Source organism: Marinifilum fragile JCM 15579, assembly GCF_001310955.1.
In the GTDB taxonomy this organism is placed as follows: Bacteria; Bacteroidota; Bacteroidia; order Bacteroidales; family Marinifilaceae; genus Marinifilum; species Marinifilum fragile.
Map to the genome: position 1 here is coordinate 1 of NZ_BAZX01000011.1, position 57,671 is coordinate 57,671.

Below are 57,671 nucleotides of genomic sequence, written 5' to 3' on the forward strand. Positions count from 1 at the left end.
CGTCCGTAATCCACCCAATTAAATTTACCCGAAATAATTACCTTTAAAAGGTTTGTAAAATAAATTAGCTAATTTTGCGGTCGATTATCGACTAATAATCAATATATATATGACAGAAAATAAGGAACCAAAAGGGAAATGCGCAGGCTGTGCATCCAATAAAAGAGACCATCGTATGTTGGCTGGTAAGCTTGATGTTTACGATTGGTTGAAAGATGTTCCTGAAAGTGCACAATGTCCGGATGTTGTTGAAATAAAATTTAAGAATACCCGTAAAGGATTCTATTCAAATACAAATCAATTAAGATTACAAAGAGGTGATGTGGTAGCAGTTGAAGCATCACCAGGACATGATATCGGGATTGTATCCTTAACAGGCGATTTGGTTGTGGAACAAATGCGCAAACAAAAGCTTGATCCGAATACATACGAGGCAAAAAAAGTCTACAGAAAGGCAAAGCCTGTTGATATCGAAAAATGGCATGAAGCCATTGCACTGGAACACAAAACAATGATTAAAGCTCGCCAAATATCTGCTGAATTAAGGCTGGATATGAAAATTGGCGATGTTGAATATCAGGGAGATAAAACAAAAGCAATTTTCTACTATATAGCTGATGATAGAGTTGACTTTAGACAGTTGATTAAAGTATTGGCAGAGCAATTCAAAATCAGAATTGAAATGCGCCAAATTGGTGCACGACAGGAAGCTGGACGAATTGGAGGTATTGGCCCTTGTGGTAGAGAACTTTGTTGTTCAACCTGGATTACCAACTTTGTTTCGGTAACAACCAATGCAGCTCGTTACCAGGAGATTTCATTAAATCCTCAGAAACTTGCCGGGCAATGTGGAAAACTGAAGTGTTGTTTGAATTTTGAGTTGGATTGCTATATCGATGCTCAAAAGGATTTCCCGAATACAAGTATTCCGTTGGAAACCAAGGATGGAACAGCTTATCATCAGAAAACAGATATTTTCAAGAGATTAATGTGGTATTCATTCGATAAGTTCAATTCGATGAATATGGTGCAGGTTTCTGTTGATAGAGTGAAGGAAATTATTCGCTTGAACAAGAAAGGAATCAAGGTAGATAAATTGGTGTCAGAAAAATCAACTGACAACAAAAAATCTTTGGACTACGAAAATGTTGTAGGTCAGGATAGCTTGAACCGATTCGATAAGAAGGAAAATCCGAATAAACGAAGAGGAAAAAGAAAATTCCGTCGTAAACCAAGAAAACCAAACAAGCCAGCAAAGTCATGAACAAATTGATTTGGATTTTTTGCGTGGCAGTAATTGTACTGTCAAACCAATCGTGCGATTCCAATCGTGTTTATGAAGAGTATAAAGAAATTCCGGATTATACCTGGGACATGAACAATACTCTTCGCTTTGAAGTGGAAGTTACCGATACCATTAGTGTTCACAATTTGTATATCAATGTTAGGAATACTGGTGGATATGCATACAGCAATCTTTGGTTGTTTGTGAAGAGAACTTCGCCAGATGGAAATGTTGTTGAAGATAAGTTCGAATGTAGTTTGGCTACCGAAAAAGGAAAATGGTTTGGTAGCGGATTTGGTGATATTTTCGATTTACAAGTTCCGTTTAAACAGAATGTAGTATTCCAAAGGTCTGGGGTTTACGTATTTGAAATTGTGCAAGGAATGCGCGATGAGGAATTGAAAGAAGTAGTGAATATTGGCTTAAGACTTGAGAAAGCAAATCAATAAAATTTTTAGCGTTTAGTCGTGGGAAAGAATAAATTACAGCGTTTTGCTGAGATGGATACATTTGATAATGTATTTCAACCTACTCATAAAGAGGTTTGGGAAACAAATTATCATTTGAAAGGAAAGTGGAATAAAGAAGTTTTTAAAAATGATAATCCAATTGTTTTAGAAGTTGGATGCGGAAAAGGAGAGTATACAGTAGGTTTAGCACGTAAATTTCCGAATAAAAACTTTATTGGAATTGACATAAAAGGCGCAAGAATGTGGCGCGGTGCCAAAACCGCTATTGAAGAAGGTTTGGGTAATGTCGGGTTTATAAGAACCAAAGCTGAACTTCTTGAATCGATTTTTGATTCAGGTGAGATTTCTGAAATCTGGATTACCTTTCCTGATCCACAAATGAAAAAGGAAAGAAAAAGACTTACCGGAACACGCTTTCTGAAGTTATACTCGAACCTGTTGACCAGAGATGGAATTATTCACCTGAAATCGGATAGTAATTTCTTGTATGAATATACTTCGTATGTGATTAAGGAAAACTCTCTTTCGGTTGATGTTGACACCAATGACTTGTACAATTCAGGGAAGGCTGATGATATTCTTTCTATCAGAACATTTTACGAACAGCAATTTCTTAACAGAGGAATTCCAATTAAGTATTTAAAGTTCAGGCTTGATGGAAAAACTGAATTTATTGAGCCAGATGTTGAGATTGAATTGGATTCCTACAGAAGTTTTGGTAGAGAGAAGCGCAAACAATAAATGTCTGATCTGTACGATAAAATTTACGAAGTAGTTCGGAAAATTCCTGTTGGAAGAGCTACCAGTTATGGTGCCATTGCCAGGTTTGTGGGATCTCCCAGGGGTTCCAGAATGGTTGGTTGGGCCATGAATCAATCACACTCTAGCAAAGCATATGTTCCAGCACATCGAGTAGTAAATCGTTTGGGAATGCTAAGTGGAAAACATCATTTTCCAGGTGAAAATTTAATGCAAGAGCTTCTCGAGAATGAAGGAATTGTTGTGATTGATGACCAAATACAAGACTTCGACAAAATATTTTGGGATCCCATGAAAGAACTTGACTGGGATTCTATTTAAATTCAGTCTAAATATATACCTTTGTTGGTATCTTATCGAATTCAATATCAGCAATGCTTGAAAGAAATTCGATCCAAAAAATACATTAAAGAATTAATATTCATAAATCATGAGTTACACTCAAAAGCAAATTACGGACGCTTTAAAATTGGTTCAATATCCTGGTACCGATAAGGATATCATGGGGTTGGATATGGTTCGTAATATTAAAATTGAAGGAAAGAAAATTGGTTTCGATTTGGTATTCCAAAAATCAGACGATCCTAATATTGTTCCCTTGAAAAAAGCCTGTGTATCAGCTGTTTTAAAATTTGTTGATAGGGAAGCTGAAATCAAAGGAAACATTAAAGTAAAGGCAATGCATGTGGTTGAAGAACCAAAAGTTTTGCCAAAAGTTAAAAATATTATTGCTGTTGCATCAGGTAAAGGTGGTGTTGGAAAATCTACCGTATCATCGAACTTGGCAGTTGCACTGGCGAAAGCCGGAGCAAAAGTTGGTTTAATTGATGCCGACATTTATGGTCCTTCGGTTCCATTGATGTTTGGAGCAGAGTCAGCTCGCCCGAACCTTGTTAATGTAGATGGTAAGGATTTGATTGAGCCACATGAGGCTTATGGTGTAAAAATGCTTTCTATTGGTTTCTTTGTTGATCCTGCTCAGGCTACTGTTTGGCGTGGACCTATGGCTTCCAATGCATTAAAGCAGATGATTGAAGAAGGAAACTGGGGAGAGTTGGATTACGTTTTAATCGACTTGCCACCAGGAACCAGTGATATTCACCTTACTTTGGTTCAAACAGTTCCTGTAACGGGAGCCATTGTGGTAAGTACGCCACAAGAGGTTGCTTTGGCTGATGCTGTAAAAGGAATTAGCATGTTCGAAGGACCTGGGGTTAATGTTCCTGTATTAGGAATGGTTGAAAATATGGCTTGGTTTACTCCTGCTGAATTGCCTGAAAATAAATACTATATTTTCGGTAAAGATGGATGTAAAAAACTAGCAGAAGAAAAAGGAATCGAATTGCTAGGTCAAATTCCTATTGTTCAAAGTATTCGCGAAGGTGGAGATAATGGAAAACCTGCTGCCGTGAACGAAGATTCTGTAGTTGGCATGCTTTCGCCGATTTGGCTGCTAAATTAAATGCAGCTGTTGATGCAAGAAATCAAAAATCAGCACCAACTGAACGTGTGAAAATTACGCGATAAGAATATAAAACCATATAAAGAGAGAAGGAGCATTTATTGCTCCTTTTTTTATTCCTTGAATAGAACTATTTTTAGATTTTATTTAATAAATTTCAGTTTTTGGAATAATAAAAATCAACAGATATCAGTTATACCATTTTGGGAATCTAATAAACTCAGAATAATACCAGTAGCTTTTGTAAATAAATAGCGAAGCTTAGGGTGTTATCAAACAAAACATTTAGCCTTGACTCGTAAACTAATTCAACAAACCTTAACGATAATAGCCATTCTGATTTTTGCATATGCATGTTCTAATCAGAAAAATACTTTCATGAGCCGTCAGTATCATGCTCTTACCACACATTATAATGTGTATTTTAATGGTAAAGAGAGCTTGAAGGAAGGTGAGCAAAAAATTAAGAACGGACTTCAGGAAAATTACACCATTTTACTGCCTGTTTTCGAATATCAGAACCCAGCTGCCAGATCTTTGTCTTTTTCGAGCATGGATAGAGCTCTTGAGAAAGCAACTAAGGCCATTAAAATTCACTCTATTACGCGCAAGCCGAAGCGTAAAAAAGGAAATCAGTCAGAAAAAAACAAGGAGTTTCGTAAAAAGAAAGAGTACAACAATTGGATTGATGATTGTTACATGTTGATTGGAAAGGCCCAATTTTACAAGGGTGAATATCATGTTGCCGAGAAAGCTTATGATTTTATCATTAGAGAATATCCAGAGTCGGATTTGATTGCTGAGGCAAAATTATGGAAGGCAGTTAGTTTAATTGATAGAGGTGAGTTTATTGCAGGTGGGGAAATTTTGGAAAGGCTTTCGAATGATAACAATTTATCGAAAGATGATTTGGTTCGTATAGAAGCTTTGCAAGCAGATGCAGCAATAAGACAAAAGCGATTTGAAGATGCTGTTCCTGCTTTGGAAAGATGCATTGCCATATCGAAAGACAAATACGCAAAAGCGAGGTATTATTATTTGTTGGCGCAACTTCATCAAAAGTTAGATAATCCGAGCGAGGCATCAAGAGCGTTTCAGGAATTGATTGATTTGAATGCGAGTTATGAGATGACTTTTAATGCAAAAATTAGTCGTGCTCTATCGTATACCGGTGCTGAAAATGGTGAGGAAATAAGAAAAGGCTTGCGCAAAATGTTGCGTGATGAGAAGAACAAGGAGTACAAAGATCAGATTTATTATGCAATGGCAGAAATGGATGTTGTAGATGAGAATATGGAATCTGCAATCTCTAATTACTGGGAATCAACCAAAGTTTCTTTGTACAATGAGAATCAAAAGGCCATTTCATTTTTAAAGCTGGGTGATTATTATTTTGGAGAGGAAACTTACCCGAAAGCTCAGATGTGTTACGATAGTTCGATGACCTATTTGGGTAGTGATTATCCTAATTATAGAAAAATATCCGAAAGAGTCGGGAATCTTACTGAATTGGTGAATAACCTGAATATGGTTGTTCGTGAAGATAGCTTGCAAAGGGTTGCTTTAATGAGTAAGACCGATAGAGATAGGTTAATTAATGGCTTAATCAAGAAAATAAACGAAAAGGAAAGAGAAAAACAATTAATGGAGGCTGAAGCACAATCAGACAGAGCTTTCTTTAGTCAGAATAATATGCTTGGGAATTCTCGAAACAGAAATCAAACCCAGGGGAATTGGTACTTCTATAATCCAACAAATATTGGATTGGGAAAATCGGAATTTCAACGCAAGTGGGGACGAAGAAAACTGGAAGATAATTGGAGAAGAAAGAATAGGTCTGATTATTCTGTTGAGGACATAGAAATTGCTTTAGAGCAAGAATCGAAAGATGATGTCAGTTCTCAATCACAGAAAAAAGATCCTAAGAGTAAAGAGTATTATTTGGTGGATTTACCAATGACAAAAGCTGCTATGGTAAAATCTGATGATAGAATTATGAAAGGTTTGTATCAGGCAGGATTGGTGTATGAGGAGAAACTGAATAATGAAGAGAAGGCACTTGAAAGTTTCGAGACTTTGTTGAAAAGATTTCCGGAAAATCCATATCTACTTTCAAGCTACTATCATTGTTATGCAATCAATAAATCATTTGGCAGAAATTTAAAATCTGATTTCTACAAGAACAAAATACTAACTGAGTTTAAAGATAGTGAGTATGCAAAAGCATTGAGAGATCCAAATTACCAGTTAAAGCTCGATGCTGAATATCAAAGAGCACATCAGCTTTATGCACAAGCTTATGAGGATTTTCAGAACTACTACTACTTTAGAGTGGTTAAAATCTGTAATGAAGGATTGTTAAGATATCCAGAAAGTGATCTTCGTCCGAGGTTTTTGTTTTTGAGAGCGTTGTGTGTAGGAAGAACACAAAATGTTGATGTATTTAAGCAGTCCCTTGTGCAAGTGTTGGAAGCTAATCCAACCAAAGAAATAACCCAAACGGTTAAAGCGATTTTAGCTGGGTTGGAGAAAGGAGCTACACCTGTTGTTTACACAGAGAAAGATATGGAGTTGGCCCGACAAAACAGATTGCTTCGAAATTGGCGACTTGAAGATGAACAGGCAATGGTTGAAGTTAAGGACGATAAACCTAAAAAAGAAAAGCCGAAGAGTTTGTACAAGTTTAAAGCTGATGAGGAGCATTATTTTGTGTTGATGTTTTCTAAGCAAGATGGTGATCCGAACAGATCTTTGTTCAATATATCAAGATATAATGCAGATGCGTACAATAGTCGTACTTTTAAGGTGGATCGTCTATCATTGGATAAGGATCACATCATGATCATGGTAAAAGGATTAAAAGACAAGGAGGATGCATTAAATTACTTTAACGGAATTATTACCAGTAATAAAGCATTTAGCGGATTAGAAGATGTTGATTACAGGAATTTTATCATTTCTCATTCGAATTTTGAAATGCTGAAACAAGGTAAGGATATTGAGCAATACCTTGATTTTTACACCAAAAGCTATTTTAATGTAGAACGTAAGCCAAAACAATCTACGGTTAAGAAGCAAGGTAAGTTGGTGGCTGTAAACAACAATTTAGACTCTACGGCGTTTGTATTTAATCCGGCAGATAATCACAAGTTTATTCTGTTGGTTCCGGCACGTAAAGTTAATATCGGAAAGTTGAGAAATGATATTTACAATCACGACAAAGATTATAGTGTGCTAAAAGAGCAATACGATGATGATTTAAATATGATTGTGGTAAACAATGTTGGCTCGAAACTTGATGCAATGAACTATTTCAGAAGTTTGGTTTCGAATGATGCAATTTATACTCAACTTGAGAAGGTTGATTATCGAAACTTTGTGATCAGTGAGGAGAATTTCAATAAGTTTTATGTAGAAAAAGCTTTGTTCCCATATTTGGATTTCTTTAAAAAGAATTATCTGGGTGCGAAGGATGAGGCTCCTGTTAAGAAAAAAGAGAAAGTCGTTCAAGATGGATTGTATCAATTTGATGAAAAATTGCCACATTATTTCGCCTTGATTTACACAAGAGAGAATGTGAATAAGAAACAATTGATTTCAGGAATTAAGAAATATAATACAGGTCCATTAAAAATTGAAGTTCGTGAGTTGGATGATGAGCGAGATGTGCTATTGGTCGTGAACATGAGAAGCAAAAAGCAGGCAATGATGTATTTCCGTGCTATTGTTACCAATCGTGATTTGTTTGCACCTGTGGAAAAAGTGGGATATCGCAATTTTGTGATTTCCGATGAGAACTTTAAGGTATTTGCGAAAGATGGAGATACGGCTAAATATCTTCAATTCTTTAAAAAGTACTATTTGAAATAGATTTTTGGTTTGATTTAATTGTGGAAGTGTGAAAGAAAATACGATACTTTGGGTTGATGATGAGATAGAGTTGTTAAAGCCTCATATTATTTTTTTAGAGGAAAAAGGGTACGCAGTGGTATCGTGTAATAACGCTTACGATGCACTTGATTTGGTAAAAGAATCACACTTTGATTTGGTACTATTGGATGAAAATATGCCAGGAATGAGTGGACTTGAAGCACTAAGTGAAATCAAATCGATTGATTCAGCTTTGCCAATTGTGATGATCACAAAAAGCGAGGAAGAAGACATTATGGATGAGGCTATCGGGAAGCAAATATCCGATTACCTGATTAAACCTGTAAATCCAAAGCAAATTCTGCTTACGCTTAAAAAGCACATCGATAAAAAGCGATTGGTTTCGGAGAAAACCACCATGGCCTATCAATCGAAATTTGGGCAAATGGGAATGGAAATTAACGACTGTCGCAATTTTGATGACTGGATGAAGATGTACCGAAAGTTGGTGTTTTGGGAATTGGAACTTTCCAATATCGAAGATTCTGGTATGGATGAAATTCTAAGAATGCAGAAAACCGAGGCCAATAACCTATTCGCTCGCTTTGTAAAGAAAAATTACCTTTCCTGGATGGATCCTGAAGAAGAGGATAAGCCATTGCTTACACCTAATGTATTCAAAGAAAAAGTTTATCCATTGCTGGATCAGGGACAAAAGGTAGCCTTTATTTTAATTGACAATTTGCGTTACGATCAGTGGCAAACATTGTATCCGGTAATTAGCGAATACTTTGTTCTTGAAGATGATTCGATGTATTATTCCATTCTTCCAACAGCTACTCAGTATGCGCGCAATTCAATGTTTTCTGGTTTATCTCCTTTGGAAATCAAAAAAAGACACCCACAACATTGGATTGATGAGGACGAAGAAAGCAGCAAGAACATTCACGAAGAAGATTTTATAGGATTCCAACTGAAACGTCATTATAAGGATTATACCTATCATTACGAGAAAATCAACAATGAAAAAATGGGAGCAAAGGTATTGGATAACCTAAAGTCCATTTTAAGTTCACAATTGAGTGTTTTTGTATACAATTTTGTTGACATGCTTTCTCATGCCAGAACCGAAAGTGAAATGATTCGGGAATTGGCAGCAGATGAGGCTGCCTATCGATCATTGACCTTATCGTGGTTTGAACATTCAATGTTGCTTGAATTAATTAAAAAGTTATCAGAACAGAATGTAAAGCTTGTAATAACTACCGATCATGGTTCAATTCGTGTGCAAAATCCTGTTAAAGTAATTGGCGACAGACAAACCAATACCAACTTGCGTTACAAGCAAGGAAAGAACCTGAATTATAAGTCGAAAGAGGTTTTTGAGGTTACAGAACCACGAAAAGCGAATTTACCGCAAGTAAATGTTAGTTCTTCTTATATCTTTGCATTCGGAGAGGACTTTTTGGCATACCCGAACAATTTTAATTATTACAGCTCTTATTATCGAAATACTTTCCAACATGGAGGAATTTCTTTAGAGGAGATGATTGTTCCACTGGTTACTTTAAGTCCAAAGAAAATTTAAATTCAAAAGATTTAGCAGGAAATGACGGAATTAAAAATCAATTCTCTGGAAGATATTAACTCTGTTGCAGCTGAATTTATTAAGCTGGTAGGAGATAAAAGAATTTTTGCGATGCATGGTGCAATGGGTGTTGGCAAAACAACATTTGTAAAAGCCATTTGCGAAGAACTGGGAGTGCAGGATACCATAAACAGTCCAACTTTTGCCATTGTAAACGAGTATCATACGGCCAAGGAAAATATAATCTACCATTTCGATTTTTATCGAATTGATGATGTTCAAGAGGCATATGATTTTGGGTATGAGGATTATTTTTACAGCGATGCCATTTGCTTTATTGAATGGCCCGAAAAAATTGATTCGATTCTGCCTAATGATACTGTTGAAGTTCACTTTAACGAAGAGGCAGACGGCAGCAGAAGAATTCGTATCCTTTAATCAGAAATTGTCAAGGCTGAAAAGAGCCAAAAATTTCTTAAATTGTAATGGCTTACTCAAAGTAAGTATTCTATTAAATATTACAATATAGCATATGGCGCCGTTAAGTGAAGGATCAAAGAACTTCCCACTAGGTCATGAATTTTATCAGCCTAAGGAAGGAATGTTGGAATTAGAACGCCGACGCAAACAATTGGTTATTGGTATACCCAAAGAGGAATATCGTGGTGAAAATCGTGTTTGTCTTACTCCTCAATCTGTGGAGTTGCTGGTAAACAATGGCCATGAAGTGGTTCTTGAACGAGGAGCTGGTTTGGCATCGAACTACACCGATAAAGAATACAGTGAAAACGGCGCACGAATTGTTCTTGAAAAGAAAGAAGTATATCAATGTGATACTGTTATGCAGGTATCACCATTTTCAAGTGCTGAAATTGATATGCTTCGTGGCAATCAGATCTTATTTTCGGCTCTGCAAATCAAAAGTCAATGTGGAGAGAATGTTCGCAAGCTCATGCAGAAAAAAGTAACTGCAATTGCTTTGGAATTGGTTAAAGACCGAGATAATTTTTATCCGGTTGTACGATCGATGGCTGAGATTGCAGGTATTTCGTCCATTATGATTGCCGGAGAATATTTAAGTAAGGCACATGGTGGAAAAGGGGTAATGCTAGGAGGAATTACCGGAATTACACCAACCGAAGTAGTAATACTGGGTGCAGGTACTGCAGCCGAATATGCTACTCGATCGGCTCTTGGCTTAGGAGCAATGGTAAAGGTGTTTGATGATTCCATTTATCGTTTGCGCAGATTGGAAGATCATTTGGGACATAGGGTATTTACATCGATTCTCCATCCCAATGTACTTGAAAAAGCATTGGCTTCAGCAGATGTAGTTATTGGTGCGTTGAGGCATGGAAGAGAATTTTCTGGATATATGGTAACTGAAGAAATGGTTGAGAAAATGAAACCAGGATCAATCATTATCGATTTGAGTATTGATCAGGGAGGATGTTTCGAAACCTCTATGATGACCAATCACAAAGATCCGGTTTATAAGAAACATGGCGTACTGCACTATTGTGTTCCTAATGTACCATCGCATGTTGCTAGAACAGCATCACTGGCATTGAGCAACATTTGTGCTCCATTATTGTTGAATATAGGGCAGAATGGTGGCGTTCACAAATTCATTAAAAATGATATTGGCCTTCGAAAAGGTGCTTATGTGTATCGTGGCATTTTAACAAACCGAAGATTGGGTGATACTTTTGGAATTCTAGCTAAAGATATTGATTTGTTGTTGGCTGCGATGTAGGTGTTTAAGCATTGTTTTTTACAGAACATTCACTTAATACTTTCTGTACGGCTATGGCAAAACCATTCTTAATTACATTTTCGGTTACCTGATATTTGTCTTTTAATTCATGCGGTGCATTTTCAACTACATAGCTGTGCTTTCCCCATTCTAAAAGATCAATGTCATTATAGTCGTTGCCTATTACAAAAGAATCTTCAGCACTGATATCAAGTTTCTTGCATAACCATTCGCAACCATGTCCTTTTGAAATGTGCAAGGGGAAAATTTCCATCCAAATGGATTCATGATCCAAAGGTGAGGTGGCGCGAATGATTTTAATGTCATCAAACTTGGTTTTTAATTCTTCAAACCATTCTTCTTTGTTTGGCAGAATTGCCAAAATTTGGCAGGCATCGCGCTCTGCGTCTTGAATATTACCAACAGGTGTAGAAAATTGTTTGTAAAGATTTAATCTTCTGTCGAAATCTGAATTTTTGTTTCCCGTTTTATAATACCAGAATTGATGATTGTTAGGAATTGGATCCAGAATCATAAAATCAATTTCATGATCGACCAAAATTTTGGAAAGCTCCAAAACTTCTTCGGCTTCAATCTTCTGAGAATAGATCAATTCCTTGCTTTTCCAATCCATAATTCCAGCACCAGAAGAGAAAATCAGGTAATCGATAGGAAAATCTTCAGGTAATACAGCCATCGCAGAATATAGAGTTCGTCCTGTAGCGATCACTCTTGTAATATCCGATTCTTTTAGTTGTTGTAGGCATTCGTAATTTCTTTTGCTAACCTCACCCATTGATGGTAACAAGGTTCCATCTAAATCGCTTACTACAATTTTAATCTGATCTGTCATAAATATCTACTTTACCTAACAGCTAAAATTACATTTTTAAGTTGAAAGATAATTACAGAAATGAGTTAAATTAAAAATAAGCTCTCAACTCCATGCTTCCAACATGTATGGTTTTTCCACCTTCGCTCTGACGACCGTTATAGGAAATGTTCATTTGAAAGACTTTAGATAGTTGTTGGTTGTAAGACAGATTCCAGGTTGAGTTGTTGCCAGGTAAAAATCCTTCCAGCATTTCGTAGGCTATAGAAGTATTTGAATCGGAATTGTATATCAGGTTTAGGAAATTGATTGCAGCCTGAAGTCTTCCGGTTTTTGAAAGTCCATATTGACAATTGGCTCCAATATTATGAGTTTTTGATTCCTCGCTTGCTAGTTTGTTATCTTTTTGCTGATAGATATAGGTTAATCCAAATTGAAATACAAGACTGGTTTGGAATTTTAGTTGGAGCTCGTTTTTGATCTCTTTTAAGCGATAGTTTTGATTTGTAAATCCTTCCTGATACATGCTTTTTGTTCCAAAATCCATACGGTTCGAGATTTGACTTGATCTGCCAATGTTCCAATTGTACCGGAATCCGTTCTGTTCAAATTTGCGTCTTTCAAATCCTTGAGTGAGCAATTGTTTGTTTCTACTGCTTAAATGAATAATATCCCAATTGGTTTTTGATTTGGGTTTTTGGTATGAGAATGTATTCTGAAAGCTAGAATTTACAGTAATTAAATTCTCGTCGGAAGCATGAGATTGAAATGGATTGGCATAAAGATTAAAATCATTGTTTAAACTTTTTTTAGAAAGACGATAAGCAAAGCGATTGCTGAATCGTGAAATGAATAAACCTATACCTGATTTTGTTTTTAAACGCTTAAGACGCAAATTAAATATTTGCCTAAAATCGCTAGTATAAACTTTATTGTAATTGTTAGTATTGGTAGCGATTCTAATATAGTTGGCTTCATCTTTGAATGTGGCGATTTCAAATTCATTAAGCTCTTTTACATCATTGTTGTTGTAATCGGTCCAGCGATAAATTCCTCTGCCATCATTCACCTCAACATATGAAAATTCTTTCTCGCTCTCCAGACCAGAACCCAATTCGTAGTAGGTGGAAGTATGTAGCAATCCTTTTTTAATTTTAGCCTGATGTTCCAGCTTACCAAGAAAGGTGTTTTCCGGTTTTTCGTCGCCAATAGCGTTTTCACGGATTTTTAATCGTCGGTAAATGCTTTCAATTTTTAATTGATTTTTCCTGTTCTTTTTAAGCCAGATTTTTCCGCCAAAATCTTCCGATTCACTTTGAGTTTTTAACTTATTATCTAATGGGAGAAAATCTTTTCGTTTGCGGTAATAGGCTTGAAACTGATTTTTTGTAGAGTCCTGGTTTTCGATGTAAAATTTATAAGAATAAAAGGAGAAGCTACTTGCCAAAAGATTTTTGCTTTCGGAATTTTCAATTTGATTGTTTTCATTTTCGGTTTCAATTCCAATTTTTGCAATTTTTGTTGAATATGCAGCATTTAATGTGTGTCGATAAAATTTGCTTTCCAGATTTTTTTGATCTGTGCTTAATATATTGCCATTGAAAAGGATAGAGTATCTGTTTCTCTGGTAAGCTAAGTTTAAATTTTGATTAACACCTTTGTAATCAGATTCTCTTTTTAATACAGATATGTTATGAGCGATTGAACCCCAATTTGCATTGTTGAATTGATTTATCAGGGCAATGTGGTTTTCGTTGTTTTTATTGACACTTTCTGCAATATTCCAATCTCTTTTGAATTCAACCGATCTGAAATTCTCTATTTGCTCAAAGTTTTTCTGAATAAAATGCATGTTGAGCTGCGTATTCAAAAATTTAGTAGTGTCTGCAATCAAAGTTTTTTTAGCCAAAGAAAATTCCGCAGCAATTCCTTGATTATCGCCATCGTCAATGGAAGAAAATGTATTTAAATCCTTATTGCTTAAGGCTATTTCAAATTGTGAATTGAATGTTTGTGATAGGTTGTAATCGGCACCAAAGCTTAGCATTTGTTGTTTTTGTGGTGAGATCAACTTCGATACCGGAGCATAATTACCTTGCGCAACTCCATTTATTGGATCAACCCATTTATAAACTCTACCATTTGCAACACTATTAATCTGAATGTAATTCCCTCCATTGTTTCCAACAAAGGAGAAATTCACCCTGTATATTGCTTCTTCTGGCGCGGTGGAATATTCATAAATGGAGTAAATTTTTTCCTCTACAGTTTTGGAAATTTTTCGATATAGAACAAAGTCATTGGAATATTCAACTATCTCTTCATTTGGAACCAAGGCTAAATCAAGATTATCGCCAATATTGCTTAATAGTTGTTTGTCTTCTTGGCTTAGGGTTTGATCCAACGGTTGATTTTTGCTATCCTGTTCCTGGTAAATGTTGAGCCAAATTTTACCTTTCTTGGTTTTGTACTCATTGGCATTAAAAATCAGGTAACGAGAATAGTTTTCTTTAGAATATTCGAACTCCACTACAATGCGAGAGTTTTTTGTTATAGGTTGTTGAGTAGTAAAACTCAATTCTGCAGTGTTGTAATTGATCACATAATCATAGTTTTCACCCCGCATTAATTTTTTCCCATCAACAAATACTTTTTCCGAACCTGCAAGAACTACAATATAGCTTTCGTTATTCACACCGATTAAGCGATATGGGCCTTGAATTCCTTCCGATCCAGTAATTTCCATTCTTCTGAATTTGCCTTTGGCAATTGAAGCACTAATTGTTGATTTCAATTCATTGCCATTCTTGTTTTTGCTGATCAAACCAGAGAATTTTCCCCCTTGCACCTTTTTATAAAATCGCATAAAATTTCCTTCTGGTGATTCTATTTCGTAATCACCAAGAGTGAGTTCTTTGGTATCATCAAAAAGCTTGATGTATATTCTGTCAAAATCTTGAATAGACTGTGTATTCCCATCGGGTTGAATGGGGATGTTATTGTCGGAAATGGCTGCTAGAATATTAACATCATCACTCAATTTACCTGATAACTGAAGGTTTAAATTAGAGTTGGTGACCACATCCTGATTGTTTCCATATGAAATCCCTCTGGAGTAATTTCCTTGCTTTTGTAACTGGCTGTCGTTGAGAAGACCTCTGTTGCTGTAATTTCTAACAGTCGAAAATGCTCTAGCTCTTGCATCTTTTGCCAAATTAATTTCGGAGAGATCTCTTGTGCATATTGGCTTACGTACATTATAATTGTAAATTCTGTATTTAATAAGGATTGAATCACTAATTTCCTTTAGTTTCGGGCTACTAATTAGTTCTCCTTTAGCCGGATTTATTTGATACCAATCCTTTTGTATCTCTTTTGCATTATGGAACAGTTTCACTGTTGATGGTAAAATGATTAAAGAGTCTAACTGAATGGTATCTTGATTGATTAAAACTCGTTTTAATCGCAGATTGTTTTGAGAGAATCCGATCTGTTTAAGACCGAAACAAAGAATTAATATGATGAAAATCCGAAGTTTCAATAGAAGATATTCTTTAAACTGACTTTGGGTATTACAGGATTCGCTTCATTAATAACGAAATCTGATCTTTAAAATTATTAGTTTTGCAAAGAATAAATATAGCGAAGCTGTTCCGTTTAACACTAATTTTTTTCAAATATGGTTCTTTTTTACAACCTGTCGATTCGATTGTATGTTCTTTTAATTAGAATTGCTGCATTTTTTAACCCAAAAGCCAAACAATGGGTTGTTGGCAGAAAGAATGTATTTGCAAAGCTTCAGGAGGAAATTAATGGTGAAGAGGATATTGTTTGGTTTCATTCTGCTTCGTTAGGAGAATTTGAGCAAGGACGACCAGTTATTGAGATCTTTAAGGAGAAATATCCAAATAGTAAAATCCTTCTGACATTCTTTTCTCCGTCGGGTTATGAGGTTCGGAAAAATTACGAAGGGGCTGATTATATTTTTTATTTGCCTCCGGATTTTGCCAGAAATGCAAAGCGTTTTATGGACATAGTGAATCCAAAGATGGCGTTTTTTATAAAGTATGAGTTTTGGCATCACTACCTAAAAGAGTTGAAGAAAAGAAATGTGCCAACTTATATTTTTTCTACGATTTTCAGACCGGATCAGTTGTTTTTTAAAGGATATGGAAGTTTTCATAGAAAAATGTTAAGTGCATTTACTCATTTGTTTGTGCAGAACCAGGAATCGGTAGATTTATTAAAAAGAATTGGTCTTTCGAATGTAACGCTTACCGGTGATACTCGATTCGATCGGGTATATACAATTGCAACTAATTCTAAAACTTTGCCAAAGGTAGAAGGATTTGCCCAAGGTAAAGAAGTGCTTATTGCGGGTAGCACCTGGCCAAAAGACGAAGAAAATATCATCAGATATTTAAATGAGACTAAAAATTCTTACAAGTATATTATTGCTGCACATGAAGTGGATGAAGATCATATCAACAACATTACTTCGAAAATTCAAAAATCATGGGTGAGATATACCAAGGCAACAAAAGAAGAAATTGATGCTGCAGAAGTATTGGTGATTGATTGCATTGGAGTGTTATCTTCCTTGTATCGATATGGGACCGTTTCCTATATCGGTGGTGGATTTGGAAGAGGAATTCACAACACTTTGGAGGCAGCAACCTTTGGATTGCCAGTGATATTTGGACCAAATTACCACAAATTTCAGGAAGCAAAAGATCTTATTGAAATAGGTGCTTCAAAATCTTATGAAAACTATTCTGAATTGAAAAATCTTCTTGATATCTTCTATGAAAATTCAGAAAAAAGAAACTTTTCAGGGCTTCAGTCTAAAAACTACGTAGATAAAATGCGTGGAGCTAGCGATAAGATTTTATTGGAAATTAAGGTCTGATGTTATTGACTTTTTTGAATGTTCAGGTTTTACTGAGGGTGCCACGTTTTTACTTTGTAATTTTATAAATCGCCTTAAAATGGTGATGAATGAATTTGTTTAAATCGAGAAGTTTTAGTATCTGAGAATATAAGGAAGATTTTCTTTTTGGACAACTTTTCAAAAAAAATAAAAAATTAAAAGACACAATATCAAGAAATTAACATGTTTTTGTGGATAACTTTTCATTAAAAAAAGATTTCTTTGTTGTACGGTAAGTACAAGTTGTGTAACTTGCATATTACAAAAATGGACTGGGTGAAACCAGTCATTTTGCTGATATATAGAGACAAGTTATTCGCAGTAAGAACCACTTTTTTGAGAACCTGAATGGAAGTTAAAGAGAAGCAACAACAAGGAGAAAAAATGAAAGAGACTTTCAGCTCTGAAGAAGCCTTTCAAGCGTCTTTTAAATATTTTAATGGAGATGAATTAGCAGCACGTGTTTGGTTGAACAAGTACGCACTGAAAGATTCGTTTGGAAATATTTATGAAAAGACCCCGGATGATATGCATCGCAGAATTGCAAGTGAAATTGCAAGAATCGAAAAGCGTTATCCTAATCCTCTAAGCGAAGAAGAAATTTTCGCCGTACTTAAGGATTTTAAATATATCGTTCCACAAGGAAGCCCTATGTCTGGAATTGGTAACAAATTCCAAATTGCATCTTTGTCTAACTGTTTTGTGATTGGTAACGATGGTGATTCCGATTCATATGGAGGAATCATGAAGATTGATCAGGAACAAGTTCAATTGATGAAACGTAGAGGTGGAGTTGGACACGATTTATCTCACATTCGTCCTAAAGGTTCACCGGTTAAAAATTCTGCATTAACCTCAACGGGTGTTGTTCCATTCATGGAACGTTATTCAAATTCAACAAGAGAGGTTGCACAAGACGGTCGTCGTGGAGCTTTGATGTTAAGTGTTTCTGTTAAGCATCCAGATTCGGAAGAATTTATTGATGCTAAAATGGAACAGGGGAAAGTTACCGGAGCAAATGTTTCTGTAAAAATTCACGATGAATTTATGCAGGCTGTATTGGATGGTAAACCATACACCCAACAATATCCAATTAATTCAGAAAATCCAACCTATAAGAAAGATATAGACGCAGGAAAGCTTTGGAACAAAATTGTACACAATGCTTGGAAATCTGCAGAACCAGGAATTTTATTCTGGGATACTATCGAAAGAGAATCGGTGCCAGATTGTTATGCTGATTTGGGTTACAGAACGGTTTCAACAAACCCTTGTGGCGAGATTCCTTTGTGTCCTTACGATAGCTGCCGTTTGTTGGCAATAAATTTGTACAGCTATGTAGAGAATCCATTCACTAAAAAGGCGAAGTTTAATTTCGATTTGTTCAAGAAACATGTGGCTCTTGCGCAAAGAATTATGGATGATATCATCGATTTGGAGTTGGAGAAAATTGATGCAATTATCGAAAAGATTGATTCAGATCCAGAAGGAAGGGAAATTAAGAGAGTAGAAAAAGATCTTTGGCTAAATATCAAAACCAAAGCTAACGAAGGTAGAAGAACAGGTGTTGGTATTACTGCCGAAGGAGATATGATTGCTGCTCTTGGTATGTGTTATGGTAGTGATGAAGCTATTGATTTCTCAGTAGAAGTTCACAAAACCATTGCAGTTGAGGCTTATCGTTCATCAGTTTATTTGGCTAAAGATCGTGGTGCTTTTGATATTTTTGATATTAATAGAGAAAGCAAAAACCCATTTATTTTGCGTTTGAAAGAGGCAGATGAGAATCTTTATGCTGAAATGAAAAAATATGGTCGTAGAAATATTGCTTGTTTGACCATTGCTCCTACTGGAACAACCAGTTTGATGACTCAGACTACTTCTGGTATTGAGCCAGTATTTATGCCAGTTTACAAACGCAGAAGAAAAGTTAACCCTAATGATAAAGATGTACGAGTTGACTTTGTGGATGAGGTTGGCGATAGCTGGGAAGAGTTCGTAGTATTCCACCACAAATTTGTTACCTGGATGGAAGCAAATGGAATTAATGCAGCTCAACACTTCACAAGCGAGGAAGTAGATGAATTGGTGAAGAAATCGCCATACTATAAGGCAACTTCGAATGATGTGGATTGGGTGCAAAAAGTTCGTATGCAAGGTAGAGTTCAGAAATGGGTAGATCACTCGATTAGTGTAACTGTAAACTTACCTTCGGATGTGCCAGAATCATTGGTTGGTGATTTGTATGTTGAAGCATGGAAGAGTGGTTGTAAAGGTTGTACAGTATATCGTGATGGATCTCGTTCAGGAGTTTTAATCTCTAATGATAAAAAAGAGGAAGAGACTAAAATTGTACCTGAAAAACGTCCTGTTGAGTTGGAAGCAGAAGTTGTTCGTTTCCAAAATAACAAAGAGAAATGGATTGCCTTTATCGGTTTGTATAAAGGACAGCCTTACGAAATTTTTACTGGTATTGCTGATGATGAAGAAGGTATCTTGTTACCAAAATCAGTAAATAAAGGAATTATTATTAAAAGAAAGGATGATGAAGGGAATACTCGTTACGACTTCCAGTTCTGTAACAAACGAGGATTCAAAACCACATTCGAAGGCTTGTCTTACAAATTTGATAAAGAGTTTTGGAACTATGCGAAACTGATTTCAGGTGTATTGCGCCATGGTATGCCAATTGAGCAAGTGGTAAATCTTGTTTCTGGTCTTCAGTTAGATAGTGAAAATATCAATACTTGGAAGAATGGTGTTGAGCGTGCACTTAAAAAATACATTCCGAATGGAACTAAAGCAAAAGGTATGATATGTGCTGATTGTGGTTCAGATCATATTATTTACCAGGAGGGTTGTTTAATTTGTCAGTCTTGTGGGACTTCAAAATGCGGATAACTACTTAATAAATAACATACCACTTTTAAATGAAGGAGTCTTTTAAAGACTCCTTTATTTGTGTCAAGTTTTAATTGCTGTAAATGATATCTGTTTTGAATTATAAGTAAAATTGTTTCAAAAAGCTTGTATTGTAAGTAAAAAGTCTTATTTTTGTTTCAATCAGTTTAGATTTCAGTTTTAAAACTTATAAATATAAAGTTGATTGCAATGTCAACAATGGTGAGTTCAAGAAATTGACACATGACTGTTTAAATTTATTTCTGTTGTTAGGGCTTCTCTACGAGAAGCCCTTTTTTGTATGTAAAAAAGTTCAGATTAAATTCGGTTTTCTTTTGTCTTATCATAAAATATTCTAACTTTGGTATAAGACAATCACTTAATGAATAAAAAAGACGATACAGCATATGAATTTCTCCTCTGAATACAATTGGGAAGGTAAAGTGTTACTTGTAGCAGAAGATGAAGATTTTAACTACATTTTTCTTGAAGAAGTGCTTACGGATACCAATGCTCGTTTAATTCGAGCCAAAGATGGAGTAGAAGCCATTCGACTGTTTGAGGCGAATCCTGAAATAGATTTGGTTTTAATGGACATGCAAATGCCTGTTATGAATGGTTATGATGCAACTCGTAGCATCAAGAAATTGAATCATCAAATTCCTATAATTGCACAAACAGCTTACCATTATGGCGAAGCATATGAAGAGATAATGGCTGCCGGCTGCGATGATTTTGTAACAAAACCTATTGATATTAACGGGCTAAAGGACGTGATTGCTCGATTTATTTAATTCTATCATTTTTAATTTTACGCATTAAATTTCTTTTTCCATTTTCTTATCTTTGCTGCGGAATTAACGGATATAAAAATGAGCGAAAAGAAAGTCAGAGTTCGATTTGCACCAAGTCCTACCGGACCGTTGCATATGGGTGGTGTAAGAACAGCCTTATTTAACTATTTATTTGCGAGAAGGCACAATGGTGAATTTTTGTTGCGTATCGAGGATACCGATCAAACAAGATATGTTCCAGGAGCTGAAGATTATATTGTAGAAGCGCTAAAATGGTGTGGAATAACAATTGATGAGGGAGCTACTGTTGGTGGTGAATATGGTCCTTATCGTCAGTCGGAACGTAAGCCAATGTATTGTGAGTATGCCGATCAGTTGATTGCTTCGGGTGATGCTTATTATGCATTTGATACTCCTGAGGAGTTAGATGAGATCCGTAAAAAATGTGAAGAAGAAAAGAAGACTTTTATATACAATCACGAAACTCGTGAAAATTTGAATAACTCATTGGCATTACCTGCCGAGGAAGTTCAAAAAAAGATTGAAGCTGGCGAGTCATACGTAGTTCGTTTTAAAATGCCTGTTGGTGAAGAATTACACATGGATGATGAAATTCGTGGTCATGTAGTATTCAACACATCTACTTTGGATGATAAAGTATTGTTCAAATCGGATGGTATGCCAACTTATCATTTGGCGAATGTGGTAGATGACTATTTGATGAAGATTTCTCATGTAATTCGTGGTGAAGAATGGTTACCATCGATGCCATTGCACGTGTTGCTTTACCGACAGTTTGGGTGGGCTGATAATATGCCTAAATTCGCACACTTGCCGTTAATTTTAAAGCCAGTTGGTAAAGGAAAATTAAGTAAGCGCGATGGCGATAAATTAGGTTTCCCAGTATTCCCATTGTTGTGGACTGATCCTAAAAGCAATGAAATTTCTTCGGGATACCGTGAAGATGGATATTTTCCAGAAGCTTTCGTAAACATGTTGGCTTTCTTGGGTTGGAATCCAGGAACTGAGCAGGAAATCTTCTCAATGGAAGAGCTTTCACAAGTATTCTCGTTAGATCGTGTGAACAAATCTGGTGCGAAGTTCGATCCTGAGAAAACCAAATGGTACAATCGCCAATACTTGTTGAACAAATCAGATGAAGAGATTGGTGGCTTATTTAGCGAAGAGGTGTTAAAAGCAAAAGGGATTGAAGCTGATCAAGCTATTGTGAATCGCGTATGCGGAATGGTGAAGGATCGTGTGGATTTTATTGCTGAACTTTGGGACCAGGTGAATTTCTTTTTCGAAGCGCCTAAAGAGTACGATGCCAAGACTGTGAAAAAAGGATGGAAAGAAGATACTTCAGCTTTAATGGTAGAATTGAAAGGTATTTTGGAAGGAATTGAAGATTTTTCATCTGCAAACACCGAGGAAGTGGTAAAAGAATGGATCACTTCGAAGGAAATTGGCTTTGGAAAGGTGATGAACCCATTCCGTTTGGCTATGGTAGGTGCAGGTAAAGGACCTCACATGTTCGATATTATCGAAATTCTTGGAAAAGAAGAAACCATTGCTCGTTTGGATTTTGCAATGGATAACATCAAAAATTAAATTTAGAATGCTAGTGGTTTAAATTACTAGCAAAGGATATATAGACCACCTCTAAAATTAGAGGTGGTTTTTTATTTTATGCAGCATGGGTTTTAACCCGGGGCTTTCAATTTTATCAATAAAAAAACCTGCCAGAAAAATCCCAGCAGGTTTATATTGTCATTTAGCTTGTAGCTAATTTATTTCTTCTGTGCTTTTGCCCAAGAATCTTTTAAAGAAACCGTACGGTTAAAGATCAATTGATCAGCAGTGGTATCCTTATCAAGCGAGAAGTATCCCAAACGTGTGAACTGGAAGTGATCTTCAGCCTTAGCGTCTTTTAAGCAAGGTTCAACGTAACACTCTTTTAAAACTTGCAATGAATCAGGATTAATGAATTCCTTGAAATCTTTGTCCTTGTGTCCGTCAGGAGCTTCATCGTTGAACAAACGATCGTACAAACGAACTTCAGCCTTAGCAGCATGTTTTGCAGATACCCAGTGAAGTGTACCTTTTACTTTGCGCTTGCTCTCTTCGGTTCCGCTACCACTCTTCGATTTAGGATCGTAAGTACAGTGAATTTCGGTGATGTTTCCATCAGCATCATACACAGCTTTCTCACACATTACAATGTAACCAGCCTTTAAACGAACCTCACGACCCGGAGTCATTCTAAAGAATTTCTTAGGAGCATCTTCCATAAAGTCATCACGCTCGATGTACAGTTCGCGCGAGAATGGAATTTCTCGAGTTCCTGCATTCTCATCTTCAGGATTGTTATCAATGGTCAACCACTCTTCTTCTCCTTCAGGATAGTTGGTGATTACCAATTTTACAGGATCCAACACACCCATTACGCGAGTTGCAGTTTTGTTCAAATCTTCGCGAACACAGAACTCCAATAATGAAACATCAATTACATTGTTACGTTTTGCAACACCAATGATATCGGCAAAATTGCGAATTGAAGCAGGAGTATAACCTCTACGACGCAAACCAGAAACAGTTGGCATTCGTGGATCGTCCCATCCATTTACGTGACGATCGGTAACCAATTCCAATAACTTACGCTTACTCATTACAGTGTAGCTTAAGTTTAAGCGAGCAAATTCGCGCTGCTTAGGTCTGTATTCTGTATCAGTAATATTATCGATAAACCATTCGTAAAGCGGACGGTGAACTTCAAATTCCAAAGTACAAATTGAATGAGTAATGCCCTCGATATAATCCGACTCGCCGTGAGCATAGTCGTACATTGGGTAAATGCACCACTTATCGCCAGTACGGTGATGATGCGCATGCATGATACGATACATCAAAGGATCGCGCATGTGCATGTTTGGTGAAGCCATATCGATTTTAGCACGCAATACTTTTTCTCCATTCTTAAATTCACCATTCTTCATTCTTTCGAACAAATCAAGGTTTTCCTCAACGCTACGATTACGGAAAGGGCTTTCGGTTCCAGGAACGGTTGGTGTTCCTTTTTGCTCTGCAATTTGCTCAGCAGTTTGATCATCTACATAAGCTTTGCCATCTTTAATCAGCTGAACTGCCCAATCGTATAACTGATCGAAATAATCAGAAGTATACAATGGATCGCCATCCCACTGGAAACCTAACCATTTGATGTCTTCCATAATAGAATCAACATACTCTGTATCTTCCTTAACTGGGTTGGTATCGTCGAAACGTAAATTACATTTTCCCTGGTATTGTTGGGCAAGGCTAAAGTTTAGGCAAATTGCCTTTGCGTGACCGATGTGAAGATACCCATTTGGTTCTGGTGGGAATCGGGTGTGTACTCTTCCATCATTTACATTGTTTTTCAGATCTTCCTCGATGATCTGTTGGATAAAATTCAGAGATTTTTCGTTAGCACTCTCGTCCTTTACAGTTTTGTTATCCATGTTTTTCAATTTAAAATGATACAATGATTTGCCTCGGATTCGATTGAATCCTGCCTTGCTTTTCGTTTCGAAATGCACAAACATAAATTTACAATAAATCTTTACATCTGTACCTGATTGAAAACGAAAAAACAAAAGTAGTTAAAATCCCAAAAACCAAAACCCAAAACCCAATTTTTGTGATTTGGAATTTGGCTTTTGGAAATTGGAATTTCTTATTTTAATTTCGCCCCAGAATATCAACAACAAACAGAGATGGGAATTATCGAATTGGAAGGCATGGAGTTTTATGCCTATCACGGATGTTTTAAAGAGGAGCAGATTGTAGGGAACAAGTTTACCGTGTATGTTCGCATGGAATACGATGAAACAAAGGCTGCCCAAAGCGATTACATTGGCGATGCTTTAAACTACCAGCGTGCCTACGAAAAAATTAAGGAGCAACTGCAAATTAAATCGCATTTGTTGGAACATGTTTGCCAGCGAATTTTGGATATGTTGTACGAAAACTTCCCAGAATTGCAGCATGCAACCGTAAAAGTATCGAAAATGAACCCGCCAATGGGTGGACAAATCGAAAAAGTGAGCCTTACGCTAAGTCGTTAAGCTATTGATTATGCTGGCTTTGCATTTTGAGTGTAAAATTTTTGTTACAAAAGCTAGCAAAAAGTTTGCACAGGTAAAACAGAAATTTATATCTTTGCAACGCCTTTAAGGAGATAGGGTCTCTTGGCCGAGTGGCTAGGCAGCGGTCTGCAAAACCGTCTACGGCGGTTCGAATCCGCCAGAGACCTCTGGAAAATTCGAATAAAACCTCATTTGCTTATGCAGATGAGGTTTTTTAATATGATTTAATTATTGCTTAGTGGTAGGTTATAATTTGAATGATAATCTTAAGAAAAATTTTATTGTTTACATATATTTTGTACTTTTAGCAAGAGCATTTAAATCCAACAACTATGACCCCAGAAATAAAAAAATTAAATTTTGAATACTTTGTATCAAGATTGTTAGAATGGTATGGTGAGGTTTATTGTGACCAATCTAATGATCTTAGTAAAATTAAAGTACTTAAACTGTTGTTTTTTACATCTGCGGTAGGAGCTAATACTGAAAGTGATGGGTTATTGGATATATTTGACGATTTCTATGCAATGCCTTATGGACCTGTTGAAAGTGAGATTTATGATTCATTAGGGGATTTACTTAGATATAGAATTACCAAAGAATCAACTACGTCGAAAAATAATATAGACTTTAATAATGATTCTATCGAAAAAGCTCGAATTGATGAAGCTATAGAAAAATTAAAAAGGGTGAATCCTCAATTAATTAAAATGAATCCTTTTGATTTGGTAGAGCTTAGTCATATGTGGAGTTGTTGGTCAATGGTTTACGACTATGCTTTAAATAATAATCAATATTCACATAAGATTCCTAACGAATTGATTAAAGCTGAAAACAAGATTTTTACATTGAATCAGGTTTCATATGAGTTTTAGTCAAGTCATAGCGAAATTTGACGAATTTGAGAATGCAGAGTTTGACTTTGGAGTTGATGGTAGTGATTTTCTTCAAATTGGAAAATGTAAAAGTTTAATCAATGATATTTTTAATGGATTAAATTGGGCCATTATAACAGGGGATTATACAAATGTTACTGTAACAAAAAGTTTCATTGAAGAAGCAGAGGGCAAGATCCAGATTTTGTTATCCTTATACTCAGACTCGCATTCAGCCTCGAAAAAGAAGACTCAAGAAATTTTATTTGATGGTTTTGTAAAACCAATCAATTACTCTCTTTTGCATTTAAAACATTTAATTAGTGTTCTTGAGAATAGATTAGATTCAGAAGAAATTCAAATTTTAAACAAACATAATTACGAATATCCAAAACCTAAGAGAGATTCTTTTGATATTAGTAAACAAGTAACCTTGTTTAGAGTTAATTGTGATGTAGCTCGGTTTGATCATACTATTTCAATAAGTGAGGAGTATTTGCATCAAATGATTTTGTTGTTGGAATCTATTAAATCTAAGTTGAATGGTTTTTTACCATTCAATGAAATATTAGAAGATAAGTGTAAGCTTTTAATATTTAAGGTAGCTAAGAAGTTAGATAAACAGGAAAAAAACATTACCTATCAATTTAATCTGAAGAAATACGGTTTAGGTGACTCAATAGAATCAAATTATTATTTTAAAGATTTAATTAAGGATTATAAGAGACATTATCAAGCAACAGAAGATTCAAAGAATCTACAAGAAAAGCGATTGAGTGAAGCGTATAAGAAACAAAGAAGAGGGGAAGATCTGAGTTTAATTAATTACCATGTGTTAATTAAGCATTATAAGGATAAGCAAAAAAATCTGGAGCAGATTAATAATTTGATTGATGAGGTAGATCAAAGGTATACAGATTTAATTGATGAAGAATCTGATTTATATTCTAAACGAGCTTGGCAGATTGCTTTGAATTATTTTCTAAATAATAAACTGTCTTTTATATTAAAATCAAAGAATCGTAATGTTGATGATATTAAAGATTTGATGGTTCGTATAGAGTTAATACAAGAGCAAACAAAAGTTTATAACTTTTTCCCATATTGGAAACTATGTAAGCATTTTAATATTCTAATAAATGAAGAAATTGAGAAGGAGGATGCGGATTTTAATCGAATTTCTTCATTGTCGAACTATAAGGGCAAATTTTATCGATTATTAAAGAAAAATTTAAAATGGTGTATTGATACGGATTTTCAGCCATTTATGTCAGAGTTTGATGATTGTCTTACAATTAATAAAGAGAAAGGAACAGATCGAGAAATAAAACTTTATTTGTCTTCGGGATATATTCTTCCACTTAACTATAATGAAATATTAAATTCTGTAAATTCATTAGAGCAAAGTATTGATACTTATACTTTGTATAAGAAAATGTTACAAGAGAAGCATGATATTAAAAATATTAAAGATGATGTTTTGCGACATGAAAGAAAGCAAATTGAAATTTTAGGAATATTTGCGGCATTGGTGATATTTGCTTCTAGTACTACTGAACTATTTAAAGGAATACAAGGTTTTCAAAATGCTGCAAAATTTAGTTTAATTTTTTCCTATTCGATGTGTTCATTTGCGATTGTAATTTGGATGATTTCAAGAGAAAAAAGTAAAATCACAGACCTTTCAGTCTTTCATATATTTTTTCTAGCATTATTTTTTGTAGCTACAATTATAATGTTTGTTATGGCTTTTTCTTTGTGGCCATTCAATTAATACTAAGTTAATATTGCACTATAATTCATTCTTCTTCAGCCTATAGAGCCTGTTATTTTTTTTTATTTACAGTTCTTATTTTCCTACCTCTTCTTCCAACACTCCTTAAGATTATTTCTAAAGTACAAAGAGATCCGATAGAAAACACTATCGTGTTAGAAGATGTGTCCGTTGGTCGCTGATTCATTGTCGGTTTGGTAATTTCTGACTCATAATGCTACAATAAAAAAGAGCCCCGAAGGGCTCAACTACAAAATGTCTGAACTACTCAGCAGCCTCTTCGGCTGGAGTTTCTTCCTGTTCCTTTTTAGGAATCATTTTATTGTATTCGTCAATCAACTGATTGATACGATTGTTAATGGTATCGTAAGAACCATCTGTACTAAGGGTTGTATGAGCTTGTAAGTGCGCCAATAATTCGCGATATGCTGCTATAATTTGCTTGCGCAACTCTACAGATTTTACATCAGGAGTATCGGCTCTTTCATTCACTCTGGCCTTGAATTTTGTATCGAATAGGGTGTTTTCAGCTTTTAACTTGTTTACCCATTCGGTTAAGGCAAGTGTGGTAATTGCAGTGCTTAAATCAGCATTGCCTTCCCATTTGTTGATAATTCCATTTAGTGTATTGGTTTCTTCTACATACTTTATGCGAGTAAAACCGGTACCAAAAGGCGTTAAAGAATTTTCGAGAGCAATGGCAGCTTCCTGTTTCGCAGGATCGAAATGATGTGCAAAAGATTGAATTTGCAAATCGATTCCCAACCATGTTGCATCTCTTTTTCCATCAAGTTCCACCAACTCGTCTGATATTTCAGAGCCTTTATCGGCCTGTGTTAACTCGAACAATACTGCCACCAGAGGCAGCAAGTCGTCGTATTGTTTTTTCACCAGTAAAGTTTCGGGATTTCCTGCTTGTAGTATTTCTAGCAGGTGTTGGAAAAACTGAACGAATGTTCTGTTCTTTAGCCTTCTGTAATTAATGTTGAAATACATAATAAGTGTGTTATAATTATTAACTAAAAATAAATTTAAGAAATAGTTATTAGATATAATATAGAAAGCCAAATTAATTTTAGGTTCATTCAGTTGGTGAATATATGTTTTACAGCACATAATTGATTTCACTAAATCAGGAACTTAATCCTTGAGGTGTATTTTTGCTCCTGCAGCCTGCAGGAAGAAAAATACACCCCTGAAAATCTCTCCTGCAGGCTGCAGGAAAGAAAATACACCCTTGAAAATCCTTCCTGCCGCTTGCAGGAAGAAAAATACAGTATATAAAAACCTTCCTGCAACCTGCAGGAAACATTATACTACCCCTTGCTTATACAAAATCTGAGACATTACTTACTAGGATGCCTGTGAAGCAAAATTAAGGGTTGACAATACTTGGTAGAAATGGTAAATTAGATAGACTTTTTTTACTCATTTTTCTGCTGGCTTTGTGTGCACGATGTGTGAATTGATTTTTCTGAAATGATGGCCCATTCCCAAAGCTTTATTCTCTGGTAGCGGTAAATATGTATTACGATTACCGTTTGATGATCTGTGATTATTACTCATCTGTAAATGAAAATTCATGAAAAATTTGAAGTATTGGTATGCATTTTCATATCTGCTAACAGCAATTGGAATTATTTTGTCGTTTTATCTTTTAAACACTCATTTTAATATGACAGCAGGAAAGTTTGGGGAATCAGACCTATGTTCTGTTGTCTTTGGCAAGTCGTGTAAAACAGCCTTATATAGCAGTTATGCAACTTTTGCTAAAATCCCGATTGCTGGATGGGGAGCAATCTATTTTATTTCACTCGCTTTATTCCTGGGGCTTGGAATTTGGTTATCGAGTTCACTAAAAAAGACAATGCTTATTACAGCCTTTTGGATTTGTGCTGTGAGCTTATTTGCCAGTCTTTTCTTTATTTATAAGATGTTAGTATACCCGGTTTTGTTTTGTCCTTTCTGTTTTGTGATTCATGTATCCAACTTATTGCTTTTTATCTTTTTAAAGAAGTTAACAGAAACCAGTTTCTCGGATTTGTTCAAAGCCTTAAAACAAATGTTGGCTTTGGTACTTTTGGGCAAAAAAGAGAGTTTATCTTTTAAAAACTGGCATGCTCTTCCATACATTATTGCAATTTGCCTGGTCTTGGTAATGTATCAATGGATAAGGATACAAGGGCTGAGCATTAATATGAATAAGTTGGCAAGTTACGATCCACTTGAGGAACTTCTTAAATTCGATTCGATTCCGGCGGCTAATATCTCCGAATGGAGCGGGGAGCCAATTTTAGGTCCTGTTGATGCCCCGGTATCTATGGTGGTTTACAGTGATTTTCAATGTTCAATGTGTGCTATATTTGGAAAGAGTTTTACTGAGCTCATCAAATGTAATGAGGGTAGACTAAATATTAGGTATAAATATTTCCCTTTAAGTTCCTCGTGTAATCCCATTGCAAAATATGATATGCATCCTAATGCGTGTGAGGCGGCCAGAGCTGCTCAAGCGGCTCATCAGCAAGGAATGTTTTGGTCTTACCATGATTCATTATTCAACCAAAATCTGAATGATGTTGAACCGGATGTATTTATTCATATTGCCAATTCATTAAAGCTCAATTTAGAGCAATTCAATCACGAACTCAACTCTGAAACTTGTCAGCAAAAGATTGCTGGCGATATACAGGAGGGAGTGGATCTTAAACTTGATGGAACTCCAAGCGTGTTCCTAAATGGAAAAAGAATTTACGATCTTCGTCCTCAAAACATTAATTTCCTAATCAAATATCTGTCTAATAATTTGAATAAAACGGATGCGATCAGCATTCAGGATTCAATCTATTTAACTGAAAAATTTTCGGGTGATGACTAAAGGAAAACTTGAAAAATATGATAAGTTATAATTATTCTTAAACTTTTATTTCTATTTATTTGACAATTAATTTCATAGCACTTGCTTAATCTTGATCATCAAATGAGCTTGAAATAATATGTAAATTTAACATGTCTGCAAAAAGCTGATTATAAGTATGAAGCGGATATTTAAAAAATAGATATAACCTTGACTTCCTAATTTGATTGTGGTAAATTTGAGATTATTTTTTTAATAGTTTTCACTTTAAAATTTAGGAATTATGAAAAATGTTTTTAGAGTTTTGGCGATTTGTTTGGTGTTTGGTGGCGTTTTTGCTCTTTCTGGGTTTAGTGCAGATGATAACAATGCTGCAGTTGTGATAAAGGATACTGCTTGTGGTGTAATGAACGGTGATGGTGGTTTTGAACTTGTTGAAGGTAGAATCACTGTTATGAATAATGGTGGAGTGACTAATTTTATTTGTAAAGGAAAAGGAGTGCCTAACTCAACAGGACAAGCTGTGAAGTTCAATTTTGAAAATACAGGAATTCTTTGTAATACTGCTGGAGGTGTAACTGATGATTGGCAAAATGTAGTATCCGCTAGTGGTAATGTTACCCTGCATTGCAAAGTGCATTAAAATTTAAAATATTGCATTGATTTTTATTTAGGATGGATGATCTATAATCGTCCATCCTTTTTTAATTGTATGAGAATGTTCGAGTCTTCTTTATATTCTCTCCATTAGTTTTGGAAAGAGGCATATTATAAAATAGTGGAAGTTTTTATTTGGGATTTGTTGGAATAAGTAGATCTAATTAGATATTCAATTTTATGATTAGATTTTTTAAGAAAAACATATTACCTTACAGGTAGTTAACCCAATTCAACCACGCTATGAAAAAACAATACCTCTTTCTTCCCCTATTTTTGATTCTAATATTCTCTTTTTGTTTCGACGGATTTTCGCAGTGTACCTATCAGCATAAGCTCGATAGTATTGTGCAGTTGTTGGATATGCCTGGTGCAAAATTTTCCATCATTTACCAGGATGGACGACGGGAAAACTATGTAACAGGATATTCTGATTCTATCCGTAAGGAAAGGATGAATTTGCAACATGTAATGTTTTCGGGAAGCATAGGGAAAACTTATGCTGCAGCAGTTTTGTATCAGCTGGTTGAGGAGGGTAAGGTTGATTTAAAGGAGAAGTTTTTTAACTACTGCCAGGGGGAGTGTTGGTTGTCGAAATTGCCAAATATTGGAGATATCACTGTGGAGATGCTATTGCAGCATACAAGTGGTTTGCCGCGCTACATAGAGAATGAACAGCTGTGGATCGAGATCAAAAATAATCCCGATAAGGTATGGACCTACAAGGACCGACTGCAGTATGCATTTGATATGGAAGCGGTGCACAAGGCAGGCGAGGCTGGGCTTATTCCGACACCAATTATTTGCTGATTGGAATGCTGATTGAGAAGGTTACGGGCATGAATTACTACGAGGTGGCCAATGCAGGATTTTAGCTCCACTGCATTTTAAAGAAACCTATGCGGCTACTCGTCGCGATATGCCACGCTTGCCAATTGGCTATTCGGGTTTGGATGCCTTTTTTCACATGCCAAAGCAGGTTGTAGTTGAAGGAAGGTATGTTATGAATCCGCAAATGGAATGGACTGGAGGAGGATATGCTTCTACTACATCCGACCTGGCAAAATGGGCCAAGTTTTACTACGAGGCACTGCCATTTTCTGATGAAACGCTACAAAAAATTGTGACGCCTAATCCCAATGGACTTATAAGTGAGTATGATTCTTATGGTATGGGTAGTTTTATTTTTAAAAGCGCGCATGGCAAAGCCTATGGTCATACGGGTTTCGTTCCCGGATTTCGTTCCATTTTCCTGTATTATCCAGAGCAAAAAATTGCCGTGGCTTTTCAAACCAATTGTGATTCATACAAAGGCAAAATGACCTTATTGCACTGTGTCGACGAAATTTTGAAGGCAGAGTTTTGATGGATCATTGATTTCTGGTCATTTTCGAAATGATTTTTTCCCTTTTAGGGAAAATCCTGATAAGGAAAAGGGTGTTTTTAAGAGAAATACAATCAAAAATACACCCTTCTGGCTGTCGGCATCTCCCTGGAAGGGGAGAATTTATAATTAAACGATTGTATATTTAATTCTCTGTCGAATTATTTTCAGGAAAATAAATGTGAATTAAGAGACACTGATTTCAGTTCATTGATAATTGTTCATTTTTTATAATTGATCTGTATAAGCCAATGTAGAGGCATCTCTTGCTGCTTGATGAGGCTTGGCTGATGAAAATTTTTAAATTTGGTAGTTGTTCAGAAGGGCTGTAAATAGAGCCTTTCAAGAGTTTTGTTCCCCTGTTTTATTAAACTATTGAATATGAATATTTTTACAAACAATGATAATGCACCCAAAACAAGTTTTACCGCTTTAGAGTTGATGGAGGAGTTGGAAAAGGGTTCGGATATTTTACTGATTGACATTCGTGAGCCGCATGAACTGGCAAAAGAAGGGATCGAGAATTCCATTCACATTCCAATGGGAGAGATTCAAAATAAGATTCCTACCCTGCCTAAGGATAAGGATATTATTATTTTCTGTCATTTGGGATTTAGAAGCAAGCAGGTGAGAAATTACTTGCGTAAAATTGGGTTTCATAAAGCTGCGCATCTAAAAGGAGGCTTGTACAGTTGGAATCGCCAACTAAAGAAAATGAAGGCTGAGGCCTATTAAAGCATAAAAGGAAAGCTCAATAATTTGGTTTATTGAGCTTTCTTTATCAACATTATTCAATAACTATTTGGCAGGAGTTTCCACTACACTCATTACGCCGGAATAGTTAATTCTTTTGATGCCCGCATTTCGGAGTTGTCTTTTGATTTCTTTAATCACATCCTTATTGATTGCTGGATCGAGAACTCGGATTTCGGCAAGCGATCGTTTTTTGTTTTGTACCAAAGCTTTTGCCCTCTCTTCAATAAGACTTAGTGCACATTTTTTTTGGTCGATAAAGATCCCTTCCTTAGTAATTCTGATGTCTAAGGCATTCGCAGACATCTTAACGGCTGTAAAAGGTGCAATTCGGATTGGAACTCTTTCATCAATTTCCAGTTGCTGTGCATCCGACAATTGAAAGTAATCCTTACTAAATAGCTCTTGCGCCTTTTCTGCTCGCACTTCCAGGTAGGCTTTGCCAATGGCTTGCATGCTTCCGGCAATGGCTTCTTTTGATGTAGCCCTGTCAACTTGATAGCTAATTGCAAGCTGGTTTACCTTTGCCGAATTGCCATTGTTCAATTTGTTAACAGCCGTTTCAGGATTGGCTTCGTTCCAATAGTTTTTACCACTGATAAATGATTTTACAATTGCTTTTAAATCTTTTTTGGCTACCAATCGCCCGTTTATAAGAATATCACCAGGTCTATTTTGCAATATGGCTAATACATTTCTTTCTTTAATTGGTCCTAATTGCCAACTTAAATCGGGTTTGTGGGCAGCTGTTTACCAAAGAAAACGCCAGCATTTAAATTTTCGATATTTTCATATCGCCATTCCTTAAGCCATGATTCACTATCATTGACCTGAACCATGAGCGCAGGCAGAGTATTTACCTTTTCACTTACTTTAGGATTGGTAAATGCCTGTAAAAGTAGAAATCCTGCAGGTAAAAAGAGTAGGGTTTTAGCAACGCTCCATCGTAAAAATTGTTTCTTTTTCATCATCTTAATTCGTTTTGAGATTGAACCTTGTTTGAAATGATTTGCTGAAGCAAAACGTCTTTTGCCTACAGCTTTTTCCAAAATCAACAGTTGATATTGTGTTGCATCGATGCCAGATTTGAGTACGGCCTGATCGGCCTGAAATTCGTGAACCAGTTTTAACTCCTTTTTCAATAACCATGCAAATGGATTGAACCATTGCAGAAAACAAACCAGTTCCAATAAGATTACATCATATGAATGATACAGTCTCAAGTGTGCTTCTTCGTGCAGAAGAATTGGAGTTTTATTGTTCTGGTAATCTTGTTTTGAGAGTACAATGTATTTCCAAAACGAGAATGCCTGTATGTTATCTTGTACAATCGCCAGTAGTAAATTTTTATAGGATTGTATATTGGCTTGTTTAAGCCATTTAAAAATGCTTTTGTAGGATAGCAAGAAACGCAGGAAGAGCAGAATCAGAACCAGTTGGTAAATCAACACATACCAATTTATTTGATGTACGTGGCTTATTTTGCCTGTTGTTTCAAGCGGAGTGCTGTTGCTTATGCCAGTTTCCACCAACGGCAATTCAATAAGTTCCCGAACTTTTACCAATGGGGTAGAATTCATCTCGCTAGCGGGAATCATATTGGCCAGCAGCGGAATAGTAAAAGCAGCACCTACCGATACCAGAAGTACCAACCTTTTGTAGGCATGTCTACCATCTCTACTCAACAACAGTTTGAAAAGAAAGTAGAAAAATGCCAGGCCAATACCTGTTTTTATCATGTATGTAATAAAACTAAACAGCATTATTTGTCTTTATTGTCTTCAATGTCCTGAATTAATTTTTTAAGCTCGTCGATGGATAGTTTCTCTTCTTCAACGAACATGGATACTACTCTTTTGTAGGAGTTGTCAAAGTATTTTTTAACAACATTCCCCATGGTTTTTTTGTGATATTCTTCTTCGGTAATGGCAGCATAGTAACGATGCGTTTTCCCAAAGGACTCATGAGCGATAAATAACTTTTCCTCCAAAGCTCTCACCATGGTCGATAGGGTATTGTAGTGTAATTTCTGATCGGGAAAGATTTTCTGAAGTTCTTTTACAAACATTGGACCTTCGGCCCAAAATAACTTCATAATTTCCTCTTCTTTTTGTGTTAACTTCTTCATTTCGCAAAATATTTTAATCAAATATAACTATAAAATCTAGTTTTGCAACTACAAATACAGTTTAAAAACTAGAAAATATAGTTGATAAACAATAAAAACCGAACTGAAAGTATCGAAAATACTGGAAAAAAGGGAGTTTGGAATTTTTATATATTTCTGTGGAAATATTTCCGAACTGTGTTCAAGATTGTCGCAAAGACTATTCTGGAATAAATAGCAAAGCTGAGTGCGACAATGAATTGGAAGAATTTTTACCCCGGGGCGAGAACCGTTTTACTCATTTACCCCGGGCATTTAATGCTTTAAACTTGCAGCTATGAACCGATAACTGCTTACTGCTAACTGTTCATTGTTTATACAAACTTTTCTCTGCGTTGTAGGTTGATTAAGCTCCACAGAATGGTAATAAGCGAACCAATGATTAGCATCATGCGATTTTGGTACAATACATTTTGCCAGATGGTGTAACTCATATCGCCCGGAACGTTAAAAGGATTTAGAAAGATGTTCCATTTGCTGTATTGTAAAGGTTCGGCCAGTATCAGAAATACCAATCCTAAAACCACCATGACTACGGCTGCTCCACTTGCATTCTTAATTAAAGTGGTAAGCAAAAATGCCAAACTTGCCAAAAATAGCAGGCAATACATCAGCTCGTAAACCATATGAAATACATCAATCTTGATTACCAGAAAGACCGTTAACCACGACATTAAAAATATTAGCGATACCAGTAAGAGAACGCTTAATGCAAAACGCACCAAGTAAACTTTGTATCGGTAATTGGGAATTCCGAATAGAATTTCGAGCATTCGTGTATCCTTATCGCTTTGAATGATATAGATCACCGGATAAAAGAGGATCAATATTCCCGGGAAAATTAAACTTGTATAAATATCCGACTCATCGGGACTAGAATCTGTAAATAGCATGATGCCCATAACCATAAAATAGAAGGCGAAGGCTGCTATTAGAAAGTAGATGAATTTATTCGCAAATATGATTTTCACATTGTAGCGAACAAAGTCTGTTATGAGTTTTATTTGTTCTATTGCTTTCATGTTTTTTGTTTTTAACCACAAAGGCCAATCAAAGTAGTTTTACTTCGTGGTTCTGTCTAAACATTCATCATGGTTATTTTTTGCTCGCTGGTGTCATTCAGCAAACACAAATATGCATCTTCGAGATTTGCTTGGGTGTTAACCGCTCCGTACCCAGGATCTTCATCCGATAGGCATCTTACTCGAATATGATCGTTATCGCTCATGTGATGAATAATCACGTGTTCTTTCTTAAACTGTTCAAATTCTTCAGGCGAAATCTTCAACATCCAAACTTTTTCGTTGGCAATTCCTGCCATATGAACAGGTTCACCAAGATATTTCAGTTCTCCTTTTTTCATTACAGCCACTCGGTTACACGAGCTTGCTACATCCTCAATAATATGAGTAGAGAAGATTACAATTCGTTTCTTACTCAGTTCAACCAAAAGGTTTCTGAAGCGGATTCGTTCACGAGGATCAAGACCAGCTGTTGGCTCATCTACCACAAGAATTCTTGGCAGGTGAAGCAAGATTTGAGCAATCCCAATTCTCTGTTTCATACCACCCGAGAAGGATCCAATTTTCTCATCTTTGTTCTTGAGCATGTGTACAGCATCCAGCACGTATCGAACACGCTCTGTGCGTACTTCGGTATTGTGAATCTTTTTCAGGATGGCCATGTAGTTCAGGAAATCCCAGGCGGTCATGTTTTCGTACATGCCAAATTCCTGAGGAAGGTAACCGATCAATCCTTGCAGTTCTTCGCGTTTTTCACGAACATCAATGCCGTTAATGGTGATTTGTCCGTAACTCTGTTCCAGTATCCCACAAACAATACGCATTAGGGTTGATTTACCGGCACCGTTAGGTCCCAACAAGCCAAACATACCATTGCCAATATCGAAAGAAACGCTCTTTACTGCTTTAAAAGGAACTTTCTGTTTCCCGATGATTGGGATAATCAATACAAATCGGTAGAAAAACTTACGGATTCCTTTAAATCTTCCTATTAATCGGTTGATGTTGATCTTTTCGCGATAAATTTTGTTGGATGTTTTCTTTATCAGCAAAGCAAAATACCACAATACGGCAACCGGAATTGTCAATCCAATTAATTCGAACTTGCTATTGAAATAAACCAATACAACTAATGGGAAAATCCAGTAAATGAATTTATGGAACAGGTTAATTACAATCCTTCCCAATTTGCTTTTGCCTTTTTCTATTAGGTGTTTTCTGTACTCCATAATTGGTGCCATGAAATATAAAAGCATAATTTGGAAATTGATGGATAGCAGAACCAACCAATACTTGCTTTGCAAATGGAAATAGATAAAATAGATCATAAAGGCAATTAGTGGCAATTGCCATACCAGGGTTAAGAAATCGCGCAGGCGAGTGTAGGAATGCTTTAGTCCCAAACGTTCTCTAACTCTTAATCCCGACTTCCATTCGCGCATAAACCTACCATCCCAATCGTATATTTTAACAAGATTTCGGATCTGGATTTGCAGCTCGTCATCGGCAGCAATAAGCTCTTCGTTGGCTTTGCGCAAACTTGCCTGAATAAAATAGATACAGGCAGGAACCGATAAAAGAAGTACCAGCAGATCGATGATTTGCCAGATTTTACTGTCAACCTCGGTGTATATGAAATAGGCTCCGGCTATCCAAATGCCAAATTGTATCACTTTGATCCATACTTGCTGATTGCGCATCCAGTTTAAACTGGTTTGTAATCCTGTATAAAGCGTAGGAATGAATACCAAAGTTAAAATGGTACTTAAGCTTAAGCCCCCAATTACTGTAATGGCAAACGGAACACCAATTTGCGTTACATATTCAGCTCGTCCCAGTGCCAATGGCATTAAAGCAATAATGGTTGTAATTGCAGTAATTAAAATAGGACGTATACGAGCCAATCCAGCCATCATCAAGGCTCTGGATTGTCGGTAGCCTCTTTTTCGAAGCACATTGGAATAATCAATCATGATGATTCCGTTGTTTACCACAATTCCAAGCAAAATAATAAGACCTGTAAATACATTGGCATTCATCAATGAGGTTCCCGTAAGTATCAGTGCAACCAATGAACCAATGGCAGCCATTGGTATCGAGAACATCATTACGATTGGCATATTAAACGATTCGAAAACCGATGCCAAAATCATGAAAATAAGAATGAATGCCATTAGGAAAAGGAAACCGAATTCGCCCAAACTGTTCTCCTCGTGAACAATTTCAACAGCCAGTCCCGAAGGCAAGGTCATTCCTCCAATGATTTCGTCGATTTCTACTCGTGCAGCTGTAAGAAGATCTTTATCATCGTTTACTTCATCGATAAATTGATATGAAACCACCAACTGTTTTTCCTGATTGGTTCGCTTAATCGTAGACAAGCCATCGGTAAAGTTGAATTTACTGATGTTTTCCAATTCGAATTCTGCCCCTTGAGTTCCACGAACGGTTAGCTTTCGCAGATCTTGAGCATTTCGAGTGATTTCAGGATTTTCACCAATGGTTTTGATAACAATATCGTACTCTTCGTTTCCTTCCTTAAACACAACATTACTCGAGAATTCCTTTTGGAAAGAATTCAACTCCGATAGAACCGAACTCACAGGAATATCATATAAGGCCATCACCTGTTTGTCTAATTCCAAAACCAACTCAGGACGCTTGGAAGGAATTCGTACATTCACATTTTTAATGGATGTAAGTTGGCTGAGGTAATAGTCCAAATCTTCAGAAAGGTCAAGCATTTTATCGAAATTTTGACCTTTAATAATCAGCTTTTCTTTTTGACTACCGATACCCAGCATTTCCATAAAAGGATCATCACCACCGAAGCCATCGCCTCCACCTCCACCAAATCTTCTTCCTTGTGCCGGAGGGTCCCAGCTAAAAGATGAGCGAGGCAATCCATCCAGGCGTTCCATAATGTTTTTCTTAATGCCAGGAATACTTAGATTTTGCTTTTCGCGATAATCATCTACTAAGCTAATGGTAAGCATAGCTTCCTCTTCGTAAATCTGGCTGGTGATGTCTTTCTTCTCCTCGAGTGAGGCTAATTTTTCTTCTACCTGCTGAACAAACAAATCGGTATTTTCAAGGGTTGTACCTCCCGGAAGGTTGACATACAGATTCAGATCTTTGTTTTCGGTTTCTTCTGTAGAAATAAAGCTTAAGCCTAAACTGATTAGTAGTGTGATAAAGAACAAACCTAAAGCGCCTAAAACTGTTCTTCCCGGGTGACGCATACAAGATTTGAGCAGTACCAAATATACTTGTACCAATCGGTTGTGATAGGAGATGTTTTTAAAGTTTATTTCCTGAAATTTTCCTCTGCGTCTTAAAAAACTATGCGTAATCATTGGAATCAACAGCAAAGCCACTACCAAGGATACCAATAGGGTAGAAATGATGGAAACACCAATGTGTTTGCCCATTAATCCGATTAAGAAATTGGAAGAAAATACGAATGGCAGGAATACCGTTATGGTGGTTAGGGTTGCTGCGAAGATTGATCGCCAAACTTCCTTGGTTCCCTGAATTACGGCAGTATTTGCGTCTTTCTTTTGTGCAGCGAGTCGGTATATGTTCTCGAGGACGACAATACTGTTGTCGAGGAGCATACCTATGGCCAAAGCCATTCCCAATAGCGTTAATGTATTGATGCTAATTCCGTAGGCATAAAAGAAGTTGAAGGCAGTGTAAACCGAGATTGGAATTGCCAAAGCGATTGCCGTTACCAATCGCAAGTTTTTTAGGAAAATCCAAAGGATAAAAATTGCCAGAATACCTCCTACCAAGGCCAACTCAATGATTAAATCAATATTGGTTTTCATGGTTTCAGCCATATTTAGCTGAACAACCATTTCTACATCATTGTTCTTTAGTTCTTTGTTTAGATCATCAATTTTGGCAAGGGTAGCCTCCGATAATTCAATGATGTTAGACTGAGCATCGCGAGTTAATTGCAGAGTTACTGCCTCTTTTCCATTCACACGGCTGTAGGAAGTTTGAGTTTTAACCCCATAATGAATGTAAGCGATATCCTTTAACCTGATATCTCCCTTTTCTTGTACAACCAACTCATGTAGCTCGTTGATATCAGAGAACTGGGAAACAACATTTACAAAATTCAGTTGATCTTTATCGATTACTTTCCCGGCAAAACGTCGAATGTTGCCATTGTTATTCAGTGCGGTTCGAACATCAGAAGGACTAATTCCATAGCTCTTACAAACGTCATCGCGAAGTAAAATTTCCACTGATTTTTCTCGTCCTCCAAATATTGCCGCATTTGCAATGCCATCAATGTTTTGGATTTTATCGAGAATTTCATTCTCAGTGATTTGTCGCACCCGGTCAACTCCACCACTTCCACGAACCTGAATGTTCATGAACATGTTGTTGAGTTGTTCCATATCAAATTTTAAAACCTGAACCTGAAATTCCTGAGGAAGATTTTTTTTGACTTCCTCCACTTTTTCGGCAAGTTTTAAATAGGCGTACTTGATGTTTGTGCCTTGTTCAAAAGAAATTTGGATGCTTCCTCGTTGCTGTCCTGCAGTTGATTCTATTTTCTCAACTCCTTCAAGGCTTCCGGCAACTCCTTCTAAAGGGATAATTGCCTGATTCTCCATATATCTTGGATCAACCTCGATACCGGTGCCAACCTGAACAAAGAGCATAGGAAGGTTTGCATTGGGAATCAACTCGACAGGAAGTTGCTTGTAGGAAAAATATCCCAGCATACTTAATCCTGTGAACAGCATCGCAATTAAAACCTTTCTTTTTATAATGAAGTTCATATATTAATCAGCTTTTAGCTTGTATTTTACTCTTTTTCATATTTCATTCTCTCTTCCCTTGAATTTGTGATGAAACTCTGAATTCTATCGAAGGCAAAGTATACACAAGGAATTACTACCAAACTGAGAATGGTAGAAGTAATTAAACCTGCAATTACTGCAATAGCCATTGGAGCTCTAAGGGCAGCGCTTTCGCCAAATCCAATTGTTAATGGAAGAAGAGCCAAGATGGTTGTTACACTGGTCATGATAATTGGTCGAATTCTATTCTCACCAGCCATGATAATGGAATCGCGCAATGAGTTTCCTTGTTCCTTGAATTGGTTGATGGCATCTACCAGAATAATAGAGTCGTTTACTGCAATCCCTCCCAGCATAATAATTCCGATATAAGCCATAATGTTCATAGGAATCCCGAGAAGGAAGAAAGCCCAAACAGCTCCGACACCTGCCAAAGGAATGGTAAGTAGAATGGTGAATGGATGAATTAAAGATTCAAATTGAGATGCCATTACCATATAGACAAGAATTACCGAAAGCATTAGAGCAAAGCTAAGGTTTGACATGGCTTCCTGCCTTTTTTGTTCCTCACCAATTAATCCAATTTGGTAACCAGTTGGCAAGTCTACGTTTGCCAATTTCTCATTAATCTTTCCAACAACCTGGTCGAATGCCATATCACCTTGAATATCAGCACTGATTTTTCCGATTCGGTTTTGGTTTCTTCGAAGCATTTGTTTCGGCGATGAGGATTTTTCGATATGGGCCACTTCGTAAAGGGGAATTTCTGAATTGCCATTTTGAAGCATCACAGAATTCAGCTCGTTGATGCTGATCTCGGGAAGTTGAACGGTGATATCGCTCATTTCGCCACCATGCTCGTACTTGCCAGCTTGTTTTCCCATAAGCATGTCCTGTAATTGTCCGGCAATGCTTTCGGTACTCATGTTAAAAATACCAGCTTTGTAGCGATCAACCACAACATTAACTTCAGGAGCACCTTCCTCAATATTGGTTTGTACATTTGCCAATTCAGGAATGGAAATCAAACTCTCCTTTATCTCTTTCGATAAGCGTTCTAAAACCGCCATATCTTTTCCTTTTACTTCAACTTCAATAGGAGCGTCTTCTGTCCCAATTGTTGATTGTAAAGCGGTTTCATCTCTAACAATGGATATTTCTGCATTAGGAACATTGCTGATTAAAGTCCCAACATTGTTTAGAATTTCTTCAGAAAGGGAAATGTATTCCTTTTTCAATCGGATTTTGATATTGGCAGTATTCTCATTTTGGAAAACCGCTTTGTCGTTTGTACTTCCTGTATTAGGTCCAATTTTGCTGTAAACCGTTTCAATTTGATCTCCCATAGATTGCCAAAGCATCGATTCAATGGCTTCAACCGTTTTTGAAGTTCTTTCCAACTGTGTACCTTCTTGTAGCTCTATATCTAGGCTAAACTCACCAACACCACTTTTAGGTAAATATTCATTACCAACCAAAGGAAGAATAAGTCCGGTTATAACTAGTAAAACGCAAGCACTAATCATTACAAGCCCTCTTTTATTTAAAAGATTGCCCAATAACTCGCCATACCATCCAATCTTAACGGATTTAAATTTGAATTTTTTCTTACTTCCCTTGTAAGCATAGTTAAAAAGCATTGGGATAAAGAGAATGGCAACAAAAAGCGAAGCAAGCAATGAGAATGCAACAGTCCATGCCTGGTCTTTAAATAATGCACCAGAAGCACCATGCAGATAAACAATCGGAAGAAATACCACAATGGTTGTGAGTGTGGACGCAACAATAGCTCCTCCTACCTCAGAGGTTCCTTCAATGGCCGCATCTTTCACCGATAGGCCAAGCTCCATTTTTCTGAAGATATTCTCAATCACAACAATGGCATTGTCTACCAACATTCCTGCTCCAAGTGCCAACCCACCCAAAGTCATAATGTTCAGGCTAAGACCATTAAAGTACATCAGATTGAAGGTGGCAATAATAGATACCGGAATTGCAAAACTTACAATTGCTGTAACTTTGAACCTGCGAAGAAATATGAACAAAACAAAAATGGCTATCAAAACTCCTAGAAGAGCTGTTTCTTCTACTTCATCAATGGCTTTCTGTATAAACTGACCCTGATTTTGTACAATGACGAATTGATATCCAGGTAAAGCTTTTTTGATCGATTCCATTGCGGTATCGAAATCTTCTACAGCTTTTACTGTATTCGATCCTGTTTCTTTGTAAATGGAAAGCCCTACGCATCTTTCACCATTTATGCGAACAATATTTTGGGCTTGTTTAGGAACAAATTTTACTTCTGCTACATCTTTTAGTCTTATAGGTACCTTGTTTTTTACAGGAACTTGGTTGCCCTGATTTGCACCAGCTTGTGTCGGAACGTTTGTTTGTTGGTTTTTTGTGCCAACAATTACATTTTCGATTTCCTCAATATCACGAATCAAACCAGCACCTTTGATAATGTATTTGGTACCCATTTCAACAATGCTTCCGCCCGATACATTTCGGTTCAGACTTTGAATTTTCTGAACAATTTGATCTACAGTTAGACCATGAGCATCTAAAAGATATTGGTTGGTTTCAATTCGAATTTCTTTTTCAAGTGCACCAGTTAGCTCAACTTCAGCAATACCTTCCAAACGGATCAACTCATTTCGGATGTAATTTTCACCAACCTTCCGAAGTTCATCCATATCTTTTATTTCAGGATGAAGCATTCCCATGATTAGAATAGGAGATGCGTTTGGATCGTGTTGGGTGATTGTGAAATCGTCTAACTCAGAATTTTGAGAGTATGTGGTTAAAGCCTTTTGCAGGTCAAGAAATGCTTCATCCATATCGCTTCCCCAAGTATACTCAACTGTTATTCGAGCTGAACCAACCATACAAACCGATGATACTTGACTTACACCTTTTTGCCTGATTGCCTGAGATTCGATACTTTCAATAAATTGCTTTTCAATTTCTTCAGGAGGTCGTTCACCTGCTTTTATTTCCACAAAAATGCGCGGGGCATTCATTTCCGGAAACAGATCTACACTCAGTTTACCCAGCGAAACGTAGCCTAAGAGTAAAATGGCCAATACAATCATGGACACAGTTACTGGGTAATTAACTGAAAATTGAGTTATTTTCTTCATGTGGAATTACTTTACAATCTTAATTTTTGAACGATTTCGAAGAGTTTCAAAACCTTTAACAACCAATCGATCTTTCTTTTCCAAGCCTGAAACAATTTGTACTTCATCTGGGTTTTCAAGACCAAATTCAATTACACGTTCTTCCGCTAATCCTTTGTGAACAACAAAAACAACATTTCCTTTCTGTTTGTTTAGAATTACATTTTTAGGAATAACAAGAGCTGAGTCGGCTTTGGCTACAACAATTTCTCCCTTGGCAAACATTCCCGGGCGAAGCAATAGTTTTGAGTTGTTGATGTTAATAACTGCTTTGAATGAACGTGTTTCAGCATCAATGGCAGGTGAAAGTTGAGTAAGAACTCCATTTAAAGTGTCTCCAGGAATGGTATAGTTCACGATATTAACTGGCTGGCCAGTTTTAATCATGGAAATGTTTTTTTCAGCAAGATTAATTTCCATGTGAAGTTTGCTGTAATCCATCATACTTAGAACTGGAGAAGCTGCTTCTATTCTTGTGTTTTCGGTATAATAATTCAGGTTGGTAATCGTTCCTGAAAATGGAGCCTTGACTTTTAGTTTTTCCAATCGGAATATTGCATCCTCGTAGGAATATTTGGCATTAATCAGTTCAATTTCAGCATTTTTTAACTCTGAAAGGGTTACTCCACCTTTTTCGTAAAGTGACTGCTGCTTTTCGAAAGTCTGCTTCGAAATTTCCAATCGTAGCTCTAAGGATTTGATTTTGATATTATTTTCATATTCCTTGTCTTCAAGCTGAATTACAACCGTTCCTTCTTGCACGTAATCTCCCAGTTGGAATTTTCGTCCAGTTCTTGGATTGGTTTGAAGTTGGTATTTTCCGGCAACCTCCGATTTTAAATCCACTGTCTTAATTGGTTCTACAGTACCGGTTGTACTGATATATTTTTCGATGCTTTTAGGTGCAATTTCCTTTACGGATACCTGAACTGCGATATCCTTGTTTAAATCAGCTTTTTTATCATCGCAAGAAGCGAAAAGTGTAGCTCCCAAAAGTAAAAATGCAAGTCGTTTCATTGTTAAGGCCATTATATTTTGTGTTAGTATTGATTTTTAAATTAGTCCATTCTTAAGTTTTCTTGTAGCTCCAAAGGCACAAATGATTGATCTTTTTCGAAATCCCAAAGAGATTGAATCTTTAGGTTCAACAATTCCAATTTATAGTTAATTAAAGAATTAGCAAGATTCATTTTTTTCTCAGAAAGCTGATTCTGGAATCGCTCAAGATCGATACTGGTAAGATCACCATTACGGTATCGTTCCAGGTTGATTTCGTAGGTTAGTTGAGCATTTTTTTCGTTTTGTTTTTCAATTTCAATTCTTTGTATCAGGTTTTGCAGGTTGCGATAAGTTTTTCTGATGTTGATGGTAATATCGTCTTTCAAACTATTTTTATCTATTTCTCTACTTTCCACTTCCAATTCTGCAGCTCTGATTCTTGCTCTTCTTTCCCCCCAATCGAAAATTGGAATAGAGAAAGTAACCCCAACCCGTGGGCTTTTGGTTGGTTTGTCGTAAACATCAGCTAGTCTCTTATTATTTCCCATTATCCCCATAGAAAGGCTGATGTTTCCCTTAAATTCATTAATTGATGAGGTCTCAATCAAGTCGAATTTTGCATTGTTTAAATCAATTTCTCTTTTGGTAAGTTCCAATCTTTGAGTTAATCCATTCTGAATGGCTTTTTCAAGATCTACAATTACTGGGACATATTGAATATCTGTGGATACACTTATATCTTCGTAAAGAGAAATTCCTAATAGCAGTTTGAATTCATCTTTGGCATTTTCCAGTGCAACTCTGTTGTTGTCAAGAGTTGATTTGCTAGTTGCAAGATTCAACTCTGCCTGGTACAATTCTTCTTTGGCTGAGAGTCCACCTTCTACCTTACTGACAATGATTTCCTTACTTACCTTCTGATTTTCATACTCCTCTTCAGAAATTTTTAATGCCATTTGCTTCTGATAAATGGTGTAAAAAGCCTGATTTACCTGACGCTCGATATCTAGCATCTGAATGGAGTAGGAAAGTGTTGCATTTTCCAAATTCAACTCGTTTCGTGTCAGGTCCATTTTGGTTTTATTAAAGGTAAAGATTGGTTGATCATATTTCATGTACAAGTAGTTGTTGTAGCCAGAATATTCAGAATTGCTTGCCTTCGATGAGTTGTCCTGATAGCCAAACTCATTCATAAGAGAAAGTTTACCGTTGGTTAGTTTAATAGGTTGCGAAACTGTAAAAGTTCCACTGGCACCTTTATTTTCTGAGGTATTCCAAGTAGAGAAATACTCGTTGTACGATTCGGTTTTTTCGTATGAAATTGGCGTAACATCAAATGAGAATCGAGAACGCAAAGATGCCAATTGAGCATTCAATCGTTCCTTTTCCTGTTGCATACTAATTCTAGATTTTATAATGTCAGGACTGTTATCGAACGCAATTAAAAGGGCTTCTTCCAGAGTGAGTTCCTTTTGTGCTGAAGCACAGAAAGAACCAATGAATAAAAATCCTGTTAAAGCGAATGTTTTTAAGGTAAGCTTGTTAAGAATCATGCGATTATATTATTAGACTATTTATTTTCTACCCATTTAATTGCGTCAGCGAATAAATATGCACCAACGGATTTGTTATTTAATTCAACTTTTGCTGTTTCAGGAGTGATATAGAAACTGCCCAAATAATTCCAACCATTTTCCAGTTCCTGATCAGATTTATTTACCGCCTCAAATCCATCTTCATGATAGATCTTGAAGTTGTAATCTGTTTTTGTTTTCTTTTTTCGGCCCCAATATTGTTCAATCTTATTTACATGACAGAATACATCGTAGTAACCAGGATTTTTTAATTCAGGTTTCCAACTGGCGGTTCTGTCACCAATGCCTGATTTTGTGAAAAATGCAGAACGTACATACTTTCCAAAGAAACCCGATCTTAATACATTTTTCCATTCATTTGGTGGATTCCAGGTTCTTAATCTGGCATATTCTTCAATATCATCTCTTCTGCTATCAACCCATTGTTTTAATTGGCTTTTGTTAGAAACCTGAACATATTCAAATCCTTTGTCTTCATTGTCAACCACAAATTCATTGGCCTCTAAAACACCTTCAAATAACTCACACTCTTTGGTTTCATTAAAGAATTTACTCCTTTTGGTTTCAGCAAATGAGCTAAAATCATAAACCAGACTATTCGGAAGATTTTCAGATAGGTGAGTAAATACATTCATTCTTCCTGGTTCCGATGGAAATACAAACCCGACTTCTTTGGCAGAATGTGCAGGTATAAATATAGATTTTGTGAAATCAGGTTTTTCGTTTTCTTCACGCCTTCTTCTGAAGCGGTTATTTTGTCCTCCAGTTTCAATAATAACGCTTACAATTCCATCAACCGATTCAGGATTTGAAATTTTAAATCGGACTTGATATTTGATGTGATCGCCATCTTTTACCTTATAAGTTTGAAGGTCTTTTAACAGAAAGCCTGGTAGTTTGGTTGTGGTATACCAATCTTCAACTTCTAATTTTACAGATGAATTAAAGTTGGCCAACAAAAGACTATCAAATTGAGAGAAATCAAACTTTTGGAATCGGTTTGATTCAATAAACTCATTCAGTACTTTGTTGAATTCCTCTTCACCATATCTGGCTTTAAAAAGAGAGAACAAATGCTTGCCTTTTACTCTTAAAATATCGTTTAGTATGATTTGATCATCTAAATTATCTGCCTTTGGTATTTTGATATCAGCAATATCTCTTAGCGAAGAATTCTTAAGAAGTAGATTAATTCTTTCGTCTTTGCTAATTCCTTGCCAGCGCCAACGTGAGAAATTTTGTGATACTTCGTTATTTTCTTTTAAATAAACCCCTAATGCTATATTTAATGCTGGAATTTCTTTGCACGATAGACCGGATGAATGAGAAAAGTAATTAGGGAAAAGAGAAAATGTATTTCTATCAATATGATCGAACTGATACCATTCATTTGGTGGCGGCATAAAATTACCACGAATAAATCGTTTAAAAATTCGTGCCTGTAATTCTTCTTCAGATACCTCTTCATTGTCTCTTTTCATTCGCTTCTCAAAGCGCTTTTTGCGATTTTTAAAATCAGTTTCCTCCATTACAACTCCTTTCTCAGGATAGAAAATAATTTCAGGCTGAATGGCATTACTAGCAATTGACCAGTTGTGTTTGTCTAAGGAGAATTGAATTGGCACTTCGGCCATTGACAATCTTTTAAATGGATAAGAGTAACCATGTGAAGTTTCATATTCATTTTTAAGCTCTCTAATTAAAGAAGGGAGGCTATCTTGAATAACATTAAAGTGTTTTAGGAAAAACTGATTTCCTTTGATTGAATAAATCGAATATTCTATTGAATCAACATCAATACTGTGCTTTTTATAATCCCCGATTAATAAACTGATCTGAGGCAATGCATATTCCGATTCAAAAGAAAATTCACCAGAATTTATTTTACTCACTTTGCCTTGCGATATGGCCGTTAAGTTTTCCTGTGTTTTTACATGTAGTTTGAAGTCTGTAAAATCAGGAGAATATAAACTTGGATAAAGAGAGGAATAACCCACTCCTGAAATTGGATACCAAAGTGCTTCACTTGTCAGGCAAACAAAATTGTCTTTTAGGTACGAATTTCTTTTTCTAATTCTGAACATCTCTGCGGTAAAGTTGTCCCTTATCAAGTTAGGATCAGAATCTAAAAAGTGTGTTCTTTCATCAATTTTACCAGCATAATCGAATTGAAGATTAAGCTCTTTGTTGATAACAATTTCATGTTTCGGAACGATTTGTATTAATTGTTCTTTTCGAATAAATGGAACAGGTTCGTTATTAATTGATACAGAGTTAATTTTGAGCAGAGGATTTAGACTAAATATTAGAGTATCTAAATTTTGCTTTGAATTGTTTTGCGCTGTGATGTTTGCTGTAACTTGAATTTGGTCACCAAGATGCGTTAGGTTTAAGCTACACTTGCTAACTTCAAGTTTTGCGTAATCAACGTACTGATTGTTTATTGAAATTAACTTATCTCTGTATTTTTCACTTCCTATTTTAATATCCAGATATTTATAGCTTAGGCCACCTGCTATGCAAAACTTATTAGTGCCAAATAAATAGGTAAAGAAACCAATCTTTTCGATTGAGGAAGACGTGGTAGTTTCCAAATGGTAAATAGAATCAACCCAACTCCTAAAAATAGGTATATTCCTCTATGAATAGCCACTTCAAATATGTTTCCAAATCCGCCTATTGTTGAATTCATCATAGGAATCTGGTAGGCGATATAATCGAATATTTGGTAGACTTTTGTGTTTAGATAAAAAATGGTTAAGGCAATATAGCCTAACAATACAATAAATGTAATGGCTTGATTCTTTAATAAAATCATCATGAAGAAAGCCAGTCCCAGTATGTAAATAAGTGTGGGTATTGATATTAAAAGAGGGTAGTATAAAAGTACCCAAATGCTTTGCGATGATTCGTTGCTTAAAAAGGAAAAACCTATTCCCATAAGCAGCATGATGATATTCAGAATTACAAAAACCATAATAATGCCAAGCGATTTTCCCAAAATGTATTCACTATTGGTCATTGATCGGGCATAAATCACTTCAACGGTATCATTTTTACTGTCTTGCTTTAAAAATTCGGATGCCAAAAAAACCGCAACAATAGCTTGTCCAAGATTGAGAATAATAAGATTGGCATAAGGAATTGCAGCAGGCAAGGCTCGGTAGATCCATGGAGCATCACTTCCTTCGACAAAAGCGGCTATGTTAAAGCCTCCTATAAAAAGGATGGCCATAATGGCGAAAATTCTAAAGAACCATGAACGGAGTAAAGTTTTGGTTTCGTATTTGGCTACGGATCGTATGGTGTGAAGAGAAAGCATGAAGATTTTAAATTAAGGTTGCTGATTTTTCCATGAAATACACATAAGCATGTTCAAGGTTGGGTTCGAGTTCAATGGCATTTTTAAATTTACTACCATCGCCAATTAATTGAACTTCCCAGCCATCCTTAGTAGGGATAGTGGATACCACAGCATATTGTTCTTTTATTAAATCGTATTCATAACCTGAAGTATTTACTTGCCAAACATGCCCTTTTGCTTGTTCGATTAATTCCTGTGGAGAACCATTAAAGGCAAGTTTACCGGAATTGAGAAGAGCCAAGTTATTACAAACACTTGAGATATCTCCTACAATATGTGTGGAGAGAATGATGATAACATCTTTCTGACTAATTTCTGATAAGATATTTCTGAATCGGATACGTTCTTCTGGGTCAAGACCTGTTGTTGGTTCATCAACAATGATGATTTTAGGATCGCCAATTAAAGTTTGAGCAATACCCAATCTTCTTTTCATTCCTCCGGAGAGTTTGTTTGCATCACGTTCTCTTACATCAAACAGACCTACTTTTTCGAGCCACTCATCAACCTTTTCTCTTCTTATTTTTTTGCTTCTAATTCCTGCTAATGATGCGGCATAATCCAGAAATTCCCAGGTTTTTAATTTTGTAAAAAATCTAAAATCTTGTGGTAGGTATCCAAGCATGTTCCTAATTTCCTTTCGATCTTTTATTAAATCGAACCCATCGTACAATACATTACCTTCCGATGCTTGCATTAAGGTGACCAATATTCTCATTAAACTGGATTTACCAGCACCATTTGGCCCTAATAAACCAAACATGCCGTTGCCAATTTCTAAATTGATATTGTCAAGAGCCTTTTTGCCATTAGGATAAATTTTACTCAAAGAGTCTATTTTAATTTGCATGGTTAGCCTTCAATTAGTGAATTTTGTTGGTGGTTTGATCGATAAGCATAATGAATTGAAACTGTCTATCAAATTTACAATTTATGCTAAATTTTAACATGCTTTATACTCATTATTCGATAAACTAACTGGTTTACTCGATTTATGTAGTTTATCAGACAAGAAATAAGGAAGAAAGGTTACAATTTTTCAAATAAATATTTGTGCCTCGGTAAATGACTTGTAATTGATTTTTCCCTAATCTAAATAGAGCATTTCTAGAATAAAATTGAATGTTATTTTATGATTTGCAGGATGAAACTGCAGTATGTTAGTTGATAAATGCCATGCTTTAGACTATTAATAGTAATCATTAGTGTTAATGTAGATTGGATTGAAAATAGCGCAGTGCGATTGTTTGCTATTTAGAATGAATGAAAATATTGACTTCTATAGCTGAATTACTTAATTTAATCATTATTTGGAAATGGAGAAAGATATGAAGAGAAAGAAGATTTATGAAGAAATTGAACAAACGTTTGGACTTATTCCAACAATGTTTAAGCTAATTCCGGATAATACTTTGGAATTGGAGTGGAACCTTTTTAAAAAGTTACAACTTGAAGATGGAGCTATTGAAACCAAAAATCGTGAATTAATAGGTTTATCAATTGCTGCTGTAACCAAATGTAAATATTGTGCATATTTTCATACCGAAATGGCTCGACTATTTGGAGCTTCAGATGAAGAAATTGAAGAGGCCGTTCATTTTGCGAAGGCTACATCTGGTTGGAGTACTTATGTGAATGGCATGCAGATTGATTATGATGAATTCACAAGAGAAATTGATGCTGCGTGTGAGCATGTGAAACATATGCAATTGCAACATTAATATTTATAAAGATTGATGCGTGAAGTTTGTGAAGGGAGTTTTTTAGCTTCCTTCTTTTTATCTCATTATATTTGTATTAATCATTAATACAGAATTTTGTGAGTATGAAATTTAAAAATGACCATGCTAAAAAAAATGAATTTACTCCTCTTGAGATACTTCAGGAGATGGAGAAGAGAAGAGATATGATGATGATAGATGTTCGTGAACCAGTGGAAGTTAAAATCTGTCACATCGAAAATGCCAGACATATCCCAATGGGTGAAATTCCCGCAAAAATAGATGAGTTACCAAAGGACAAAGATTTGGTTGTATTTTGCCACATGGGAGTGCGTAGTAAACAGGTTATGAATTATCTTCGAAAAAATGGATTCACTCGTGTTTATAACTTAAAAGGTGGAATCGACCGCTGGTCTGTTGAGGTCGATCCTAAAGTTCAGAGATATAGATGATTTAAATAGATATCACCTCTCCTTAACTAAAAAGCAATTGTAAAAATTGAACCGACATGTAATAATTGTTTTTTAATCGGAGAGATGAATTTAAGGTACGAATTGCTCAAACATTCGATTTTAAGATTATTCTTTATATTTCTTTTACGGTTAATTCAGCACCACACGAATCTAATATTTCGACAAAAGCGCCTTCAGGAATTATTTCTCCTGAGGTGGTTGTGGCTTTTTTACCTGTACCTGCAATGATAACTTTTCCTTTTTTCTTATGCGGGTTAATCTCTTCCATAACATAGGCTTCTCTGCGATATAATTTGTATCAATTGAAAGATGCACTCCTTTTTTACTGATTAATTTTTGTTTAAGAAAGGGCTTAAGAATTAGTATGCTGATTATAGAAAGGGTTAAGAATACTACCAATTGAATTGATATGGAGAAATTAGCATAAGCCAATACACCAGCAGAAAGTGAACCAATGCCAAAGCATAGAGATGAAAAGTTGGAGGTAATAATTTCAACTACAAATAAACCTACTGACAGTAGCATCCATAAATGCCATATTTCTAGTTCCATAGTGATATGTTTTTTATATCGAGTTGTAAAATTATGACAACCTTATGTATGATCCTAGTGCCAAAACTGTCAAGTTTGCAAAAAAGATTGTAATACTCACAAAATCAACGTGTAATAGTGGTGTGAGTCTATATGCTATTAAGAATCATTCAAAATAGATTTAAATTTGTACTAATTTTGTGTAGATTTACCTTTTGTTGATTTATAAAATTATGTGTTAACTTGGTACTACTAAGGTTTGATAAAGTGAATTATATCAATAGAATTAATATTGACAACTGTAATATTTGACAAATAATGACCGATAGGAAAAAGGATCATATAGAATTGGCTTTTCGTTCTCAAATTGAAAGAAGTTTAGTTGATGATAGGTTTTACTACGAGCCATTTATAAATACTCATCCCCAAAAGGAACTTATGCCTTTTACATTTTTAGGAAAGGAAATACGCACGCCAATTTGGGTCTCGAGTATGACAGGAGGTACTAAACTTGCTGGAAAAATCAATTCGAATCTTGCAAAAGCTTGTGCAGAATTTGGTATGGGAATGGGATTAGGTTCTTGTAGGTTGTTATTGGATGACGATAAATATCTTGCAGATTTTGATGTAAGACATGTTATAGGATCAGAATTGCCATTGTACGCTAACTTAGGAATTTGTCAGCTTGAAGAGCTAATACGAAATAATGAGCTATCAAAAATTTCAAATCTGGTAAAAAAACTTCATGCAGATGGTATAATCATTCATGTAAACCCAATGCAAGAGTGGCTTCAACCCGAAGGCGATTTAATTCTAAGATCTCCAATAGACTCCATAAAAGATTTGCTGAAATATGCTGATTATCCTGTGATTGTAAAGGAAGTTGGACAGGGGTTTGGACCTAATAGTTTAAATCAACTTATGCAATTGCCTTTGCAAGCCATCGAATTCGGTGCATTTGGAGGAACCAACTTTGCAAAGATTGAAATGATGAGAAATCCGGATAACCAGATACAATTGTATGATCCTTTGACAAAAATTGGTCATACTGCTGATCAGATGTTGGAATGGACCAATGCCATTGTTGAAAGTAACAAGGATATAAAATGCAAAGAACTAATTATCTCTGGAGGAATTCATAGTTTTATTGATGGTTATTTTTTGACAGAGAAAAGTAAATTACCAGCCATATATGGTCAAGCCTCTGAATTACTAAAGTATGCGAAAGATTCGTATTCTGATCTGCAAAGTTATATACAATCTCAGGTAAAGGGTTTAAAAATAGCAAAGGCATTTTTAAGGTTAAAGTAATGGTGTGAATGTATTTTTTATGAACTGATTTGGCTTCGCTGAATAAAAAATGTATTTTAGGACCTGTAAGTATTTTATTATTTACTGAATTTTCCTTTATTGCAGGAATTAAATATTAATTTATGAAGCGAAAATCGATAATATCTGGCTTTTCCAAACTATCTCGTGAAGAAAAAGTTGCTGCTCTTACTAATAATGCTGATAAGATTAAATCAAAACTAGATAGTTTTCGACTACAGAATAAGGAACAACAAGATCTCCTGGATGAGATAAGCGAAAATACACTTTCCAATTTTTATTTGCCTTTTGGAGTTGCGCCTAATTTCTTGATAAACAAAAGTTTGTATCACATCCCAATGGTTATTGAGGAAAGTTCTGTAATTGCGGCAGCTTCTCGATCTGCGAAGTTTTGGGCCAATCATGGAGGTTTTCATGCAAGAGTTATTTCGGTGGTAAAGTCAGGGCAAGTGCATTTTTTGTGGAAAGGCGAAAAAGTAAGACTACTAGATTTATTACCTGAGTTGAAATATGAACTCTATCGAACAACAAAGGAGTTGACGAGAAATATGCGTCAGCGAGGAGGTGGGATTCAAAATATACGATTGGTAGATTTATCATATGAGATGGAAGATTATTACCAATTACATGTTGATTTTGATACTGTAGATTCCATGGGAGCGAATTTTATAAATTCATGTCTGGAACAGATGGCGCAGACCATGAAGAAATTCTTTAAGTATTATCAGGGGCTGGAAGATATTGAACGTGAATGTGAAATTATCATGTCTATTTTATCCAATTATACTCCAGATTGTGTTGTTGAAAGTTGGGTTGAATGTGATTTGCAAGAGCTAGATAATATTGAACCAGGAATGAGCGGTAGAGAGTTTGCAGAGAAATTCTTAAGAGCTTCGAAAATTGCAGAAGTGGATGTATATAGAGCTGCTACGCACAATAAAGGTATTTTTAATGGAATTGATGCAGTTGCATTGGCAACAGGCAATGATTTTAGGGCAATTGAAGCCAATGGTCATGTGTGGGCCGCTAAATCAGGTAAATATAAAAGCCTTACCCATGCATCCGTTTCAAATAATCGATTCAAGTACAAATTAACCATACCTCTGTCCTTAGGAACAGTTGGAGGATTGACTAGTTTACACCCTTTGGCTAAATTTGGTTTGGAATTGCTTGGAAAACCATCTGCCAAAGAGTTAATGATGATTACAGCTACGGCTGGATTGGCGAATAATTTTGGTGCGTTAAGATCACTGGTTACAACAGGTATACAGTATGGCCACATGAAAATGCACCTGTCGAACTTGTTAAATGCATTAAAAGCCGATTATGAGGAAAAGAAACAAGCTTTAGAGTATTTTGCCCACAAAACAGTTTCTTATAGCGAAGTAGAATCATTTATTAAATCCATTAGAACCAAATTGCGATAGTTTGACTCCATTAAATAAATATTATTCGAATGCTAAATTTCTAATTACCGGAGAATACTTGGTGTTGCATGGTGCGTTATCGTTGGCTATACCTCTTCGTTTTGGTCAATTGATGGAAATTTATGAATCTGATACGACTGAATTGGAATGGATAGCATTGGATAGAGCCCAACCATGGTTACAATTTTCAATCTCTGAAAAAGATATTTTAAGTGCAGAAAACAAAGGGAGTTCAGAGAAGGATTTTGTGTGTTTCATTTTGAATCAGGCAAAGAGATTAAATGTAGATTTTTTGCCAAATCTTTCATTAAAGGTTAAAACGGAGATCAATTTTGATAGAAATTGGGGGTTAGGAAGTAGTTCAAGTCTGATTAATAATATTGCACAATGGGCAGATGTGAATCCTTATGAATTGCACGCTTTGGTGTCAAATGGTTCTGGTTATGATATTGCTTGTGCAAATTATTGTTTGCCCATTCTGTTTCGTAAAAATGAATCTCATCCAACGATATATCCGATAAGATTCGAACCTGATTTTTCAGATCAACTTTTCTTTGTATATCTCGGAAATAAGCAAAATAGTGAGGAAAGTGTAAAGAAATATCTGAATGGCAATCCAGTAACAAAAACTCAGGTTGAGAGTGTATCACTGTTGAGTAAGAAATTGTTACAGAGTGAAAACTCCATGGAGTTTGATGCTTTGATTTCAGAACATGAAAGATTTATTGCAGAAGTGCTTCATACTGATCCTGTAAAGGTTATAAAATTTCCAGATTTCGAGGGAAGTATTAAATCATTGGGAGCATGGGGCGGAGACTTTATTTTGGTTCGATCAGATTTGGGAAAGCGAGAAGTATACCGCTATTTTTATGAGAAAGGATTAACCACAATATTTGCTTGGGATGACATTATCTTGAGTTAACAATTGAAAATCGAATGAAGAAAGGAACTGTGGCTTGGGAGAGCCCTTCAAATATTGCCTTGATAAAATATTGGGGAAAAACAGGTAGACAATACCCATGTAACCCATCTGTAAGCATGACATTGAAGAATGCTGTAAGTAGAACTCAATTGTCATTTTCAGAAAGAAAAGAGAAGTGGATAAATTTTGAATTCGAGGGAAAAGAAAATCTTGATTTTGCCAAAAGAATTGAAACACTTTTTGAAGGATTAAATGAGGAAATGCCATTTTTAAGCCAATTCTCATACTCTATTACATCAGAAAATACTTTTCCTCATTCTACAGGAATTGCAAGTTCCGCTTCGGCCATGAGTGCACTTGCATTGTGCATTTGTAGTATGGAAGAATTGATTTCAGGTAATCAACTGGAGCATGATAAGTTTTTACAAAAAGCAAGTTTTCTTGCCCGTTTGGGATCTGGTAGTGCATCGCGATCGATTTACGAATCCTATGCAACATGGGGTGAGAGTAGTGCATTTTCGAAAGCGTCGAATGATTTTGCAACTCCTTTTTCAAAATACATTCATCCAATATTTAAAGATTACCAGGACTATATTTTATTGGTAAGTTCCAAAAAGAAAAAAGTATCAAGTACAGCAGGACATGGATTGATGAAGAATCATCCATTTGCACAAGCTAGATATCATCAGGCCAATTCAAATTTTGAGCGTATGCTTGGGATTTTACGTAGTGGCGATTTGGATGATTTTATAGAAGTTCTAGAAAATGAAGCATTAAGCTTACATGGTTTAATGATGAATTCTACACCTTCATTTACCTTGATGAAACCTAATACTTTGGAAGCGATTGAATTAATTCGTGAATTTAGAGATACAACTAAAATTCCTGTAGGATTTACCTTGGATGCTGGTCCAAATATTCACCTGATGTTTCCTAAAAAAGACAGCCTAAAAGTTGATGCTTTTGTAAATGAACAGCTAAAGGATTTACTTGAAAATGGGAAATATCTTAAGGATGAAACAGGTTTAGGTCCCAAACAAATTAA

The 57,671-nt window shown here is 35.9% G+C and carries 43 protein-coding genes and 1 tRNA gene (1 of these 44 running past the window's edge); 28 read left to right on the forward strand and 16 right to left on the reverse strand.

Going from position 1 to position 57,671, the window contains the following annotated elements; genetic code table 11:
• The first annotated feature begins 109 nt into the window (after window positions 1-109).
• The 9 genes from JCM15579_RS09830 (at window position 110) to JCM15579_RS09870 (ending at window position 11,190) form a co-directional block, all read left to right on the forward strand.
• Window positions 110-1,264, forward strand: coding sequence for a PSP1 domain-containing protein (locus JCM15579_RS09830; protein ID WP_083464624.1), 1,155 nt, complete (start codon window positions 110-112; stop codon window positions 1,262-1,264).
• On the forward strand, window positions 1,261-1,734 hold the full coding sequence (locus JCM15579_RS09835) for a gliding motility lipoprotein GldH (RefSeq protein ID WP_054719355.1): 474 nt from the start codon (window positions 1,261-1,263) through the stop codon (window positions 1,732-1,734). The genes JCM15579_RS09830 and JCM15579_RS09835 overlap by 4 nt, the downstream gene beginning before the upstream one ends.
• A gap of 18 nt (window positions 1,735-1,752) precedes the next feature.
• Window positions 1,753-2,496: a tRNA (guanosine(46)-N7)-methyltransferase TrmB gene (trmB, locus tag JCM15579_RS09840; protein WP_054719358.1), complete on the forward strand. Its 744-nt coding sequence runs from the start codon at window positions 1,753-1,755 to the stop codon at window positions 2,494-2,496.
• On the forward strand, window positions 2,497-2,835 hold the full coding sequence (locus JCM15579_RS09845; protein WP_054719361.1) for an MGMT family protein: 339 nt from the start codon (window positions 2,497-2,499) through the stop codon (window positions 2,833-2,835).
• A 109-nt stretch (window positions 2,836-2,944) separates the two neighbouring features.
• Complete coding sequence (locus JCM15579_RS09850) at window positions 2,945-3,976, forward strand: Mrp/NBP35 family ATP-binding protein (RefSeq protein ID WP_245625868.1); 1,032 nt, start codon at window positions 2,945-2,947, stop codon at window positions 3,974-3,976.
• Window positions 3,977-4,267: 291 nt separating this feature from the next.
• Window positions 4,268-7,846, forward strand: coding sequence for a type IX secretion system periplasmic lipoprotein PorW/SprE (porW, locus tag JCM15579_RS09855; protein ID WP_157471425.1), 3,579 nt, complete (start codon window positions 4,268-4,270; stop codon window positions 7,844-7,846).
• A 28-nt stretch (window positions 7,847-7,874) separates the two neighbouring features.
• A complete protein-coding gene (gene porX / locus JCM15579_RS09860; protein ID WP_054719368.1) occupies window positions 7,875-9,434 on the forward strand; it encodes a T9SS response regulator signal transducer PorX in 1,560 nt (519 codons plus the stop codon).
• A gap of 21 nt (window positions 9,435-9,455) precedes the next feature.
• Entirely contained in the window at window positions 9,456-9,872 is a 417-nt protein-coding gene (gene tsaE / locus JCM15579_RS09865; RefSeq protein ID WP_054719371.1) for a tRNA (adenosine(37)-N6)-threonylcarbamoyltransferase complex ATPase subunit type 1 TsaE, read from the forward strand.
• 94 nt (window positions 9,873-9,966) lie between these two features.
• Entirely contained in the window at window positions 9,967-11,190 is a 1,224-nt protein-coding gene (locus JCM15579_RS09870) for an alanine dehydrogenase (protein WP_054719374.1), read from the forward strand.
• 4 nt (window positions 11,191-11,194) lie between these two features.
• On the opposite strand, the gene JCM15579_RS09875 is transcribed toward JCM15579_RS09870, so the two are convergent.
• The gene (locus JCM15579_RS09875) at window positions 11,195-12,043 is read right to left on the reverse strand and encodes an HAD family hydrolase (RefSeq protein WP_054719377.1); all 849 of its coding nucleotides are present in this window, start codon (window positions 12,041-12,043) and stop codon (window positions 11,195-11,197) included.
• A gap of 70 nt (window positions 12,044-12,113) precedes the next feature.
• Window positions 12,114-15,563: a DUF8818 domain-containing protein gene (locus JCM15579_RS09880; protein WP_054719380.1), complete on the reverse strand. Its 3,450-nt coding sequence runs from the start codon at window positions 15,561-15,563 to the stop codon at window positions 12,114-12,116.
• Window positions 15,564-15,701: 138 nt separating this feature from the next.
• Between JCM15579_RS09880 and JCM15579_RS09885 the strand changes: the two genes are divergently transcribed.
• From JCM15579_RS09885 to gltX, 4 genes are all read left to right on the forward strand, one after another.
• A complete protein-coding gene (locus tag JCM15579_RS09885; protein ID WP_054719383.1) occupies window positions 15,702-16,931 on the forward strand; it encodes a 3-deoxy-D-manno-octulosonic acid transferase in 1,230 nt (409 codons plus the stop codon).
• 369 nt (window positions 16,932-17,300) lie between these two features.
• Window positions 17,301-19,853, forward strand: a complete 2,553-nt coding sequence (locus JCM15579_RS09890; protein ID WP_054719385.1) for an adenosylcobalamin-dependent ribonucleoside-diphosphate reductase — start codon at window positions 17,301-17,303, stop codon at window positions 19,851-19,853.
• A 407-nt stretch (window positions 19,854-20,260) separates the two neighbouring features.
• Window positions 20,261-20,647: a response regulator gene (locus JCM15579_RS09895; RefSeq protein ID WP_054719388.1), complete on the forward strand. Its 387-nt coding sequence runs from the start codon at window positions 20,261-20,263 to the stop codon at window positions 20,645-20,647.
• A 78-nt stretch (window positions 20,648-20,725) separates the two neighbouring features.
• Complete coding sequence (gene gltX / locus JCM15579_RS09900; protein WP_054719391.1) at window positions 20,726-22,258, forward strand: glutamate--tRNA ligase; 1,533 nt, start codon at window positions 20,726-20,728, stop codon at window positions 22,256-22,258.
• 179 nt (window positions 22,259-22,437) lie between these two features.
• On the opposite strand, the gene JCM15579_RS09905 is transcribed toward gltX, so the two are convergent.
• Complete coding sequence (locus tag JCM15579_RS09905; RefSeq protein WP_054719632.1) at window positions 22,438-24,147, reverse strand: glutamine--tRNA ligase/YqeY domain fusion protein; 1,710 nt, start codon at window positions 24,145-24,147, stop codon at window positions 22,438-22,440.
• A 255-nt stretch (window positions 24,148-24,402) separates the two neighbouring features.
• On the opposite strand from JCM15579_RS09905, the gene folB reads away from it, so the two are divergent.
• From folB to JCM15579_RS09925, 4 genes are all read left to right on the forward strand, one after another.
• Complete coding sequence (gene folB / locus JCM15579_RS09910) at window positions 24,403-24,753, forward strand: dihydroneopterin aldolase (protein WP_054719635.1); 351 nt, start codon at window positions 24,403-24,405, stop codon at window positions 24,751-24,753.
• Between the two features lie 117 nt (window positions 24,754-24,870).
• Window positions 24,871-24,941, forward strand: a tRNA-Cys gene (locus JCM15579_RS09915).
• Window positions 24,942-25,106: 165 nt separating this feature from the next.
• Window positions 25,107-25,649 carry a Panacea domain-containing protein gene (locus JCM15579_RS09920; RefSeq protein ID WP_054719394.1) on the forward strand — a complete coding sequence of 181 codons (543 nt, stop codon included), beginning with the start codon at window positions 25,107-25,109 and terminating at the stop codon, window positions 25,647-25,649.
• On the forward strand, window positions 25,639-27,423 hold the full coding sequence (locus tag JCM15579_RS09925; RefSeq protein WP_054719396.1) for a hypothetical protein: 1,785 nt from the start codon (window positions 25,639-25,641) through the stop codon (window positions 27,421-27,423). Before JCM15579_RS09920 ends, JCM15579_RS09925 begins: the two co-directional genes overlap by 11 nt.
• Window positions 27,424-27,687: 264 nt before the next feature.
• Here the strand turns inward: JCM15579_RS09925 and JCM15579_RS09930 are convergent, their stop codons facing one another.
• Window positions 27,688-28,419, reverse strand: coding sequence for a DUF6261 family protein (locus JCM15579_RS09930; protein WP_054719399.1), 732 nt, complete (start codon window positions 28,417-28,419; stop codon window positions 27,688-27,690).
• A 586-nt stretch (window positions 28,420-29,005) separates the two neighbouring features.
• On the opposite strand from JCM15579_RS09930, the gene JCM15579_RS09935 reads away from it, so the two are divergent.
• From JCM15579_RS09935 to JCM15579_RS09955, 5 genes are all read left to right on the forward strand, one after another.
• Window positions 29,006-30,298: a thioredoxin domain-containing protein gene (locus JCM15579_RS09935; protein WP_054719402.1), complete on the forward strand. Its 1,293-nt coding sequence runs from the start codon at window positions 29,006-29,008 to the stop codon at window positions 30,296-30,298.
• A 262-nt stretch (window positions 30,299-30,560) separates the two neighbouring features.
• Window positions 30,561-30,920, forward strand: a complete 360-nt coding sequence (locus JCM15579_RS09940) for a hypothetical protein (RefSeq protein WP_054719405.1) — start codon at window positions 30,561-30,563, stop codon at window positions 30,918-30,920.
• Window positions 30,921-31,177: 257 nt separating this feature from the next.
• A complete protein-coding gene (locus JCM15579_RS21900; protein ID WP_054719408.1) occupies window positions 31,178-31,744 on the forward strand; it encodes a serine hydrolase domain-containing protein in 567 nt (188 codons plus the stop codon).
• A 58-nt stretch (window positions 31,745-31,802) separates the two neighbouring features.
• Window positions 31,803-32,300: a serine hydrolase gene (locus tag JCM15579_RS21905; protein ID WP_083464625.1), complete on the forward strand. Its 498-nt coding sequence runs from the start codon at window positions 31,803-31,805 to the stop codon at window positions 32,298-32,300.
• A gap of 399 nt (window positions 32,301-32,699) precedes the next feature.
• Window positions 32,700-33,053, forward strand: a complete 354-nt coding sequence (locus tag JCM15579_RS09955) for a rhodanese-like domain-containing protein (protein ID WP_054719414.1) — start codon at window positions 32,700-32,702, stop codon at window positions 33,051-33,053.
• 63 nt (window positions 33,054-33,116) lie between these two features.
• On the opposite strand, the gene JCM15579_RS09960 is transcribed toward JCM15579_RS09955, so the two are convergent.
• From JCM15579_RS09960 to JCM15579_RS10010, 11 genes are all read right to left on the reverse strand, one after another.
• Window positions 33,117-33,752: a hypothetical protein gene (locus tag JCM15579_RS09960; protein WP_157471426.1), complete on the reverse strand. Its 636-nt coding sequence runs from the start codon at window positions 33,750-33,752 to the stop codon at window positions 33,117-33,119.
• Between the two features lie 44 nt (window positions 33,753-33,796).
• On the reverse strand, window positions 33,797-34,834 hold the full coding sequence (locus JCM15579_RS09965) for a M56 family metallopeptidase (protein WP_054719419.1): 1,038 nt from the start codon (window positions 34,832-34,834) through the stop codon (window positions 33,797-33,799).
• On the reverse strand, window positions 34,834-35,199 hold the full coding sequence (locus tag JCM15579_RS09970; RefSeq protein ID WP_054719422.1) for a BlaI/MecI/CopY family transcriptional regulator: 366 nt from the start codon (window positions 35,197-35,199) through the stop codon (window positions 34,834-34,836). Before JCM15579_RS09970 ends, JCM15579_RS09965 begins: the two co-directional genes overlap by 1 nt.
• A gap of 353 nt (window positions 35,200-35,552) precedes the next feature.
• Window positions 35,553-36,260: a hypothetical protein gene (locus tag JCM15579_RS09975; protein ID WP_054719425.1), complete on the reverse strand. Its 708-nt coding sequence runs from the start codon at window positions 36,258-36,260 to the stop codon at window positions 35,553-35,555.
• Window positions 36,261-36,316: 56 nt separating this feature from the next.
• Complete coding sequence (locus JCM15579_RS09980) at window positions 36,317-41,059, reverse strand: efflux RND transporter permease subunit (protein WP_054719428.1); 4,743 nt, start codon at window positions 41,057-41,059, stop codon at window positions 36,317-36,319.
• A 26-nt stretch (window positions 41,060-41,085) separates the two neighbouring features.
• Window positions 41,086-44,226 carry an efflux RND transporter permease subunit gene (locus JCM15579_RS09985; RefSeq protein ID WP_054719430.1) on the reverse strand — a complete coding sequence of 1,047 codons (3,141 nt, stop codon included), beginning with the start codon at window positions 44,224-44,226 and terminating at the stop codon, window positions 41,086-41,088.
• Window positions 44,227-44,232: 6 nt separating this feature from the next.
• Window positions 44,233-45,282: an efflux RND transporter periplasmic adaptor subunit gene (locus tag JCM15579_RS09990; protein WP_083464635.1), complete on the reverse strand. Its 1,050-nt coding sequence runs from the start codon at window positions 45,280-45,282 to the stop codon at window positions 44,233-44,235.
• Window positions 45,283-45,323: 41 nt separating this feature from the next.
• Window positions 45,324-46,817, reverse strand: a complete 1,494-nt coding sequence (locus JCM15579_RS09995) for a TolC family protein (RefSeq protein ID WP_054719436.1) — start codon at window positions 46,815-46,817, stop codon at window positions 45,324-45,326.
• A gap of 17 nt (window positions 46,818-46,834) precedes the next feature.
• Window positions 46,835-49,453 carry a golvesin C-terminal-like domain-containing protein gene (locus tag JCM15579_RS10000; protein WP_054719439.1) on the reverse strand — a complete coding sequence of 873 codons (2,619 nt, stop codon included), beginning with the start codon at window positions 49,451-49,453 and terminating at the stop codon, window positions 46,835-46,837.
• Complete coding sequence (locus JCM15579_RS10005) at window positions 49,375-50,181, reverse strand: ABC transporter permease (RefSeq protein WP_054719442.1); 807 nt, start codon at window positions 50,179-50,181, stop codon at window positions 49,375-49,377. The genes JCM15579_RS10000 and JCM15579_RS10005 overlap by 79 nt, the downstream gene beginning before the upstream one ends.
• Before the next feature lie 7 nt (window positions 50,182-50,188).
• Window positions 50,189-51,052, reverse strand: a complete 864-nt coding sequence (locus JCM15579_RS10010; RefSeq protein WP_245625869.1) for an ABC transporter ATP-binding protein — start codon at window positions 51,050-51,052, stop codon at window positions 50,189-50,191.
• Window positions 51,053-51,551: 499 nt separating this feature from the next.
• Between JCM15579_RS10010 and JCM15579_RS10015 the strand changes: the two genes are divergently transcribed.
• On the forward strand, window positions 51,552-51,944 hold the full coding sequence (locus JCM15579_RS10015; protein WP_172677413.1) for a carboxymuconolactone decarboxylase family protein: 393 nt from the start codon (window positions 51,552-51,554) through the stop codon (window positions 51,942-51,944).
• A gap of 104 nt (window positions 51,945-52,048) precedes the next feature.
• The gene (locus JCM15579_RS10020) at window positions 52,049-52,396 is read left to right on the forward strand and encodes a rhodanese-like domain-containing protein (protein WP_083464626.1); all 348 of its coding nucleotides are present in this window, start codon (window positions 52,049-52,051) and stop codon (window positions 52,394-52,396) included.
• Window positions 52,397-52,529: 133 nt separating this feature from the next.
• Here the strand turns inward: JCM15579_RS10020 and JCM15579_RS20210 are convergent, their stop codons facing one another.
• A complete protein-coding gene (locus JCM15579_RS20210; protein ID WP_157471427.1) occupies window positions 52,530-52,685 on the reverse strand; it encodes a hypothetical protein in 156 nt (51 codons plus the stop codon).
• 581 nt (window positions 52,686-53,266) lie between these two features.
• Between JCM15579_RS20210 and JCM15579_RS10030 the strand changes: the two genes are divergently transcribed.
• The 4 genes from JCM15579_RS10030 to JCM15579_RS10045 form a co-directional block, all read left to right on the forward strand.
• Entirely contained in the window at window positions 53,267-54,259 is a 993-nt protein-coding gene (locus tag JCM15579_RS10030) for a beta/alpha barrel domain-containing protein (protein ID WP_054719454.1), read from the forward strand.
• A 122-nt stretch (window positions 54,260-54,381) separates the two neighbouring features.
• Window positions 54,382-55,704, forward strand: coding sequence for a hydroxymethylglutaryl-CoA reductase, degradative (locus JCM15579_RS10035; protein ID WP_054719457.1), 1,323 nt, complete (start codon window positions 54,382-54,384; stop codon window positions 55,702-55,704).
• 1 nt (window position 55,705) lies between these two features.
• A complete protein-coding gene (locus JCM15579_RS10040) occupies window positions 55,706-56,626 on the forward strand; it encodes a GYDIA family GHMP kinase (RefSeq protein WP_054719460.1) in 921 nt (306 codons plus the stop codon).
• A gap of 14 nt (window positions 56,627-56,640) precedes the next feature.
• Window positions 56,641-57,671: the 5' portion of a diphosphomevalonate decarboxylase gene (locus JCM15579_RS10045; protein ID WP_054719463.1), read on the forward strand. The gene runs 19 nt beyond the window's last position; only the first 1,031 of its 1,050 coding nucleotides appear in the window; it begins with the start codon at window positions 56,641-56,643; its stop codon lies off the right edge, out of view.

Bases quoted from the DNA above. Each gene is read 5' to 3' on its own strand.
- JCM15579_RS09935 (WP_054719402.1), top strand. From the start codon at position 29,006: ATGAAAAATTTGAAGTATTGGTATGCATTTTCATATCTGCTAACAGCA.
- JCM15579_RS09905 (WP_054719632.1), bottom strand. From the start codon at position 24,147: ATGGATAACAAAACTGTAAAGGACGAGAGTGCTAACGAAAAATCTCTG.
- JCM15579_RS09980 (WP_054719428.1), bottom strand. From the start codon at position 41,059: ATGAACTTCATTATAAAAAGAAAGGTTTTAATTGCGATGCTGTTCACA.
- JCM15579_RS09975 (WP_054719425.1), bottom strand. From the start codon at position 36,260: ATGAAAGCAATAGAACAAATAAAACTCATAACAGACTTTGTTCGCTAC.
- JCM15579_RS09875 (WP_054719377.1), bottom strand. From the start codon at position 12,043: ATGACAGATCAGATTAAAATTGTAGTAAGCGATTTAGATGGAACCTTG.
- JCM15579_RS09830 (WP_083464624.1), top strand. From the start codon at position 110: ATGACAGAAAATAAGGAACCAAAAGGGAAATGCGCAGGCTGTGCATCC.
- JCM15579_RS09925 (WP_054719396.1), top strand. From the start codon at position 25,639: ATGAGTTTTAGTCAAGTCATAGCGAAATTTGACGAATTTGAGAATGCA.
- JCM15579_RS10035 (WP_054719457.1), top strand. From the start codon at position 54,382: ATGAAGCGAAAATCGATAATATCTGGCTTTTCCAAACTATCTCGTGAA.
- JCM15579_RS09955 (WP_054719414.1), top strand. From the start codon at position 32,700: ATGAATATTTTTACAAACAATGATAATGCACCCAAAACAAGTTTTACC.
- tsaE (WP_054719371.1), top strand. From the start codon at position 9,456: ATGACGGAATTAAAAATCAATTCTCTGGAAGATATTAACTCTGTTGCA.
- JCM15579_RS10015 (WP_172677413.1), top strand. From the start codon at position 51,552: ATGAAGAGAAAGAAGATTTATGAAGAAATTGAACAAACGTTTGGACTT.
- JCM15579_RS09850 (WP_245625868.1), top strand. From the start codon at position 2,945: ATGAGTTACACTCAAAAGCAAATTACGGACGCTTTAAAATTGGTTCAA.
- JCM15579_RS09940 (WP_054719405.1), top strand. From the start codon at position 30,561: ATGAAAAATGTTTTTAGAGTTTTGGCGATTTGTTTGGTGTTTGGTGGC.
- JCM15579_RS09870 (WP_054719374.1), top strand. From the start codon at position 9,967: ATGGCGCCGTTAAGTGAAGGATCAAAGAACTTCCCACTAGGTCATGAA.
- JCM15579_RS10005 (WP_054719442.1), bottom strand. From the start codon at position 50,181: ATGCTTTCTCTTCACACCATACGATCCGTAGCCAAATACGAAACCAAA.
- JCM15579_RS09890 (WP_054719385.1), top strand. From the start codon at position 17,301: ATGGAAGTTAAAGAGAAGCAACAACAAGGAGAAAAAATGAAAGAGACT.
- JCM15579_RS09995 (WP_054719436.1), bottom strand. From the start codon at position 46,817: ATGATTCTTAACAAGCTTACCTTAAAAACATTCGCTTTAACAGGATTT.
- folB (WP_054719635.1), top strand. From the start codon at position 24,403: ATGGGAATTATCGAATTGGAAGGCATGGAGTTTTATGCCTATCACGGA.
- JCM15579_RS09930 (WP_054719399.1), bottom strand. From the start codon at position 28,419: ATGTATTTCAACATTAATTACAGAAGGCTAAAGAACAGAACATTCGTT.
- JCM15579_RS09835 (WP_054719355.1), top strand. From the start codon at position 1,261: ATGAACAAATTGATTTGGATTTTTTGCGTGGCAGTAATTGTACTGTCA.
- gltX (WP_054719391.1), top strand. From the start codon at position 20,726: ATGAGCGAAAAGAAAGTCAGAGTTCGATTTGCACCAAGTCCTACCGGA.
- JCM15579_RS10020 (WP_083464626.1), top strand. From the start codon at position 52,049: ATGAAATTTAAAAATGACCATGCTAAAAAAAATGAATTTACTCCTCTT.
- JCM15579_RS09985 (WP_054719430.1), bottom strand. From the start codon at position 44,226: ATGAAGAAAATAACTCAATTTTCAGTTAATTACCCAGTAACTGTGTCC.
- JCM15579_RS09920 (WP_054719394.1), top strand. From the start codon at position 25,107: ATGACCCCAGAAATAAAAAAATTAAATTTTGAATACTTTGTATCAAGA.
- JCM15579_RS09845 (WP_054719361.1), top strand. From the start codon at position 2,497: ATGTCTGATCTGTACGATAAAATTTACGAAGTAGTTCGGAAAATTCCT.
- JCM15579_RS09990 (WP_083464635.1), bottom strand. From the start codon at position 45,282: ATGAAACGACTTGCATTTTTACTTTTGGGAGCTACACTTTTCGCTTCT.
- JCM15579_RS09970 (WP_054719422.1), bottom strand. From the start codon at position 35,199: ATGAAGAAGTTAACACAAAAAGAAGAGGAAATTATGAAGTTATTTTGG.
- JCM15579_RS20210 (WP_157471427.1), bottom strand. From the start codon at position 52,685: ATGGAAGAGATTAACCCGCATAAGAAAAAAGGAAAAGTTATCATTGCA.
- JCM15579_RS09965 (WP_054719419.1), bottom strand. From the start codon at position 34,834: ATGCTGTTTAGTTTTATTACATACATGATAAAAACAGGTATTGGCCTG.
- JCM15579_RS09885 (WP_054719383.1), top strand. From the start codon at position 15,702: ATGGTTCTTTTTTACAACCTGTCGATTCGATTGTATGTTCTTTTAATT.
- JCM15579_RS21900 (WP_054719408.1), top strand. From the start codon at position 31,178: ATGAAAAAACAATACCTCTTTCTTCCCCTATTTTTGATTCTAATATTC.
- JCM15579_RS09895 (WP_054719388.1), top strand. From the start codon at position 20,261: ATGAATTTCTCCTCTGAATACAATTGGGAAGGTAAAGTGTTACTTGTA.
- JCM15579_RS10030 (WP_054719454.1), top strand. From the start codon at position 53,267: ATGACCGATAGGAAAAAGGATCATATAGAATTGGCTTTTCGTTCTCAA.